Origin of the sequence: Mycobacterium sp. SMC-4 (genome assembly GCF_050205565.1) — a bacterium.
Lineage (GTDB): Bacteria > Actinomycetota > Actinomycetes > Mycobacteriales > Mycobacteriaceae > Mycobacterium.
Genome location: NZ_JBNMQU010000011.1, coordinates 1 through 56730, shown reverse-complemented (window position 1 = coordinate 56730; position 56730 = coordinate 1). Strand labels below are relative to the sequence as shown.

51 protein-coding genes, 1 pseudogene and 3 riboswitches (1 of these 55 only partly in view) are annotated in these 56730 nt (G+C 68.3%); of the genes and pseudogenes, 31 read left to right on the top strand and 21 right to left on the bottom strand.

All coding sequences use genetic code 11. The annotated features are described in order from the left end of the window. The 7 genes from ACQI46_RS19125 to ACQI46_RS19095 form a co-directional block, all read left to right on the top strand. Positions 1-1062, top strand: the 3' portion of a protein-coding gene (locus tag ACQI46_RS19125) for a methylmalonyl-CoA mutase family protein (RefSeq protein ID WP_427095613.1). Its footprint begins 672 nt before the window's first position; only the last 1062 of its 1734 coding nucleotides appear in the window; its start codon lies beyond the left edge, outside the window; it ends in the stop codon at positions 1060-1062. Positions 1063-1222: 160 nt separating this feature from the next. Next, a complete protein-coding gene (locus ACQI46_RS19120) occupies positions 1223-1906 on the top strand; it encodes a FadR/GntR family transcriptional regulator (protein ID WP_427095612.1) in 684 nt (227 codons plus the stop codon). Between the two features lie 97 nt (positions 1907-2003). Beyond that, positions 2004-2684, top strand: a complete 681-nt coding sequence (locus ACQI46_RS19115) for an energy-coupling factor ABC transporter permease (RefSeq protein ID WP_427095611.1) — start codon at positions 2004-2006, stop codon at positions 2682-2684. Then, positions 2677-3036 carry an energy-coupling factor ABC transporter substrate-binding protein gene (locus tag ACQI46_RS19110; protein ID WP_427095610.1) on the top strand — a complete coding sequence of 120 codons (360 nt, stop codon included), beginning with the start codon at positions 2677-2679 and terminating at the stop codon, positions 3034-3036. The genes ACQI46_RS19115 and ACQI46_RS19110 overlap by 8 nt, the downstream gene beginning before the upstream one ends. 23 nt (positions 3037-3059) lie before the next feature. Next, positions 3060-3788 carry a cobalt ECF transporter T component CbiQ gene (gene cbiQ, locus ACQI46_RS19105; RefSeq protein WP_427095609.1) on the top strand — a complete coding sequence of 243 codons (729 nt, stop codon included), beginning with the start codon at positions 3060-3062 and terminating at the stop codon, positions 3786-3788. Between the two features lie 10 nt (positions 3789-3798). Then, positions 3799-4674 carry an energy-coupling factor ABC transporter ATP-binding protein gene (locus tag ACQI46_RS19100; RefSeq protein ID WP_427095608.1) on the top strand — a complete coding sequence of 292 codons (876 nt, stop codon included), beginning with the start codon at positions 3799-3801 and terminating at the stop codon, positions 4672-4674. Positions 4675-4744: 70 nt separating this feature from the next. Continuing rightward, the gene (locus tag ACQI46_RS19095) at positions 4745-5581 is read left to right on the top strand and encodes a FadR/GntR family transcriptional regulator (RefSeq protein WP_427095607.1); all 837 of its coding nucleotides are present in this window, start codon (positions 4745-4747) and stop codon (positions 5579-5581) included. On the opposite strand, the gene ACQI46_RS19090 is transcribed toward ACQI46_RS19095, so the two are convergent. Both ACQI46_RS19090 and ilvC read right to left on the bottom strand, forming a co-directional pair. Beyond that, positions 5565-6008 carry a hypothetical protein gene (locus ACQI46_RS19090; protein ID WP_427095606.1) on the bottom strand — a complete coding sequence of 148 codons (444 nt, stop codon included), beginning with the start codon at positions 6006-6008 and terminating at the stop codon, positions 5565-5567. The genes ACQI46_RS19095 and ACQI46_RS19090 overlap by 17 nt on opposite strands. Next, positions 6008-7024, bottom strand: coding sequence for a ketol-acid reductoisomerase (gene ilvC / locus ACQI46_RS19085; RefSeq protein ID WP_427095793.1), 1017 nt, complete (start codon positions 7022-7024; stop codon positions 6008-6010). Before ilvC ends, ACQI46_RS19090 begins: the two co-directional genes overlap by 1 nt. A 198-nt stretch (positions 7025-7222) precedes the next feature. Here ilvC and ACQI46_RS19080 point away from each other — a divergent pair, with 198 nt between their 5' ends. Beyond that, complete coding sequence (locus tag ACQI46_RS19080; RefSeq protein ID WP_427095605.1) at positions 7223-8620, top strand: MFS transporter; 1398 nt, start codon at positions 7223-7225, stop codon at positions 8618-8620. 100 nt (positions 8621-8720) lie between these two features. Continuing rightward, entirely contained in the window at positions 8721-9770 is a 1050-nt protein-coding gene (locus ACQI46_RS19075) for an enoyl-CoA hydratase/isomerase family protein (protein ID WP_427095604.1), read from the top strand. Between the two features lie 9 nt (positions 9771-9779). Here the strand turns inward: ACQI46_RS19075 and cobA are convergent, their stop codons facing one another. From cobA to ACQI46_RS19060, 3 genes are read right to left on the bottom strand one after another with little or no spacing between them, the layout of a single operon-like run. Next, complete coding sequence (gene cobA / locus ACQI46_RS19070) at positions 9780-10976, bottom strand: uroporphyrinogen-III C-methyltransferase (RefSeq protein ID WP_427095603.1); 1197 nt, start codon at positions 10974-10976, stop codon at positions 9780-9782. Then, positions 10973-11548, bottom strand: a complete 576-nt coding sequence (locus tag ACQI46_RS19065) for a cob(I)yrinic acid a,c-diamide adenosyltransferase (protein ID WP_427095602.1) — start codon at positions 11546-11548, stop codon at positions 10973-10975. The genes cobA and ACQI46_RS19065 overlap by 4 nt, the downstream gene beginning before the upstream one ends. Before the next feature lie 2 nt (positions 11549-11550). Continuing rightward, the gene (locus ACQI46_RS19060) at positions 11551-12732 is read right to left on the bottom strand and encodes an acetyl-CoA C-acetyltransferase (RefSeq protein WP_427095601.1); all 1182 of its coding nucleotides are present in this window, start codon (positions 12730-12732) and stop codon (positions 11551-11553) included. 281 nt (positions 12733-13013) lie between these two features. Between ACQI46_RS19060 and ACQI46_RS19055 the strand changes: the two genes are divergently transcribed. Genes ACQI46_RS19055 through bluB form a run of 4 tightly spaced genes read left to right on the top strand, consistent with a single transcriptional unit; the run spans position 13014 to position 16655 of the window. Beyond that, positions 13014-13694: a precorrin-8X methylmutase gene (locus ACQI46_RS19055; protein WP_427095600.1), complete on the top strand. Its 681-nt coding sequence runs from the start codon at positions 13014-13016 to the stop codon at positions 13692-13694. Continuing rightward, complete coding sequence (locus ACQI46_RS19050; RefSeq protein ID WP_427095792.1) at positions 13694-15220, top strand: precorrin-2 C(20)-methyltransferase; 1527 nt, start codon at positions 13694-13696, stop codon at positions 15218-15220. The genes ACQI46_RS19055 and ACQI46_RS19050 overlap by 1 nt, the downstream gene beginning before the upstream one ends. Beyond that, entirely contained in the window at positions 15220-16008 is a 789-nt protein-coding gene (locus tag ACQI46_RS19045) for a cobalt-precorrin-4/precorrin-4 C(11)-methyltransferase (protein WP_427095599.1), read from the top strand. The genes ACQI46_RS19050 and ACQI46_RS19045 overlap by 1 nt, the downstream gene beginning before the upstream one ends. Beyond that, positions 16005-16655 (top strand): 5,6-dimethylbenzimidazole synthase, encoded by a 651-nt coding sequence (bluB, locus tag ACQI46_RS19040; protein WP_427095598.1) that lies wholly within the window; start codon positions 16005-16007, stop codon positions 16653-16655. The genes ACQI46_RS19045 and bluB overlap by 4 nt, the downstream gene beginning before the upstream one ends. Before the next feature lie 19 nt (positions 16656-16674). On the opposite strand, the gene cbiE is transcribed toward bluB, so the two are convergent. Continuing rightward, positions 16675-17919 (bottom strand): precorrin-6y C5,15-methyltransferase (decarboxylating) subunit CbiE, encoded by a 1245-nt coding sequence (gene cbiE, locus ACQI46_RS19035; RefSeq protein ID WP_427095597.1) that lies wholly within the window; start codon positions 17917-17919, stop codon positions 16675-16677. A 48-nt stretch (positions 17920-17967) separates the two neighbouring features. After that, a riboswitch (cobalamin riboswitch) is annotated at positions 17968-18116 on the top strand. A 27-nt stretch (positions 18117-18143) separates the two neighbouring features. On the opposite strand from cbiE, the gene ACQI46_RS19030 reads away from it, so the two are divergent. From ACQI46_RS19030 to cbiB, 6 genes are all read left to right on the top strand, one after another. Continuing rightward, positions 18144-20162 (top strand): magnesium chelatase subunit D family protein, encoded by a 2019-nt coding sequence (locus ACQI46_RS19030; RefSeq protein WP_427095596.1) that lies wholly within the window; start codon positions 18144-18146, stop codon positions 20160-20162. Then, positions 20162-20776 carry a cob(I)yrinic acid a,c-diamide adenosyltransferase gene (gene cobO / locus ACQI46_RS19025; protein WP_427095595.1) on the top strand — a complete coding sequence of 205 codons (615 nt, stop codon included), beginning with the start codon at positions 20162-20164 and terminating at the stop codon, positions 20774-20776. The genes ACQI46_RS19030 and cobO overlap by 1 nt, the downstream gene beginning before the upstream one ends. Further along, positions 20770-23238 carry a cobyrinate a,c-diamide synthase gene (locus ACQI46_RS19020; RefSeq protein ID WP_427095594.1) on the top strand — a complete coding sequence of 823 codons (2469 nt, stop codon included), beginning with the start codon at positions 20770-20772 and terminating at the stop codon, positions 23236-23238. The genes cobO and ACQI46_RS19020 overlap by 7 nt, the downstream gene beginning before the upstream one ends. After that, a complete protein-coding gene (gene cobT, locus ACQI46_RS19015; protein WP_427095593.1) occupies positions 23183-24295 on the top strand; it encodes a nicotinate-nucleotide--dimethylbenzimidazole phosphoribosyltransferase in 1113 nt (370 codons plus the stop codon). The genes ACQI46_RS19020 and cobT overlap by 56 nt, the downstream gene beginning before the upstream one ends. A 17-nt stretch (positions 24296-24312) precedes the next feature. Continuing rightward, positions 24313-25074, top strand: a complete 762-nt coding sequence (locus tag ACQI46_RS19010) for an adenosylcobinamide-GDP ribazoletransferase (RefSeq protein ID WP_427095592.1) — start codon at positions 24313-24315, stop codon at positions 25072-25074. Positions 25075-25189: 115 nt separating this feature from the next. Beyond that, on the top strand, positions 25190-26131 hold the full coding sequence (gene cbiB, locus ACQI46_RS19005) for an adenosylcobinamide-phosphate synthase CbiB (RefSeq protein ID WP_427095591.1): 942 nt from the start codon (positions 25190-25192) through the stop codon (positions 26129-26131). On the opposite strand, the gene ACQI46_RS19000 is transcribed toward cbiB, so the two are convergent. The 8 genes from ACQI46_RS19000 to ACQI46_RS18965 form a co-directional block, all read right to left on the bottom strand. Next, positions 26082-26876: an ABC transporter ATP-binding protein gene (locus tag ACQI46_RS19000; RefSeq protein WP_427095590.1), complete on the bottom strand. Its 795-nt coding sequence runs from the start codon at positions 26874-26876 to the stop codon at positions 26082-26084. The two genes, cbiB and ACQI46_RS19000, sit on opposite strands and share 50 nt — an antisense overlap. Beyond that, on the bottom strand, positions 26873-27895 hold the full coding sequence (locus tag ACQI46_RS18995) for a FecCD family ABC transporter permease (protein ID WP_427095791.1): 1023 nt from the start codon (positions 27893-27895) through the stop codon (positions 26873-26875). Before ACQI46_RS18995 ends, ACQI46_RS19000 begins: the two co-directional genes overlap by 4 nt. 7 nt (positions 27896-27902) lie before the next feature. After that, a complete protein-coding gene (locus tag ACQI46_RS18990; protein ID WP_427095589.1) occupies positions 27903-28919 on the bottom strand; it encodes an ABC transporter substrate-binding protein in 1017 nt (338 codons plus the stop codon). A 54-nt stretch (positions 28920-28973) separates the two neighbouring features. Further along, positions 28974-29162, bottom strand: a riboswitch (cobalamin riboswitch). A 65-nt stretch (positions 29163-29227) separates the two neighbouring features. Continuing rightward, positions 29228-29977 carry a cobalt-precorrin-6A reductase gene (locus tag ACQI46_RS18985; protein ID WP_427095588.1) on the bottom strand — a complete coding sequence of 250 codons (750 nt, stop codon included), beginning with the start codon at positions 29975-29977 and terminating at the stop codon, positions 29228-29230. Then, entirely contained in the window at positions 29977-31452 is a 1476-nt protein-coding gene (locus tag ACQI46_RS18980) for a cobyric acid synthase (protein WP_427095587.1), read from the bottom strand. Before ACQI46_RS18980 ends, ACQI46_RS18985 begins: the two co-directional genes overlap by 1 nt. After that, positions 31452-32225 (bottom strand): precorrin-6A synthase (deacetylating), encoded by a 774-nt coding sequence (cobF, locus tag ACQI46_RS18975; protein WP_427095586.1) that lies wholly within the window; start codon positions 32223-32225, stop codon positions 31452-31454. The genes ACQI46_RS18980 and cobF overlap by 1 nt, the downstream gene beginning before the upstream one ends. 1 nt (position 32226) lies before the next feature. Next, positions 32227-35811, bottom strand: coding sequence for a cobaltochelatase subunit CobN (gene cobN, locus ACQI46_RS18970; RefSeq protein ID WP_427095585.1), 3585 nt, complete (start codon positions 35809-35811; stop codon positions 32227-32229). A 30-nt stretch (positions 35812-35841) separates the two neighbouring features. Further along, a riboswitch (cobalamin riboswitch) is annotated at positions 35842-35967 on the bottom strand. Then, a complete protein-coding gene (locus tag ACQI46_RS18965) occupies positions 35964-37328 on the bottom strand; it encodes a GAF domain-containing protein (protein WP_427095790.1) in 1365 nt (454 codons plus the stop codon). Its footprint overlaps the riboswitch before it by 4 nt. Positions 37329-37552: 224 nt before the next feature. Between ACQI46_RS18965 and ACQI46_RS18960 the strand changes: the two genes are divergently transcribed. The 3 genes from ACQI46_RS18960 to ACQI46_RS18950 all read left to right on the top strand — a co-directional run bounded on the left by ACQI46_RS18960 (position 37553) and on the right by ACQI46_RS18950 (position 41449). Further along, positions 37553-39067, top strand: a complete 1515-nt coding sequence (locus ACQI46_RS18960) for an aldehyde dehydrogenase family protein (RefSeq protein ID WP_427095584.1) — start codon at positions 37553-37555, stop codon at positions 39065-39067. A 67-nt stretch (positions 39068-39134) separates the two neighbouring features. Further along, positions 39135-39797, top strand: coding sequence for a gluconate 2-dehydrogenase subunit 3 family protein (locus ACQI46_RS18955; RefSeq protein WP_427095583.1), 663 nt, complete (start codon positions 39135-39137; stop codon positions 39795-39797). After that, on the top strand, positions 39794-41449 hold the full coding sequence (locus tag ACQI46_RS18950) for a GMC family oxidoreductase (protein ID WP_427095582.1): 1656 nt from the start codon (positions 39794-39796) through the stop codon (positions 41447-41449). The genes ACQI46_RS18955 and ACQI46_RS18950 overlap by 4 nt, the downstream gene beginning before the upstream one ends. 108 nt (positions 41450-41557) lie before the next feature. On the opposite strand, the gene ACQI46_RS18945 is transcribed toward ACQI46_RS18950, so the two are convergent. From ACQI46_RS18945 to ACQI46_RS18935, 3 genes are read right to left on the bottom strand one after another with little or no spacing between them, the layout of a single operon-like run. After that, positions 41558-42169 carry a LutC/YkgG family protein gene (locus ACQI46_RS18945; RefSeq protein ID WP_427095581.1) on the bottom strand — a complete coding sequence of 204 codons (612 nt, stop codon included), beginning with the start codon at positions 42167-42169 and terminating at the stop codon, positions 41558-41560. Then, positions 42162-43625, bottom strand: coding sequence for a LutB/LldF family L-lactate oxidation iron-sulfur protein (locus tag ACQI46_RS18940; protein WP_427095580.1), 1464 nt, complete (start codon positions 43623-43625; stop codon positions 42162-42164). Before ACQI46_RS18940 ends, ACQI46_RS18945 begins: the two co-directional genes overlap by 8 nt. Further along, positions 43622-44377, bottom strand: a complete 756-nt coding sequence (locus ACQI46_RS18935) for a (Fe-S)-binding protein (protein ID WP_427095579.1) — start codon at positions 44375-44377, stop codon at positions 43622-43624. Before ACQI46_RS18935 ends, ACQI46_RS18940 begins: the two co-directional genes overlap by 4 nt. A 195-nt stretch (positions 44378-44572) precedes the next feature. Here ACQI46_RS18935 and ACQI46_RS18930 point away from each other — a divergent pair, with 195 nt between their 5' ends. After that, positions 44573-45184, top strand: coding sequence for an Rv1733c family protein (locus ACQI46_RS18930; RefSeq protein WP_427095578.1), 612 nt, complete (start codon positions 44573-44575; stop codon positions 45182-45184). Positions 45185-45221: 37 nt separating this feature from the next. Here the strand turns inward: ACQI46_RS18930 and ACQI46_RS18925 are convergent, their stop codons facing one another. After that, a complete protein-coding gene (locus tag ACQI46_RS18925; RefSeq protein ID WP_427095577.1) occupies positions 45222-45761 on the bottom strand; it encodes a gamma carbonic anhydrase family protein in 540 nt (179 codons plus the stop codon). 119 nt (positions 45762-45880) lie between these two features. Further along, the gene (locus tag ACQI46_RS18920) at positions 45881-46450 is read right to left on the bottom strand and encodes a TetR family transcriptional regulator (RefSeq protein WP_427095789.1); all 570 of its coding nucleotides are present in this window, start codon (positions 46448-46450) and stop codon (positions 45881-45883) included. 112 nt (positions 46451-46562) lie between these two features. Between ACQI46_RS18920 and ACQI46_RS18915 the strand changes: the two genes are divergently transcribed. From ACQI46_RS18915 to ACQI46_RS18900, 4 genes and pseudogenes are all read left to right on the top strand, one after another. Next, on the top strand, positions 46563-47393 hold the full coding sequence (locus ACQI46_RS18915) for a mycofactocin-coupled SDR family oxidoreductase (RefSeq protein ID WP_427095576.1): 831 nt from the start codon (positions 46563-46565) through the stop codon (positions 47391-47393). Beyond that, positions 47393-48208 (top strand): carboxymuconolactone decarboxylase family protein, encoded by an 816-nt coding sequence (locus ACQI46_RS18910; protein WP_427095575.1) that lies wholly within the window; start codon positions 47393-47395, stop codon positions 48206-48208. Before ACQI46_RS18915 ends, ACQI46_RS18910 begins: the two co-directional genes overlap by 1 nt. Positions 48209-48212: 4 nt before the next feature. Continuing rightward, positions 48213-49022 (top strand): SDR family NAD(P)-dependent oxidoreductase, encoded by an 810-nt coding sequence (locus ACQI46_RS18905; RefSeq protein ID WP_427095574.1) that lies wholly within the window; start codon positions 48213-48215, stop codon positions 49020-49022. Positions 49023-49063: 41 nt separating this feature from the next. Then, positions 49064-49720, top strand: a pseudogene (locus ACQI46_RS18900) (SDR family oxidoreductase). 533 nt (positions 49721-50253) lie between these two features. Here ACQI46_RS18900 and arr read toward each other — a convergent pair. Next, the gene (gene arr / locus ACQI46_RS18895; RefSeq protein WP_427095573.1) at positions 50254-50676 is read right to left on the bottom strand and encodes an NAD(+)--rifampin ADP-ribosyltransferase; all 423 of its coding nucleotides are present in this window, start codon (positions 50674-50676) and stop codon (positions 50254-50256) included. A 393-nt stretch (positions 50677-51069) separates the two neighbouring features. Beyond that, entirely contained in the window at positions 51070-52242 is a 1173-nt protein-coding gene (locus ACQI46_RS18890; RefSeq protein ID WP_427095572.1) for an aromatic ring-hydroxylating oxygenase subunit alpha, read from the bottom strand. Positions 52243-52348: 106 nt separating this feature from the next. On the opposite strand from ACQI46_RS18890, the gene ACQI46_RS18885 reads away from it, so the two are divergent. The 4 genes from ACQI46_RS18885 to ACQI46_RS18870 all read left to right on the top strand — a co-directional run. Then, entirely contained in the window at positions 52349-52981 is a 633-nt protein-coding gene (locus ACQI46_RS18885) for a TetR/AcrR family transcriptional regulator (protein ID WP_427095571.1), read from the top strand. 699 nt (positions 52982-53680) lie between these two features. Further along, positions 53681-54766 (top strand): SMODS domain-containing nucleotidyltransferase, encoded by a 1086-nt coding sequence (locus ACQI46_RS18880; protein ID WP_427095570.1) that lies wholly within the window; start codon positions 53681-53683, stop codon positions 54764-54766. Further along, positions 54766-56325, top strand: coding sequence for a ThiF family adenylyltransferase (locus ACQI46_RS18875; RefSeq protein ID WP_427095569.1), 1560 nt, complete (start codon positions 54766-54768; stop codon positions 56323-56325). Before ACQI46_RS18880 ends, ACQI46_RS18875 begins: the two co-directional genes overlap by 1 nt. A gap of 11 nt (positions 56326-56336) precedes the next feature. Continuing rightward, positions 56337-56730 (top strand): Mov34/MPN/PAD-1 family protein (locus tag ACQI46_RS18870; protein ID WP_427095568.1); only part of this gene is annotated, 394 nt, incomplete at its 3' end.

Here is a 56730-nt window from a genome sequence, read left to right as displayed (position 1 = left end):
GAGTGGATCTTCCCGGTCCGTCCCAGCATGCGAATCGTGCGCGACTGCGTCGCCTACGGCGCCGAGCACATGGCGCGCTACAACCCGGTCAACATCAGCGGCTACCACATCAGCGAGGCCGGCGGTAACGCCATCCAGGAAGTCGCCTTCACCATGGCGATCACCAAGGCCTACGTCGAGGATGTCGTCAAGGCCGGCGTCGATGTCGACAAGTTCGCCTCGCGCCTCTCGTTCTTCTTCGTGTCGCAGGCCGACATGTTCGAAGAGGTGGCGAAGTTCCGTGCGGTGCGGCGGTACTACGCGAAGATGATGAAGGAGCACTTCGGCGCGAAGAAGCCGAACTCGATGCGGCTGCGCTTCCACGCCCAGACCGCGGCGGCGACGCTCACCAAGCCGCAGCCGATGGTCAACATCGTCCGGACCGCGATCCAGGCGCTGTCGGCCGTGCTCGGTGGCGCACAGTCGATCCACACCAACGGGCTCGACGAGGCGTACACGATTCCGAGCGAGATGGCGATGAAGCTCGCACTGCGAACCCAGCAGATCATCGCCGACGAGACCAACGTGCCCAACGTCATCGACCCGCTCGGCGGCTCCTATTACGTCGAAGCCCTCACCGACGAGATCGAGAAGGGCATCCAGGAGTACATGGACAAGGTCGAGGCGATGGGCGGCGTCGTCGCCGCCATCGAGCAGGGGTTCTTCCAGAAGGAGATCTCCGACAGCGCCTACGACTACGCCAAGCGCAAGGCCAGCGGCGACCGCCCGGTCATCGGCGTCAACAAGTACGTCGACGACCAGGAGGACCAGAAGATCGAGGTGCACCAGCTCGATCCGGAGTCCGAGGCCCGCCAGATCCGCCGGCTCAAGCAGGTCCGTGCCGACCGCGACCAGGACCGGGCGCAGAAGGCGCTGGACAATCTCCTCGCGGTCGCGCGCGACGAGACGGCGAACCTGATGCCGGCGACAATCGAGGCGGTGCGTGCGCACCTCTCCATGGGAGAGATCACCGGAGCGCTCCGCGAGGTGTTCGGCAGCTACCAAGAGACGCCGGTGTTCTGAAATCCTCTGATGGTACCGACCGCATGTACGGGTAAACCATCGTGTGGTCGGTACCATCAGATCCTCAGGATCTACGCGCAAAGAAAAGGATGCAGGTGTGTCCGAGGAACCTCAGTCGCAGTGGAAGCCTCTTCCCCGCCTGCGCACACACGAGCAAGTCATGGCCGAGATCGAGAGCCGCCTCATCGCCGGCACCTTGAAAGCCGGTGACCGGCTGCCCCCCGAACGACAGTTCGCCGAGGCGCTCGGGGTGAGCCGCGGCGCCGTGCGGGAAGCCCTGCGGATCCTGGAGGCCATCGGGGTCGTGGAGGCGGGAACCGGCTCGGGACCCACGTCGGGCTCGATGATCGTCAAGGACAGCATCGCCGGCATGGCGATGGTCATGCGGATCCACCTCCAGTTGGCGTCGTTCACGCAGGAGGACCTCGTCGAGGTCCGGCTGCAGATGGAAGGCCTCGCCGCGCGCAAGGCCGCTCAGAGTGCCACCAGCGAGGATATCGCCGACCTGCGCGGGCTGGTCGAACAGATGAGGGGGGTGCACACCACCGCATCCTTCAACGACCTGGACACCGCGTTCCACGTCCGGATCGCCCGCGCCTCCGACAACGGACTGGCCGCCGTGCTCATGGCGGCGCTGCGCGAGGCGCTCCGTCAGGCGATGGTCACCGCGTTCGAGGAGCTCGAAGATCCGATGCGGACGATGGAGACCGTGGCCGACGAACACGCGGCGATCGTCGACGCGATCGCATCCGGGGATGCCGATCTGGCCGTCGAGCGGGTCACCACCCACATTCGCGATTTCTACCGCGCCGTGGGCTTCAGCGAGATGAAGTGGGCCGGCTGACCGCCGGCCGATTCTGACGAACGAACTAGACCCCGTAGAGCGAACGGGAAGTCCTGGCACCTCGTCGGGGCGGTCACCGACCAAGGAGAGTGTCGACATGCATATCGCCGAGGGATTCCTCCCCCCGCTGCATGCCGCGGCGTGGAGCATCGCTGCCGCGCCGTTCGTCATTCACGGAACCCGGGCGGTCGTCCGGGAGATCCGCGACCGCCCGGAATCCAGGCTGCTGCTGGCCGCTGCCGGTGCGTTCACGTTCGTGTTGTCTGCCATCAAGCTGCCGTCCCTGACCGGCAGTTCCAGCCATCCCACCGGAACCGGCCTGGGAGCGGTCCTGTTTCGGCCGCCCGTCATGGCTTTCCTCGGAACGGTCGTGCTGCTCTTCCAGGCACTGCTGCTCGGTCACGGCGGCATCACCACCCTCGGCGCGAATGTCTTCTCGATGGCCGTCGTCGGACCGTGGGTGGGGTACCTCTTCTGGCGGCTGACCCGGCGCGCAGGGATCCTGCCGGCGGTCTTCATGGCGATGGCGACCGCTGACCTGGCCACCTACTGCGCGACATCCCTCCAGCTGGCGCTCGCCTTCCCCGACATGCAGAGTGGTGTACTCGGATCGATCGCCAAGTTCCTGTCGGTCTTCGCGGTCACACAGATTCCGCTCGCGATCATCGAGGGCCTCATCGGTGTCGTGGTGATGCGCGTGCTGATCAGTGTCGCCAAACCCGAGCTGACGAATCTCGGAGTGCTCGGCGCCCAGAAGAAGGAGCGCGCGGATGTCTGATCGACGCATGTCCGGCCGCGGTGTGCTGATCAATGTCGGCCTGCTCGCGGCCGCCGCCCTGATCTTCGCGGTGTGTCTGATCGTCGGCGGGAGCACGACGTCCGACGAGGCATCCGAGGAATCCTTCGTCGGCACCGACACCACCGCGGTGACCGCGATCGAGGGCAGCCATCCGGACTACACCCCCTGGTTCGAACAGGTCTTCGCGCCGCCGTCCGCCGAAGTCGAGTCCGGGTTGTTCGCGCTGCAGGCCGCCCTCGGAGCCGGCGTGTTCGGCTACGCCGTCGGTTCTCTGCGCCGGCGTCGGGCGACCGCTTCCGCACACCCCGATGTCGGCGAAGACCCCCGCTGACCGTGTCACCGAACGGGTCGACAGTGGACACCGTCGCCTGGAACAGCCGGTGGCGGACCCGGTCGGTGCTGGAGAAGGTCGTGCTGTGCGGCGGGCTGCTCGCCTGCGCGGTGGTGCTACCGCCGTGGCCGGCTGCGCCGCTGGTGCTGGTGGGCGCCGTCGTCGCGGGACGGCTGGCGGGTCTGCCGAACCTGCACCTGATGCGGATGCTGCGCGTCCCGCTCGTCTTCATCGTCGTCGCCGGAGCCTCGACGGCGGTGAGTGTGGATCCGGCCGGGCCGACGTTCACCACGTCGGCCGAGGCGGTGCTCAGAGCGTGCGAGACCGCGGCGCGGGCGATCGCGGCCACCGCGGCGGTGATGCTGCTGGCCTCCACCACCCCGATGAGCGATCTCACCGACTCCATGCGCCGGATCGGCCTGCCGTCGGCGTGCGTGGACGTCATCACCGTCATGTACCGGATGATCTTCCTGCTGCTGGAGTCGCTCACCGTGATCCGCAAATCGCAGACCGCGCGGCTGGGCTATTCCGGCGTGCGCCGTTCGGTGCGTTCCGCCGGCCTGCTGACCGCGGCCGTGTTGGTCCGCGCGTGGCGGCGTGGCCAGGCGCTCGAACGCGGCTTGGCGGGCCGCAATCTCGGCATGCCGCTGGCCCGCCCCGAGAGCCCCGCCGTGTCGTCGCGGTTCGTGGCAAGCGCGGCGCTGGTCAACGCCGCGGTGGTGTCGGTGTCGCTGCTGGTGGCGTTGAGATGAGGTGCCGACGGTGAGTCATCGGCACCTGTCCGGGTCGGACCTGCACTTCGGCTACGAGCGCGGCTTCGAGGTGCTCCGCGGCGCGGACCTCGACGTGGCACCCGGTTCACGCGTTGCGCTGCTGGGCGCCAACGGTTCGGGCAAGAGCACGCTGCTGCAGTGTCTGGCCGGCACCCTGCGCCCGAATGCCGGGGAGATCAGCCTGGACGGCCGGCCGATCGACTGGTCCCGACGCGGTCTGCGCGCCCATCGCCAAGCGGTCCAGCTGGTTTTCCAGGACCCGGACGACCAGTTGTTCTCCGCCGATGTCGCAGAAGACGTTGCGTATGGTCCGGTGAACCTCGGTCTGTCGGCCACCGAGGTCAGGGAACGGGTCGATCGCGCGCTCGACCTGCTGCACATCGCCGATCTGCGCAACCGCCCGACGCATCAGTTGTCGTTCGGTCAACGTAAACGGGTCGCCATCGCCGGAGCGGTCGCGATGCGGCCGTGTGTGCTGCTGCTCGACGAGCCGACGGCCGGGATCGATCCGGCGGGGGTCGACGCGCTGTTCGACACCCTGGCCGAACTCGAGCGCGCCGACACCACCGTCGCATTGTCGACCCACGACACCGCACTGGCCCTCGAGTGGGCCGATTCGGTCGCGGTGATCAGTGCCGGGTCGACTCGCCAGGACCGACCGTCGACCATCTTCTCCGACACCGGACTCCTGCGGGATGCGCAGTTGAAGCCTCCGTGGTTGACCACGCTGGCCCGCGATCTGGTGCTCGACGGCATCCTGCCGCCGGATGTCGCTCCCACGACGCCCGAGCAGCTCCGCGCCGCGCTCAGATCCGCCGTCGCCGCGCGACGCGGTGCGGTTCCGGCAAACGGCGCCATGCCCTAGACTCGTCACAGCGGGCCCGATGAAGCTGGTGGAATTCCAGCACAGTCGCGCTACTGTGACACTCCCGTTCGTGGCGGGGGTGAAGTCAGACCTGAAGGCCCGCAGTCACATCCACGGACTCAGGGACGCCGAATCCCTGCGGGAGGTCATCATGGCGACAGCCGACATCGGACATGCGGTGCAGTGGAAGCCGTTGGCGCGCATCCGCACCCACGAGCAAGTGATCGCCGAGATCGAGAACCGGTTGCTGACGGGGCATTTGCGCGCCGGTGACCGCCTGCCCCCGGAGCGCCAGTTCGCCGAAGCGTTGGGGATCAGCAGAGGTGCGGTTCGCGAGGCGCTGCGCATCCTCGAAGCGGTCGGGGTCGTCGAGGCGGGCACCGGTTCGGGTCCCGGCGCCGGCTCGGTGATCGTCAGGGACAGCGCCACGGGGATGGCCACGGTGCTGCGTCTACACCTGCAGGTGGCCTCATTCAGCCGTGACGATCTGCTCCAGTGCCGCCAGACGATGGCGCAGTTGGCGGCCCGCAAGGCGGCCGCCTCGGCGACCGGCGAGGACATCGCCGTGCTGCGGTCGCTGGCCGAGCGGATGCGTGATGCGCCGACGCATGCGGACTTCGCCGAGCTCGAATGCGACTTCCACGCGCGTTTGGCAAGGACATCGGACAACGCGCTGGCCGTCATGCTGTCGAAGGCGCTGGCCGACGTCGAAAACAGCCAGTGTGCAACAGGTTTCCACCGGACGAACGATGCCTTGACTCAGACGTCCCCGTCCGCATGTGACTACGCGCTCGTCGTCGATGCCATCGCCGCCGGCGATGGCGAGGCAGCCGCGGCGCTGGTGACCGGAACCCTGGTCCAGAACGACTGCGGCGCAGTGGAGCTGAATCTCAAGCGGGCCGGCTGAGGCCGGAACGCGAAGTGGCATAGGCGCGTTCACCGTATCCGCGGTGGTCCAGCGACCATCCGGTGATGTCCATGACCGCACGTAGGAACTGTTCGAATGTGCCGAAGTGGAGATGGCCCATACCCGGTGTGGTGCGGTATATCTCGCCCGTCCACGAGCGACTCGCGGTAACGATGAACTTGCGGGCGGCAGATCTCTGATCGCGTCGCACCCGCGGCCGCCTGGGCGCTGCCCGGTCCGCATGTTCGGCCTCAGCCGGGTCGGCCTGCGCCCTCAGTGGCCACCCTGTGACGGCGAGTACTGCGGCACAGAAGGATTCGACCGAGCTGAAGCCGATCCGCTCCCGGCCCGGGCGCGTGCAATAGAGCTCCCCACTCCACGGTGCGTCCGCGGCGACGATCAGCTTCGGCGTCACGACCACGGTCATCAGACGCGCGCTGCGGTGCCCGTGTAGTCGGGATCCTGCTGGATCCAGCTCATCAGCTTCCGCAGATCACGGCCGGTGCTCTCGATCGGATGCTGCTCACCGCGCTCGCGGAGCGACCGGAACTCGGCGGCCCCGCTGTCCTGGTCGTCGATGAACCGCTTGGCGAAGGTCCCGTCGACGATGTCGGCCAGCACCGCTTTCATGTTCTCTTTGACATCCGGGGTGATCACGCGGGGTCCCGACACGTAATCGCCGAATTCGGCGGTGTCCGAGCAGGACCAGCGCTGCTTGGCGATGCCACCCTCGTACATGAGGTCCACGATCAGCTTCAGTTCGTGCAGGCACTCGAAGTAGGCGACCTCCGGTTGGTAGCCGGCCTCGATGAGCGTCTCGAAGCCGTACATCACCAGCTGCGACGCGCCACCGCACAGCACCGACTGCTCGCCGAACAGATCGGTCTCGGTCTCCTCGGCGAACGTTGTCTTGATTCCACCGGCGCGCAGTCCACCGAGCGCCTTGGCGTAGGACAGCGCCAGCGGCCACGCGTTGCCGGAAGGATCCTGCTCCACTGCCACGAGCACCGGCACGCCGCGGCCGTTCTCGTATTCGCGGCGGACAAGGTGTCCGGGTCCCTTCGGGGCGACCATGAAGACGTCGACGTCTTCTGGCGGCGAGATGTAGCCGAACCGGATGTTGAATCCGTGGCTGAAGACCAGCGCGTTGCCGGCGGTCAGTGCCGGGGCGATTTCCTCGGCGTACAGCGTGCGCTGATGCTGATCCGGGACGAGGATGACCACGACATCGGCCTCCGCGGCCGCTTCGGCGGGCGAGACGACCCGCAGACCCTGCTCCTCGGCGGCCGCGCGACTCTTCGAGCCGGGTTGCAGACCGATCCGAACGTCGACACCGCTGTCCCGCAGCGACAGTGCTTGCGCGTGCCCCTGGCTGCCGTAGCCGATCACGGCTACCCGCTTGCCCTGGATCAGGGACAGATCGGCGTCATCGTCGTAGAACATCTCGGCTGGCACGGCACATCTCCCACTGCTCGGATCAAGCCGCCACTTGGACGACCAGTATGTGGTCGGACCATACATGTTGGTGTTCGCGCACGTCAATGTGGGCTTGTGTCTGGCACAACTGCTCACGCATGCTTGTGGCACAGACCACAATTGTGGTAGGACCATATTGAGATCCGCCCACCATTGGAGACTTATATGCATCCACAGAGCGCGACTGTGCAACCCGTGCAGGACGGTGCCGCGCAGCGTCGCGGCCTCCGCAAAGTCGGCGCCGCGAGCCTCATCGGGACGACCATCGAGTACTACGACTTCTTCGTCTACGGCACGGCCGCCGCGCTGGTGTTCCCCGCCGTGTTCTTCCCCGAGAGCAGTCCGGCGATGGGCACGATCGCGTCCTTCGCCACCTTCGGCGTCGCGTTCTTCGCCCGCCCCGTGGGCTCGATCGTGTTCGGGCACTTCGGGGACAAGATCGGCCGCAAGCGGACCCTGGTCTGGACCCTGTTGATGATGGGTCTGTCGACCGTCGCGATCGGGTTCTTCCCCGGCTACAACAGCGGAGTCTTCGGCGTCCTGGAGAACGGCATCGGGATCTGGGCGCCCGTCCTGCTGGTGACCATGCGCTTCCTGCAGGGTCTGGCCATGGGCGGCGAATGGGCCGGCGCGACACTGCTGACGGCCGAGTACGCACCGAAACACCAACGCGGGCGGATGGCCATCTACCCACAACTGGGGCCCGCGTGCGCCTTCTTCCTCGCCAGCGGCACCTTCTTCGTCGTGTCCATCACCGTCGGAGCGACCAGTGGGGCGTTCCTCGAATACGGCTGGCGGTTCCCGTTCATCGCTTCGCTGCTGCTCGTGATCGTCGGGCTCTGGATCCGGCTGTCGATCGCCGAGACACCCGTGTTCAAGAAGCACCTGGAAAGCCGCGCCGACGCCACCGCACCGGCCAAGCTCCCGTTCGCCGAGGCCTTCAAGAAGCAGTGGCGCCAGATCCTGATCTCCGGCCTGGCGATGTCGACGGTGTTCTCGATGTTCTACACCGGGAGCACCTTCCTGACCAGCTACGGAATGTCGTCACTGAACTTCACCCGCACGATGATCCTCGGTTTCGGCATGATCGCCGCGGTCGTTCTCGGGATCGTGACCGCGGTGGCCGCCATCATCTCCGACAAGGTGGGACGCAAGCGGGTCATCGCGGTCGCGTACGGCGGCGCGGTGATCTGGTCGCTGGTGCTGTTCCCGTTGCTGGACACCGGCTCGGCGTTCGCCTTCCTGATCGGCGTGACCGTGACGTTGGCCCTCTACGGGGTCGCCAACGGACCTGCGGGCGCGCTTCTGCCGGAGATGTTCCAATCGCGGTTCCGCTACACCGGTGCCGGCTTGAGCTACAACCTCGGCGGCATCATCGGCGGCGCGATCCCGCCGATCCTCGCGGCTCAGATCGTGGCGAACTACTCGAGCATCTGGGTGGGCGTGCTGCTGGCCGGCCTGTCTGCAGTCAGCTTGCTGTGCGTGCTGGCCCTGCCGGAGACCAAGAACAACGACCTGGAAGCGGACACGGACGTGCCTTCCGGGCGGAGCGTCACCTCCTGAGGCCGTTCGACCACGCAGGCACCGCCGGTGAGCTTCTGCTCACTGGCGGTGCCGCGTTGTGTCACCGGATTTCGCCTCGTCGATCCTGAAAGGACTCTCGATGACCACGGACATCTCCCCCAGGCCCTCGTTGACCGTCGCGGGACGGCTGGCCACCCTCACGCTGCAAAAACCGGCTGCTATCAACGCGATCGGTCCGGAGGAGATCGACTCGCTCACCGTGCTGCTCGAGGCGGCGGTGGCCGACCCGGCGGTCGCCACGATCGCGATCCGCGGAGAAGGTGAGCGCGGATTCTGCGCCGGCGGCGACATCAAGCGCGTCCGCACCATGATCGTGTCCGGCGACCTGGAGGGGCTCGCCGACTTCTGGGCTGCCGAGTACCGCCTCGATCACCTGATCGCCACCTGCCCCAAGCCGGTGGTCTCGATCGCCCACGGCCTGACCCTGGGCGGAGGTATGGGATTGGCGTCGCACGCCCGGCACCGCGTCGTCACCGACTCCACCCGCATGGGTATGCCCGAAGTGCTCATCGGGCTCTCGCCCGACGTCGGCGGCCTGTGGCTCTTCTCCCGTGCACCGGGGCGCACCGGGACGTACGCCGCCCTCACCGCCGCACATCTGACCGCGGGAGACGCGCTCTACATGGGCCTCGCCGATCACTACGTGCCGGACGAGCGGATCGAGGAACTGACCGAGCGGCTGCAGCACGTTCCGGCTGCCGAGGCGCTGGGCGACTTCGACGGCCGACCGCCGTCGTGGGTTGCCGACCAGCGCACGGCCATCGACGACATCTTCGGAAAATCCTCGGTGGCCGCGATCGCCGCCGCTGCCGAGTCCGCAGATTCGGAGGTGGCGGACCGTTCTCGTACCGCGTTGAACAGCGCTTCCCCCACCGCGCTCAGCGTGACGTTCGAGGCGCTGCGCCGGGCCGCCGACATGGCGGATCTGGCCGAGTGCCTCGACCAGGACCTGCGGGTGGGACAGCACTGTGCGCGTCATCCCGACCTGATCGAGGGCATCCGCGCGCGCGTGGTGGACAAGGACCGCGCTCCCCGGTGGCGTCCCTCGACACTGGGTCAGGTCTCAGCGGATGCGGTGGCGAGCTTCTTCGCCCGCATCGGCACCCCGCTGCAGGTGCGCGACTGGTAGCCCTCGACGCTATCGGGCGGCCACCGGCCGCGCGGCCGCCAGCGATCGGGTGCGTTGTGCGGGTGCCGCGACGCCGCTGGGCGCGGTGTCGTCGGCGCCGAAGCCGGCGACGGCTCCGATCACCGTGATGGCCGGGGGTTTGATGCCGGCGGCCTGCACGGCTTCGGCGATCGTCGCGACGGTCGCCCGCACCACGCGCTGCTGCGCGAGTGTGCCGTCCGCGACCGTGACCGCGGGTGTGTCGGGCGACAGGCCGTGCGCGATCAAGCTCGCGGTGATGGCCGGCAGTGTGGTGACCGCCATCAGGAACACCAGCGTCGTTCCGGCGCCGGCCAGGGCCGCGTAGTCCACGGTCGAGGCCGGATCGTCCGGGGCGACGTGACCCGACACCACGGTGACGCCCTGGGTCACTCCGCGGTGCGTCACGGGAATCCCCGCGCACGCCGGGACCGCCAGCGCCGACGTGACGCCGGGGATGACCGACACCGGCACCCCGGCAGCGGCACAGGCGATCAGCTCTTCGCCTCCGCGGCCGAACAGGAAGCTGTCCCCGCCCTTGAGCCGGACCACGGCCCGGCCTGCCCGCGCATGGTCGATCAGGATCTCGTTGATCCGGTGCTGCGGGGTGGCCTTCCCGAACGGGATCTTGCCGACGTCGATGACCTCGACCGCGGGGCCGAGTTCGGCGAGCACCGACACGGGGGCGAGCCGATCGGTCACCACCACATCGGCGGCACGCAAGGCCTCCAGCCCGGCGACCGTCAGCAGGCCGGGGTCACCGGGCCCGCCGCCGACCAGCGTCACGTGACCGCGCCCGGAATCCCGGCGTTGTTCCGCCTCCGGTTCCCGGATACACCACACCCGTCGGTCTTCGCAGGCACCGGCGATGCTGCGGTCGACGTCGGACCGTTCGGTGGCGGCCACCGCCAGCCACATGTCATCGAGGTCGCTGTCGAGGAAATCGCGTCGGCGCCAGTCGATGAGCCCCCGGGCAGCCAGATCCTCGATGGTGGCGTCCGCGTCGGGGTGGACCACGGTCACCGACGCCTCCGCGTGCAGCAGCGCAGCCACGTGACGGACCGCCGCCCCGCCGCCGCCGAATACGACCGCAGCGCGCCCGACCATGTCGATCCGCGCAGCGTAGCCACGCTGCGGTGCCGGGGCCGCGGGTTCGGCACACAGACCGGTCAGGGTCGGGCGGCTCACAGGCGCGCTCCGCCCGGCACCCACAGCACGTCCCCGTGCTCGCGGTTGCTGTACCGCGCGAGAATGAACAGCAGGTCCGAGAGCCGGTTGAGATAGGTGATGGTGAGCTTGTTCATCGAGTCCGCGTACTCCTGATAGGCCCGCCACGCCTCGCGTTCGGCGCGACGGGCGACCGTGCGCGCAACGTGCAGATGTGCGGCGGCCGGAGACCCGCCGTTGAGGACGAATGACCGTAGCGGCTCGAGCTCGTCGTTGTAGCCATCGCACCACTTCTCCAACCGGTCGATGTAGGCCTGTGTCACCCGCAGCGGCGGGTGCTTCGGGTCCGGCACCACCGGTGTGCTCAGGTCCGCGCCGACGTCGAACAGATCGTTCTGGATGTGCAGCAGGACGGTGGCCACCGAGTCGTTGATCTCGGCGACACTCAGCGCCACGCCGATGTGGGCGTTCGTCTCGTCGACGGTGGCGTACGCCTCGAGACGGGGGTCGAGCTTGGACGTCTCGCTCATGTCACCGAGGCGGGTGGTGCCACCGTCGCCGGTACGGGTGTAGATCCGGGTGAGGTTGACCATGCTCAGGGCCTCCGCAGGATCAGGGCGTCACCTTGACCGCCGGCGCCACACAGCGCCGCCACGCCGTAGCCGGAACCGCGGCGAGCCAGTTCCAGTGCGACGTGCAGGGTGATGCGGGCGCCGGACATGCCGATGGGGTGACCGAAGGCGATGGCGCCGCCGTTGAGGTTGACCCGGGCGGGATCGATGCCGAGTTCCCGAGCCGACGCCAGCGCCACGGCGGCGAACGCCTCGTTGAACTCGACGACGTCGAGGTCGTCGACCGTGATCCCCTCCTTGGCCAGCGCCGCCCTGGTCGCGTTCGCCGGCTGCGACTGCAGGGTGGAGTCCGGTCCGGCGACCACGCCGTGGGCACCGATCTCGCACAGCCACGTCAGACCCATCTGCTCGGCGGTGGCCTTGTTCATCACCACCACCGCGCAGGCGCCGTCGGAGATCTGCGACGCCGAACCCGCGGTGATGGTGCCGTCCCGACGGAACGCGGGCTTCAGTGCGGCCAGGGACTCAGCGCTGGTGTTCACGCGGATCCCCTCGTCCTGGCTGAATTCGAGTGAATCGCCTTTCCGCTGCGGGACCGCCACGGGCACCACCTCTTCGGCGAACACCCCGTCCTTCCACGCGGCGGCCGCACGGCGGTGAGACTCCGCGGCGTACTCGTCCTGCTCGGCGCGGGTGAACCTGTCGATGTCGTTGCGCTGCTCGGTCAGGGCGCCCATCGGCTGATCGGTGAACACATCATGCAGCCCGTCGTAGGCCATGTGGTCCAGCACCGTGACGTGGCCGTACTTGTAGCCCGCGCGGCTGTTCATCAGCAGATGTGGAGCCTGGGTCATGGATTCCTGCCCACCGGCAACCACCACATCGAATTCACCGGCCCTGATCAGCTGGTCTGCCAACGCGATGGCGTCCAGTCCTGACAGGCACATCTTGTTGATCGACAGCGCGGGGACATCCCATCCGATCCCGGCCCCGACCGCCGACTGGCGAGCGGGCATCTGCCCTGCCCCGGCGGTGAGGACCTGGCCCATGATCACGTACTGGACCGCCTCGGTGGGCACGCCGGCCCGCTGCAACGCTGCCTTGATCGCGATCGCGCCGAGGTCGCTTCCCGAGAAGTCCTTGAGTGAACCGGAGAGCTTCCCGATCGGTGTGCGGGCTCCGGCCACGATGACCGATGTCGTCATGACGACCTCCAGGGTTTCGAGGTATCTGACCAGGTCGATCAGACTGTGGGCGTTCTATGAGATAGTGGCGCGATCGCGGTTGACCATAGCGTGGTTCTACCATAGGTAGGGTGTGGTGATCTGCGCAACAGAGTGGGGGTCGACATGGCCGGTGACACGTCGCCGGGACGCACACGGTTCGATCAGTGTCCAGGCGTGCTGTGCCCATGGCGGGCCGACCCCCCGTTCGTCGCGGCCCCCTGGCACGGCACCCTGATTCCAGACACCTCGGAGGCAACACCATGACCGGCCCGGAAATTCGCGAGATGACGCGTCCGACCAAGCGCTACGACTACATCGACGACGGTCCGGCGATCTACGTCGATTCGTTCGCCACCATCCGCCGCGAGGCCGACCTGTCCACGATTCCCGCCGACGCGGAGAAACTCGCGGTCCGGATGATCCACGGCACCGGCCAGACGGATCTGGTCAGAGACCTCGTCATTCATCCCGATCTGGTGGGTGCCGCGAGGAAAGCACTGAACGCGGGTGCGCCCATCCTCTGCGACGCACGCATGGTGGCCACCGGGATCACCGCCGGACGACTACCGGCCGACAACGACGTCCACTGCTACCTGCACGACGACCGGGTTCCGGCCCTGGCCCGCGACTGGGGCACCACCCGCACCGCGGCGGCCCTTTCCCTGTGGGAGCCGCTGCTGGACGGCGCGGTGGTGGCGATCGGCAATGCGCCGACCGCACTGTTCCACCTGCTGGAGATGCTCGTCGACGGCGCCCCGCGTCCCGCTGCGATCATCGGCTGCCCCGTCGGGTTCATCGGTGCCGCCGAATCGAAAGCCGCCCTGATCGCGTTCGCGAGCGATCACGGAATAGACATCCCCTACGTCACGATCCGCGGACGGCGCGGTGGTTCTGCCATCACCTCCTCGGCCCTCAACGCACTGGCTTCGGAGGCGGAATGATGCACGGCGCAGCACTCGGACGGTTCTACGGGGTCGGGCTGGGCCCCGGGGATCCGGAGCTGATCACGCTGAAGGCGGCCCGGATCATCCGTGAGGCCGACGTGGTCGCCTACCACGCCGGGGTCAACAAGCAGTCCTACGCGCGGACCATCGCCGCCGACCTCATCGCCGACGGCGTCCTCGAAGAAGAGCTGCGCTACCCGGTGACCACGGGCAGTACCGACCATCCAGGCGGGTACGCCGGCGCACTCGCCGATTTCTACGAGGAGTCGGCGGCCCGGATCTCGGCGCATCTCGATGCCGGCCGCACCGTGGCCCTGCTGGCCGAGGGCGACCCGCTCTTCTACGGCTCGTACATGTACATGCACGACCGCCTCAGCGATCGTTATCCGACGGAGGTCGTTCCGGGCCTGCCGGCCTTCGCCGCGGCCACCGCGGCCACCGCCGCACCGCTGGTCCGGCAGACCGACGTACTGACCGTACTGCCCGGAACGCTTCCGGAATCGGAACTGGCGCGCCGACTGGCCGACACCGACGGCGCCATCATCATGAAGCTGGGCCGGACCTTTCCCGCGGTGCGCCGGGCGCTTGCCGCGTCCGGCCGCCTCGGACACGCGCTCTACGTCGAGCGGGCGAGCCACCCCCGGCAGCGCTGGATGCCCGTCGCCGACGTCGACGAGACGTCGGTGCCCTACCTGTCGCTCATCGTGGTCAACGGCGACTCGCTGAACGGACTGCGCAGCCGTACACCCGTTGAGCGGCAGCAGATTCCGACTCCCGCGCCCGCCGCGAACACCGCCGAGGTCCTGGTGGTCGGGCTGGGGCCGGGGCCCGACGGGTGGCTCACGCCCGAGGCGGCGGCGGCACTCGCCGACGTCGAGCACGTCGTCGGGTACGGACCCTACGTCGCCCGCGTTCCGCAACGGGAAGGACTGCAGCGCCACGCGTCGGGCAACACCGTCGAGGTCGACCGCGCCCGCTTCGCCCTGGACCTCGCCGCGCGCGGCGAGCGGGTGGCCGTCGTCTCCGGCGGCGATGCCGGTGTATTCGGCATGGCCGCAGCGGTTTTCGAGGCCGCCGAGGATGACCGGTATGCCCACGTGCCGGTGCGGGTGCTGCCCGGGGTGTCGGCGGTGCAGGCCGTTGCCGCTCGCGCCGGCGCGCCCATCGGCGCCGACTTCGCCGTGGTCAGCCTCTCCGATCGGCTCAAGCCGTGGTCGGTGATCGAGACCCGGTTGCGGGCGATCGCCGAAGCCGACCTCGTGCTGGCCATCTACAACCCGGCGTCGCGGTCGCGGCCCGACCAGATTGCCGTCGCACGCAAGGTCCTCCTCGAACACCGTTGCGCCGACACCGTCGTCGTCGTCGGCCGGGACGTCGGCCGCGCCGAGGAATCGCTGCACGTCACCACACTGGGCGACCTCGACACCGACACCATCGACATGAAATGTCTGCTGCTCGTCGGCGCCACGGCGACCCGAGTCACGCCGACCGGGCGGGTCTGGACACCACGGTGGGTGCAGTGATGCCGACAGCGACCACCGTGCGGTTCGTCGGCGCCGGTCCGGGTGCCCCCGACCTTCTCACCCTGCGCGCGGCCCGGTTGCTCGGGGAGGCCGACGTGGTCCTCTTCCCGGGCACCTATCTGGACCCGGTCGTCCTGCAGAACTGTTCTCGGACAGCCGAATTGGTCGACACCCAGGATCTGGACCTGGACGCCATCGTCGCCCGCATCGTCACCGCCGCGCAGGCCGGTCTACAGGTGGTGCGTCTGGTGTCCGGCGATCCGACGATCTACAGCGCGGTGTCAGAGCAGGGCCGGCGCCTCGACGCCGCCGGGGTGCCCTGGTCGGTCACGCCGGGCGTGCCCGCGTATGCCGCCGCGGCCGCCCGGGTCGGCCGCGAGCTGACCGTCCCCCTGGTCGCCCAGTCGGTGGTGCTCACCAGAACGCAGCAGCGGTCCACGGTGATGCCGGAGACCGAATCGCTGTCCGCGTTCGCCGCCACGCGGGCGACCCTGGTGCTGCATCTGGCCATCACCCGCATCCGCACACTGATGGCCGAACTCATCCCGTCGTACGGGCCCGACTGCCCCGTCGTGGTCGTCTATCGCGCGTCGCAGCCGGCGGAACTGGTGCTGCGCGGCACCGTCGCCGACATCGCCGACCAGGTGGAGAAAGCCGAATTGCGCCAGGCCGCAGTCATTCTCGTCGGCCGCGCGCTGGCCGAGCGGCCCGATGACCAGGCCGGTGAGAGCTACCTCTACGACCCTGCGCGGGACCGGTCGGGCAACCTGGTCGGTGGTCGCGGATGAGTGTCAGCGCCGCTCCGGACCTGGCGGCCCTCTACGAAGTCATCTACCGGCGCCGCGACACCCGGCGCGAGTTCACCGGGGCCCCGGTCGCGCCCGACGTCCTCGAGCGGGTGCTCTCGGCCGCGCACGCCGCACCGTCGGTGGGGATGTCGCAGCCGTGGGATTTCATCCTGGTGCGGTCACCGGACACGCTGACCGCCTTCCGCGACCACGTCGCCGCCGAACGCGAGATCTTCGCCTCGACGTTGACCGGTGAGCGGGCAGACACCTTCTCCCGCATCAAGATCGAAGGGATCTGCGAGTCGGGGCTGGGCATCGTGGTGGGCTACGACCCGGCCCGGGGTGGCCGGCAGGTCCTCGGCCGCCACGCGATCGACGATGCCGGCCTGTACTCGGTCGTGTGCGCAATCCAGAACCTGTGGCTGGCCGCGACGGCGGAGGGACTCGGCGTCGGCTGGGTGTCGTTCTACCGCGAGGAGTTCCTGCGCTCGCTGCTGTGCATGCCCGACCATGTGCGACCGGTGGCCTGGCTGTGCGTCGGACACGTAGCTGGTCTGCCCGATATCCCCGACCTCGAGCACCACGGCTGGCGCGACCGCTGCCCGCTGCATACCGTGGTGCACGAGGAGCGCTACACCGCGCGCTGAAAGGCCGGCGACGATGACCTCACTCCCGGGTCCACGCCCATTGGGTGACCGCACGGCCCGGCGTCCAGCCGGTGAAGGACCCCACGGGTGCGGCGCGCTCCACATGCAGACGGGTGAGTTCGCCTCCGTGCCGGCGGTAGGCATCGGCCAGCAACACCTCGGTTTCGACGGTGACGCCGTGGGCGACGAGCCGGCCCCCCGGCCGCAGCGCCTGCAGGCACGCCTCGAGCACACCGGCGCGGGTGCCGCCACCGCCGATGAACACCGCGTCCGGCGCCGGCAGCCCGGTCAGCGCCTCGGGCGCGCGGGCGTGCACGACCCGCAGTGCCGGCACGCCCAAAGTCCTTGCGTTGCGGCCGATCCGATCGGCCCGCGCCGCGTCGGCCTCGACGGCCACGGTGCGGCACGTCGGGTGCGCGCGCATCCACTCGATGCCGACCGAACCGGCGCCCGCACCGATGTCCCAGAGCAACTGGCCCGGCGCGGGCATCAGGCGGGACAGCGCCGCGGCGCGCAGGTCCCGTTTCGTCAGCTGCCCATCATGTTCGAACGCGTCGTCGGGCAGACCGGTGGCCCATCCTGCCGTCAGTGGGCCGGCCAGCTCCAGCGCCACGATGTTCAATCGCGGTGCGTCACCGGCGAACTCCTCGGCCGTCGTGTCCACACGGGTCTCGGCCGGGCTGCCCAGATCGCCGAGCACCACCATGCGGCTGGCGCCGTAGCCGCGCGCCACCAGCAGCGCCGCCAGCTGTGCGGGTGTCGTCTCGTCGGAAGACAGCACCAGGACCCGGCGACCCGGCGCGAGCTCACGCAGCACCGCGTGGACGTCGCGTCCCACCACGCTGATCACGGCGGTCGACTCAGCCGACCACCCGAGCCGGGCACGGGCCAGCGCCACCGAGGACACCTGCGGGATCACGGTCACCCGGTCGGCGCCGAGGAGGTCGATCAGCGTGGTGCCGATGCCGCTGACCATGGGGTCCCCGGAGGCCAGCGCGACGACGCGGCGACCACGGCACTCCTCGAGCAGGGCGGGCAGTCCGTCCCGCAGCGGCGTCGGCCAGGGCACGCGGTTCTGCTCCGGAGCCGGTGGGAGCAAGTCGAGTTGGCGCGGCGCTCCGAGGACGATCTCGGCCTTCCGCACCACCGACCGGGCGTCCTCGGCGAGCCCGGTCCAGCCGTCCGCGCCGATTCCCACGACGGTCAGCCGCACCTCGTGGGGCGGATCCAGGTCGATGGTCCCGTCGCTGCTGACCTTCGACACGGCGGTGATGCTAGCGTGGCAGGCGCGAGGTGCCCCGCGTGCCCCCGCGTCGGAAACGGCACGGTCGGCTCCCGGGGAGAATCTGGGAAGTCCGGTGAGAGTCCGGCACAGGCCCGCTGCGGTGGTCCGAGCCCCTCCTGGCGCACAGGGGACGGGACTCGGCCAGTCCGAAGACCGGCCTCGCGTGTGCCGACGACGGTCCACGATCTCGAGCGGAGCCTCTGATGCTGAATCTGTACCCCTTCTGCGCGGTCCTCGGCGCCGACCCCGACGCGCCGGAAGGCCTCGACGACATGGCGCTCGCGCTGGTGCTGAGCGTCATCGCGCCCGGCATCGGCGGGGTGCTGGTGCGGGGCGAGAAAGGCACCGCGAAGTCGACGCTGGTGCGTGCGCTCACCGAGGTGCTTCCGCACATCCAGGTGATTTCCGGTGACCGGTTCTCCACCGATCCCGCTGAGCCGCAACCTCTTTCGCCGGACGGCCCGTTCGGAGCGGACGCCGCGGTGGAGACCCGCCCGGTGCGGCTGGTGGAACTGCCGGTCGGCGCGACCGAGGACCGGGTCGCCGGATCCATCCATCTGGAGCGGGCGCTCAGTGAGGGCACCGTGCATTTCGAGCCGGGGCTGCTGGCCAAGGCGCACCGCGGCATCTTGTACGTCGACGAGGTGAACCTGCTGCACGACCACCTGGTCGACCTGCTGCTCGACGCCGCGGCGATGGGTCGGCTGACCGTGGAGCGCGACGGCATCTCGGTGACTCACGCCGCCCGGTTCGTCATCGTCGGGACGATGAACCCCGAAGAAGGCGAACTGCGGCCGCAGCTGCTCGACCGCTTCGGTCTCACCGTCGAGGTCGCCGCCCCGCAGGACCCCGCACAACGCGCCGAGGTGGTCCGCCGCCGGCTCGAGTTCGACGCCGACCCGGAAGGTTTCCGCGCGCGGTACGCCGAGGCCGAGCAGCGCCTGCGCGTGCGGATCGAGACGGCGCAGGCCCGTCTGCCCGACGTCGAGCTGACCTCCGACGTGCTGCTGAAGATCGCCGAGATCTGTTCGGCGTTCGGCGTCGACGGCATGCGCGCCGACATCGTCACCGCCCGCACAGCGGCGGCTCACGCTGCGTGGCAGGGCCGGAACGACATCACCGCCGAAGACCTGCGGGTGGCCGCCCGGCTGGCGTTGCCGCACCGGCGCCGCCGCAATCCGTTCGATGCGCCGGGGCTGAGCGACGGCGAGCTCGACGATCTGCTGCCACCGGACACCGATGAGTCGCCAGGACCGGATCCCGACACCGATCCGGAAGGCCCCGATGGTGGCGGTGGCGGCGCCGACCGGCCCGACGGCGACGGCGCTCCGCCGCCGTCTCGCGGCGACGACACCGGCGGACAGGAAGACGGACAGAAAGGCGGGCAGGTGCCGGCCCCGGTCGGTGCGGGCGAGCCCTTCCAGGCCAGGCTGTTCACCGTCGACGGGGTGGGCGACGGTCAGGCCGGCCGCCGCAGCCGCGCCAGAACCTCGACGGGCCGACGCGTCGGCGCGACGCCGTCGGCGGCCGCGGGCACGGGCATCCACCTGGTGGAGACGGTCCGATCGGCCGCCCCGCATCAGCATGCGCGGGGGCGCAGCGGCGGACGCATCATTCTGGAGTCCGGCGACCTGCGCCGCGCGGTGCGGGAAGGCCGAGAGGCCAACCTCGTGCTCTTCGTCGTCGACACGTCCGGTTCGATGGCCGCCCGGGAGCGGATGCGGCAGGTGAAGACGGCGATCCTGTCCCTGCTGCTGGATGCGTACCGACGGCGCGACCGGGTCGGTGTGGTGACGTTCCGCGACCGGGGCGCCGACCTTGCACTGCCTCCGACGCGTTCTGTCGACATCGCCGCGCGGCGGCTGGACGACCTGCCGGCCGGCGGGCGCACTCCGTTGGCGGAGGGTCTGCTGGAGGCCGGCGAGGTGGTCCGGCGTGAACGTCTGCGGGATCCGGGGCGGCGGCCGCTGCTCGTCGTCGTCACCGACGGCCGCGCCACCGCCGGGCCCGACGCGGTGAACCGGTCCCGGCAGGCCGCCGCTCACCTGGCCCGCCAGGGCGTCGCCGCGGTCGTCGTCGACTGCGAGAACGGCCGGATGCGCATGGGTCTGGCGCACACGCTGGCCGGGTACCTGGCCGCCGACCACGTCCAACTGTCGCAGGTGAGCGCTCAGGCGCTGACCGACATCGTTCGTGACGTCACGCGAGAAGGAGCAGCCTGATGCCGCAGGGACAGCCCGCGACCATCCCCGACGACCGCCTCACCACCCGGCAACGGCGCAACCGGCCGCTGCTGATCGTTAACACCGGCGACGGCAAGGGGAAGTCGACCGCCGCGTTCGGGCTGGCGCTGCGCGGGTGGAACCAGGGCTTCCGCATCGGGGTGTTCCAGTTCGTGAAGTCCGCGAAATGGCGCATCGGCGAGCAGACCGTGCTGGAACGGCTCGGCGCCCTGCACGCCGAGACCGGCGAGGGTGGGCCCGTCGAGTGGCACAAGATGGGCTCGGGCTGGTCGTGGACCCGCAAGGCGGGCAGCGAGGCCGACCACGCCGCGGCGGCGGTCGAAGGGTGGGCCGAGATCAAGCGCCGGCTCAGCGCTGAGGCCCACGACCTGTATGTGCTCGACGAGTTCACCTATCCGATCAATTGGGGCTGGGTCGACATCGACGACGTCGTGGAGACGCTGGCGCACCGTCCCGGCCACCAGCACGTCGTGGTCACCGGCCGGCGGGCCCACCCGCAGCTGACCGAGATCGCCGATCTGGTCACCGAGATGGGGAAGGTCAAGCATCCGATGGACGCGGGCCAGAAGGGGCAGCGGGGCATCGAATGGTGACGACGCCGCTCCCCCGGATCGTCGTCGCCGCACCGGCGTCGGGGCACGGTAAGACCACCGTCGCCACCGGCTTGATGGCGGCATTGGCCGCCAGGGGAATGCAGGTGTCGGGTCACAAGGTCGGACCGGACTACATCGACCCGAGCTATCACGCGATGGCCACGGGCCGGCCGGGCCGCAACCTCGACCCGTTCATGGTGGGGGCGCAGCGGATCGTGCCGCTGCTGCTCCACGGGGCCGCGTCCGCAGACGTCGCGGTCATCGAGGGCGTGATGGGTCTCTTCGACGGCAGGCTCGGAACCGACGGCGAGTCCTCGACGGCACACGTCGCGGCGTTGACGTCGACTCCGGTGGTGCTCGTCGTGGACATCTCCCATGCGTCCCGCACGCACGCCGCGGTGGTCGCCGGCCTCGCCGGATTCGACCCGGCCGTGCGCATCGCCGGGGTGATCCTGAACAAGTGCCGCACCGACCGGCACGCCGACGAGGTCCGGGAGGCGTTGGGCCGCACCGGGATTCCGGTTCTCGGGGTACTTCCGCGCGACACCGGGGTGGAAACGCCGTCGCGGCACCTGGGGCTCATACCGGCCGGCGAGCGCGTGGAATCGGCGGCGACGCTCGACCGGTTGGCGCAGGTCATCTCCGCCCACGTGGACCTCGACGCCGTCCTAGCCATCGCCGCCACGGCACCGCCGCTGGACGGGTCGGCGTGGGACGCGGCCGCCGAAGTCGTGGCGCCTTCACCGGCCCGCCCCGTCGTCGCGATGGCAGGCGGGCGGGCTTTCACCTTCCGCTATGCGGAGGTCGAGGAGTTGCTGCGCGCGGCGGGCTGCAGCGTGGTGGACTTCGATCCGCTCACCGACGCGGCGCTTCCGCCCGGCACAGCGGGGATCTATCTCGGCGGCGGGTTCCCCGAGGTTCACGCAGCCGCGCTGGCCGGCAATGCGCCGCTGGTGGCCGAGTTGCGCGCGGCGATCGCCTCGGGTGTGCCGACGGTGGCCGAGTGCGCCGGTCTGGCGTATCTGTGCCGCACGCTCGACGACACCGCGGCCGTCGGCGCGGTCGACGCCGCGGCGGCGATGACCGCGAGGCTGACGCTCGGTTACCGAACGGCCGCCGCGCCCGCCGACTCGCTGCTGGGGCGCCGTGGCGAGGAGGTCACCGGCCACGAATTCCACCGCACCCGGGTGACGCCGCCTGCGGGCGGGATGGGTGGCGCCGACGACTACGCGCCGGCCTGGCTGCTGCCCGCCGCAGCGGACGGCTTCGCCGGGCCCGCCCTGCACGCGTCGTATCTGCACGTGCACTGGGCCGGTCACCCTCAGCTGGCTCAGCGCTTCGCCGATGCGGTGCACCGTCGGGCCGGCTCGGTGCACGCACCGGCGGATCTGCTGCGCCACCACGGCGACGCCGAAACCGGTCCCGATCTGCTCGACTTCGCGGTCAACGTGTACCCGGGTCCGCGGCCGGAGTGGCTGGATACCGCGCTGCGTGCCGCCCTCGACGACGCCGGCGCCTATCCCGACCCCACCGAGGCCCGCGCGGCGCTGGCCGCACGGCACGGGCGGCCCGCGCAGGAGGTGTTGCCGACCGCGGGGGCGGCGGAGGCGTTCCGCCTCGTCGCCGATCTGCGCCGCTGGCGACGCCCGGTGGTCGTGCACCCGCAGTTCACCGAGCCGCACAACGCGTTGACCGACGCCGGGCACATCGTCACCACGGTGTTGTGCCGTCCCGACGACGGCTTCCGCCTGCACCCCGAGGCGGTGCCCGACGACGCCGACCTCGTGGTCGTCGGCAATCCCACCAACCCGACCGGGGTGCTGCACCCCGCCGAGGCGATCCGCCGGCTGCTGCGTCCCGGCCGCGTCGTCCTCGTCGACGAGGCCTTTCTGGACGCGGTGCCCGGCGAACCCGAGACGCTGACCGGTGACCGATCGGCCGGGTTGCTGGTCATTCGGAGCCTGACCAAGCACTGGTCGATCCCTGGCATCCGGGCCGGCTACCTGCTCGGCGACCCCTCGCTGATCACGGAGGCGGCGCGCAGACAGACGCCCTGGGCGGTGTCCACCCCGGCACTGGCCGCGATGGTGGCGTGTTCCGGTGCGCCGGCCGGTGTTGAAAGCCACTGCCGGGCAACGGAGTTGGAGCAGTGGCGCGCGCATCTGACCGAAGGGCTGGGGAACCTGGGGGTTCGGTACGTCGCGGGCAGGGCACCGTTCGTACTGGCCCGCGTCGGCCGCGGAGTGCACGCTGCGCTGCGCGACCGCAAGATCGCGGTGCGCCGGGCCGACACCTTTCCCGGCCTCGACGACGGGTGGATCCGCATCGCGGTCCGCGCACCGGCGACCACGCAGCGGCTGCTCGACGAACTGGCCCGGCTACTGCCCCGACCCGGAGGGAAAGACCATGGCGACAAGCGAGTTCGGGTGCCGGGAGACGAACGTGCCGTCACCTCGTACTGACCTGGAGTCACTGCGGATACCGGTCCCGCCGCCCTCTGCGGCGGTCAGAGCCGCGGCCGCCGAGCGGCTGGCCGGCCTGGCGACTCCGCCGGGTGCGCTCGGCACCCTCGGTGAGCTCGCGGTGTGGATCGCATCGACCCAGGGCGCCGTGCCACCGATCGCGCTCGACAACGTGCGACTGGTGATCTTCGCGGGGGATCACGGCGTCGCCGGGCACGGCGTGTCGGCCTTCCCGTCGACGATCACCGGCGCGACCGTGCGCGCCGCTCTCAACGGCCAGCTGGGGGTCTGTGCGTTGGCGGACGCGCACGGCGTCAGCGTCAGAGTGCTCGACCTCGGCGTGGACGACGACTTCGACGATCTGCCGTCCGGCACCCGGGATGCCCTGCAGGCGTACAAGGTTCGCCGCTCCAGTGGCGCCATCCATCTGGAGGACGCGCTGACCGGTGCGCAGGTGCGCGCCGCGCTGGAGGCGGGCGCGGCGGTGGCCGAGCAGGAGATCGACGCGGGTGCGCAACTGCTCATCAGCGGCGACCTCGGCATCGGCAACACCACGAGCGCAGCGGCTTTGGTGGCCGCCGCCCTGGGGATGCCGGCGACCGAGGTGGTCGGCCGGGGCAGCGGGATCAGCGACGCCGGGCTGCAGCACAAGACGGCGGTCATCGACGCCGCGCTGGCCCGGACCGGCGCACGCAGCGAGGATCCGGTCGGCGCGCTGGCAGCATTGGGCAGCGCCGATCTCGCGGCGACCACGGGCTATCTGTTGACGGCCGCGCGGCGCGGTGTGCCGGCTCTGCTCGACGGCCTGATGGCGGTGGCGTGCGCGCTGACCGCGGACCGCATGGCTCCGGGTGCGGCGGCGTGGTTCGCCTCCGGGCACCGTTCCACCGAGCCCGCGCAGAGCCTGGCGCTGGACAAACTGGGCCTGGTGCCCGTCCTGGACTTGAGCATGCGCCTCGGCGAGGGCTCGGGAGCCGTTGCGGCCGTTCCGGTTCTGCGCAGCGCCGTGGCGATTCTCGCCCGCACCGCGTCGCTGCGCGACCTCCTTCCGCAGTGACGGATCGGCTCGCGGCGATGACAGTAGGTGACAGCTGGCGTCTGGCGGCCGGCACCCTGACCGTGCTTCCGGTGGGCGCTCCCAGCCGTGTCGACGCTCGTACCACCCGCGCGGCGATGATGCTGGCGCCGCTGGCCGTGGTGCCGCTCGGGATCGCCGTGGCCGCAGTGGGATTCGCGGGTCGGCTGCTCGGCCTGCCGGCACTGGTCGTCGGTCTGCTCACCGTGGGCGTGCTGGCGCTGGGCAGTCGGTGCCTTCACCTCGACGGGCTGTCGGACACGGTGGACGGCCTCACGGCGTCCTACGACCGGGCGCGCAGCCTCGAGGTGATGAAGAGCGGCACCGCGGGTCCGGCCGGCGTGGTCGCACTCGTCGTCGTGCTCGGCCTGCAAGCCGGCGCCCTGGCCGCGTTCGTGACCACACCGCTGGGGCCGATCCTGGCCGGCACCGCCGTGATCGTGTCGCGGGCCGCGCTGGTGCTGTGCTGCCTGCGTGGGGTGCCGTCGGCACGACCGGAAGGGTTGGGCGGGTCCTACAGCGGCAACGTGCCCCGCTCCGGTGCCGCGATCGTCTGGCTGCTCGCCGTCGTCGTGCTCGCCGCGGTAGCTGAACTCGCCGGTTTGCCGTGGTGGCGTGGCGCGTTGGCGGTCGTGGCGGCGCTGGTGGTCGTCGCGCTGCTGATCCGCCGGGTCCACCGCCGGCTGGGCGGGGTGACCGGCGACGTCTTCGGGGCCGCTGTGGAACTCGCGCTGACCGCCACGCTGGTGGCACTGACGTGATCGGGTCGGGGCACCGCTCCACCCGGGCATCCGGGTCCCGACCGTCGGCGGGTAGTCCGGGGGCGATGCAGGTGGCGCCACGCTTCTCACCTCGACATGCCAGGAGCCGTGACCGATGCATCCGATGACCGCGCGGGCTGCCGGCCTGCTGCTCGGACACGTCGCCGACCGTGTCTTCGGTGATCCGCGCCGCTTCCACCCCGTCGCCGGCTTCGGCCGCACCGCAGCGCTGGTGGAACGAAACTGGTACGCCGACAGCCGCACCCGCGGTGTCGGATATGTGCTGGCCCTCGTCGGCGGCGCGACGCTGGCCGCGGCGGGCGCGGAACGTCGCGCACGTCACCCGGTGGCCCGCACGCTGCTGACCGCGACGATCACCTGGGCTGTGCTCGGCGGGCGCTCGCTGGAACGCGAGGCGATGACCGTCCACCGCCTCCTCGAGCGTGGTGATCACGACGGCGCCAGAAGGCGATTGCGTCACCTCGTCGGCCGCGACACCACCACCCTGAGTCCGCCCGAGATCGCCCGCGCCGTCGTCGAATCGGTCGCCGAGAACACCAGCGACGCGGTCGTCGCGTCGTACTTCTGGGGGGCGGTGGCGGGCGTGCCCGGCCTGGTGGCCCACCGCGCGGCCAACACCCTCGACGCGATGGTCGGCCACCACAACCAGCGCTACGAGAATTTCGGTTGGGCGGCAGCGCGATTCGACGACCTCCTGGGCCTGCCCGGTGCGCGGGTGAGCGGAGCCCTCACCGTGGCCGCGGGGCCCGACCGGCGGGGTGCGCTGGCCGCGTGGACGCGTGACGCCCGCCGCCATCCCAGCCCGAACGCGGGCGTGGTCGAAGCCTGCTTTGCCGGCGCGCTCGGATTGCAGCTCGGCGGAACCAACACCTACTACGGCGACAGGCGCGAGCAGCGCGCGTTGATGGGCGACGGCAGACATCCGGTCCCCGCCGACATCCCCGAGACCGGGCGGCTCGCCCGGACCGTTGCCCGCGGCGCGGCGGTCACCGCGGCAGCGGTGTGCCTAGCCCGTGGTCGGCGAGCAGTCGGGTGAAAAGCACCCGGGGCCGACCGTCGATGACGTCCACGGTTGCCTCGACCTGGTAGACCTCGGCGATCACGTCGCGGGTCAGCACCGTCGCCGGCGGCCCGGCCACGTGGACGCGGCCGTGGTGGAGCACAACGAGTTCCTGACAGTAGGTGGCCGCCAGATTGAGGTCGTGCAGCGCCATCACGGTCGTGGTGTCGGTGGTCGCCACCAGCTCGAGCAGCTCGAGTTGATGCCGGATGTCGAGGTGGTTGGTCGGCTCGTCGAGCAGCAACTCTGTGGGCTCCTGCGCCAGTGCCCGCGCGATCTGCACGCGCTGACGCTCTCCGCCGGACAGTGTCGAGTATCGCCGGTCCAACAGGTGGGCGACTCCCGTTGTCTCGGCGGCGTTCTCGACGACCTGCCGGTCCCTGGCCGACATCGGAGACCACGGCCGACGATGCGGGAGGCGGCCCAGCTCCACGATCTCCCGCACGGTGGGTTCCTGGTCGGTCGTGGATTCCTGGTCCACCACCGCAAGTCGACGTGCCAGGCGCCGGCGGCTCATGGTCGACACGTCCACGTCATCCCACCGGACGACGCCGGACGACGCCGGGCGCAACCCCGCCAGCAACCGCAGCAGCGACGACTTCCCGGAGCCGTTGGGCCCCAGCAGACCCACGGTCGTCCCGGTCGCGACGGTGATGCTGACCCCGTCCACGATGAGTTTGTCGCGCGTCCGCCAGGTGACCCGTTCGGCTGCCAGACTCATGTCGCCCTCCCCCGCCGGAGCAGGATCACCACGAACGCCGGGACCCCGACAATCGCCGTCGCCACCCCCACCGGGAGTTCCTGCGGTTCGATGACCATCCGGGCCGCGGTGTCCACCCAGACCAGAAAGATCGCGCCCATCACCGTGGCCGTCGGGACGAGGACGCGGTGGCGGGTACCGACCAGGGCACGCGCCGCGTGCGGCAGCACCAGTCCGACGAAACCGATGGCGCCCGAACTGGACACGATCACGGCCGTGACCAGCGCGGTGACCGCCAACAACACCATGCGCACCCGCGCGATCGACACACCCAGCGCGGCAGCGGCGTCCTGCCCGAAGAGGAAGGCGTCGAGCGTGCCGGCGAGGGCCCAACACACCACGATGCCGAGCACGACCAGGACGCCGCACAACGCGACGTCCCGCCACGTCGCACTGCTGAGCGAACCCAGCAGCCAGAACAGCACCCCCCTGGTCTGCTCGGCGTCGGCCGAGGTGAAGACGATGAACGAGGTCAGCGCCGAGAACAGTTGGGTGGCAGCAACTCCCGCGAGGATCATGCGCTCGATTCCGCCGCCGGCGGCCACTGCCAGCAAGAGCACCAGGCCGAAGGCCGTCACCGCGCCGAAGAAGGCGCCGGCGGCCAGGCCGATCGCCCCTGCCCCGAGGCCGAGCACCACGATCGAGACTGCACCCGTCGAGGCGCCGGAGGCCACGCCCAGGATGAACGGATCAGCCAACGGATTGCGCAGCAGCGACTGCAGCACCACCCCGCACAGGGCCAGGCCGGCTCCGCAGACCGCGGCCAGCACCGCACGCGGCAATCGCAGATCCCAGAGGATGCTCTGCTGCAACAGCGACAACTGTGACGGTGGACCGCCGAGCCGTTGAAGGACTGCGTCGAAAGCGTCACGCGGGCCGACATCGGATGGCCCGATCGTGGTTGCGGTGGCGATCGACAGCAGCAGAATGATCAACCCGGCCGGCCACACCGCCACCGCGGCACGCTGATGTGTGCTCACCACCGGCTCAGTGGGCCAGTCCGTGCTCACGCAGTCCGGCGGCCACCTTCTCCATGGCATCGACGATGCGGATCGACGGGTTGAGTTCGGCTCCGGCCAAGGCGATGTAGCGCTTGTTCTTCACCGCGGCCATTTCCCGGGTGACCGGATTGGACTCCAGGAAGGCGATTTTGGCGGCCGCCGATTCGGCGGTCTGGCTCTTGCGGGTGAGGTCGCCGAGGATCAGGACGTCGGGATTTCGTTGGGCGACGGTCTCCCAACCGATCTGCGGCCAGTCCTGTGGCGAGTCGTCGAAGACGTTGGTCAAGCCGAGGGCGCGGGTGATCACGCCGGGCCCGCCACAGCAGCCCGCCATGTAGGGGGACTCGGAGTTGGCGAACCAGTACAGCACCGAGACGCCGCGCGGGCCCGCGGCGGTGACGGCGTCGAGACGGCGCTGCATGTCGGCGACGATCTGCTCTCCTTTGTCCTGCGCACCGACCAGCGTTGCCACATCACGAATCTCGTGGAGGACCTGCTCGAACTCCAACGTGGCGGTGCGGGCGCCGTCGGAGTTGCCGACCTCCTTGGTGCATTCGATCGCGGACATGTAGGAAGGCACCCCGAGACGCTCCAGTGCTTCAGGTGTCGTGACCCCGCCCGGTCCGAGCGTGCCCTGCAACGAGGCGGTGACCAGGTCGGGCTCTTTGGCGAGAACGGCTTCCAGTGAGGGCGCCTGGTCGGCCAGCCGTTCGACCTTCTGGTTGTCGGCCTCCAACGAGGGCAGCACGGGATCGGTCCAGCCGGCCGCGCCGACCATCCGGTCGGCGACGCCCAGGGACAGCAGCACCTCGGTGCTGCCCTGGTTGAGCGAGACGATGCGTTGCGGCGGTTGCGCAATGGTGACCTCGCGCCCGCAGTTCTGCAGAGTGATCGGGTAGCCGGCAAGGGTGGGAGCCGACGACGGTGGGGCCGCCGAGCCGCACCCGGACAGGGCCAAAGCCGCGACAAGAACCGGGACGGACAGCAGATGATGTGGACGCATGGCGATCCTTCGCTTCAGGGGTCCAGTCAGCGAGACCCGATGAGCCTGTCCGCGGCGGCGCCGCGGACGCCAGCAGGTATTCGGACTCGGGGGTCATCCTCGGCGGGCCGCCTTCCCAGAAGCACGGCTTCCAGTGGCACTCGAGTGGCCCGCCTCGTCATCCCCACACCGCTGCGCGTCAGTCCCGGAATCGCACCGGGTTCCCTACTCCACACGGAGGTGACTGGCCCGTCCAGGGTACCAATTCGTCGGGCTGCGTCGGCGCCGGTACCGAAACGTTTCCGAACGAGGGTTCTACGCAACAGGTTTCAGCACCGTAAGGTGGTCCGGACCCACGCGAGGGCGTCGTCGACGGCAGCGACGACGGGAACGTCGCCGGGCACCGCCGGGCGACGCACCACCACCACGGGCAAACCCAGCTGCTCGGCCGCCACCATCTTCGGCCAGGTGTGGTCGCCGCCGGAATCCTTGGTGACGAGCACATCGGCGGCGTGATCGCGAAGCACGGTCAGCTCACCGGGCAGGTCGTAGGGTCCTCGGCTGGTGACCACCCGCCATTTCGGCGGTAGGTCGACGTCGGGCACATCGACGACGCGGGCCAGCACGGCCAGGTCCCGCAGCGCCGGGATGAACTGGTGCAGTTGTTGTCGGCCGATGGTCAGAAACGGCCGGCGACCGAGTCGGGCCGCCGTGTCGGCGGCTTCCTCATGGGAGCCCACCCAGTGCCAGGACGGCCTGCTTCGGTCCGTCCATCCGGGACGTTCGAGCCGCAGCAACGGTCGCCGGGTCGATCCTGTCGTGCACGCCGCGACGGCATTGGCCGTTATCGTGGCGGCGAACGGGTGGGTGGCGTCGACGACCGCGTCGTAATCGCTCAGTGCCGCGCGCAGACCCTCGACCCCGCCGAACCCGCCGATACGCACCGGTCCCACCGGCAGTTTGGGCTTGGCGACCCGGCCGGCCAGCGAACTGGTGACGTCGACGCCGTCGTCGACCAGTCGCGCCGCGAGCGCGCGTGCTTCCGCCGTCCCCCCGAGAACCAGCACACGCGTCGGCATCAGGGCGCTCCCGGCGGCAGGAAGGGCAGCCCGGCGGGCGGCCCCTGGCGCATCAAAGTCAGCATCGAATCGACATCGAGGTGCCGTTCCACCAGATCTCCCAACAGGTCGAGTCGCCGCTCGCGGGCGGCGGGGAAGCTGACGCCGGAAGCAGCCAGCCCGAGGGTCTGCTGCAGGAACGCCGACCGGAGCGCATCGCCTTCGAGCGAACCGTGCCACATGGTGCCGTAGACCTGTCCGGCACGCGCACCGCCCAGGAACTCGGTGGTGTCCGGTCCACGGGTGATACGTCCGTGGTGGATTTCGTATCCCGAAGCCGGCACACCCAGCCCGGTACCCTCCGGCAGCCGCAACACCTTGGTGGCCCCGAATGTGGTTTCGACATCGAGCAGTCCCAGGCCGGGCACCTCGGTGACCGGTCCCTCCACGCCGTCCAGGTCACGAATGACGCGGCCGAGCATCTGGAAGCCGCCACAGATGCCGAGCAGTGGCTTGCCCGCGGCCGCATGAGCCATCAGCGCGCGGTCCAGTCCGCGGGACCGCAACCATTGCAGGTCCGCAATCGTGGCCCGGGTGCCGGGCAGCACCACCAGGTCCGCGTCCCCCAGCGCGCGGGGATCGGAGACGAACACGACGTCGAGGTCGGGCTCCAGGCCCAGAGCGTCGACGTCGGTGAAGTTGCTGACGCGCGGCAGGCGGATGACCGCAACACGGTGTGCGCCATCGCCTTTGGCTCGGCGACCCTGCAGGTCGAGCGCATCCTCGGAGTCGAGCCACACGTCGGAGTGCCAGGGCAGTGTCCCGTAGATCCGCCGACCGGTGACGCGCTCCAGATCCCGCAGACCCGGCGCCAGCAGACCGGGGTCGCCGCGGAACTTGTTGACGATGAAGCCTGCCAGCAGCGCCTGGTCCTCCGGCGACAGCAACGCCACGGTCCCGAGGAACGCCGCGAACACGCCTCCGCGATCGATGTCGCCGACCACGACGGTCGGCAGGCCGGCGTGGCGCGCCAACCCCATGTTGACGTAATCGCCTGCGCGCAGGTTGATCTCGGTGGGGCTGCCGGCACCCTCGGCCACCACGACGTCGAACCGGGATGCGAGGTCGTCGAACGCAGCGTGTGCTGCCGCCGCCAGCTCGCGCCGTCCCTCCAACCAGTCCGACGACGACACCGCGCCCCAGGGCCGGCCCATGAGCACGACGTGACTGCGGTGATCGCTGCCCGGCTTGAGCAGGACGGGGTTCATCGCCGGCTCCGGGTGGGCTTTGGCGGCCATGGCCTGCACCCATTGGGCACGACCGATTTCCACTCCGGCACCACCGGTTTCGGCGCATACCATCGAATTGTTCGACATGTTCTGCGCTTTGAACGGGGCGACCTTGACACCCCGGCGCGACAACGCTCGGCACAGGCCGGTGGTCACCACGCTTTTACCGGCGTCGCTGGTGGTGCCGGCCACCAGGAGGCCCGGCATCAGTTCTTCCTGACCAGGAACAGGTCCATCACCCAGCCGGCTTCCTCCTTGGCGGCCGCCCGTGCCGCGACCACGTCGGGCAGCACCTCCGCGAGGCGACCATGGACGAGGCGTTCTCCGGGGGCACCGAGATTGGCGCCCCACCACATCGTCCAGTCGTCGAGACCGGTCAGGTCGAGCCGTTCCGGCGGCGGATTGAGCATGGCCACGATGTTGTCCATGCCGGCGGCCACGGCTTCCTGCACCCGGCGGCCGGTGGTGATGTGCACCGCACGGCCGACTTCGTGCAGCACGATTCGGTGGCGCGCAGCGAGCAGCTGCGGCGCGCTGATCCCGGGAAGCACGTCGTAGTCCACCGCCACACCGAGCTGACGGACCTTCTCCACAACCCGGATGGTCGAGTCGTACAGGGAGGGGTCACCCCACACCAGGAACGCCGCCGTGCCGCCACGCTCCTTCAGGACGGCGGCGTAGCGCGCCGCGCGGGCATCGTGCCAATCCGCTACGGCGCCTTGGTAGTCCGATGCAGTGAGGCTTTCCGACCGGTCGCGCTCCGGGTCGGCGACCGACACGATCTCCACCGGTCCGTCCGGTCCGGCGTGTGCGCTGACGATTGCCCGCCGCAACGCGAGGAGACCGTCGTCGTGGTCCTCGCCGCCCTTGTCCGCGGCCAGTATGTAGTCGGCGCCGCGAAGCGCCTCGGCCACCTCGGGTGTGACGTGCCGGGGGCCCATCCCGACGCCGAGAATGCGGACCCTGACAGGGGCTGCCATGTCAGCGATCCTCCAGATCGCCTTCGACCTCGAGGTAGGCCTGCTGTAGCGCTTGGAGTGTCTCCGGTGACGGCTCGGCCCACAGGCCGCGGTCGGCGGCCTCCTGGAGCCGCTCGACGATGCCGTGCAGCGCCCAAGGATTGGAGGTGTCGAGGAACTCTCGCGTTGTGGGATCGAGCACGTATTCCTGCGCGAGCTTCTCGTACATCCAGTCGTGCACCACTCCGGCGGTGGCGTCGAAACCGAAGAGGTAGTCGACGGTGGCCGCGAGTTCGAATGCACCCTTGTAGCCGTGTCTGCGCATCGCCGATATCCAGCGGGGATTGACGACGCGGGCGCGGAACACCCGGGCGGTCTCCTCGGCCAGAGTTCGGGTGCGCACCGCATCGGGAGTGGTCGAATCCCCCACGTACGCCCGGGGATCCGAGCCGGTGAGCGCGCGCACCGTGGCGATCATGCCGCCGTGGTACTGGAAATAGTCGTCGCTGTCGGCGATGTCGTGCTCGCGGGTGTCGATGTTCTTGGCCGCCACCTTGATACGCGCATAGTTGGTGCGCATGTCCTCGGTGGCTGCCACGCCGTCCAACCCGCGGCCGTAGGCGAATCCGCCCCAAGCGGTGTAGACCTCGGCCAGGTCCTTGTCGTCGCGCCAGGTGCCGGCCTCCACCACCTGCAGGATGCCCGCCCCGTAGGAGCCCGGTTTGGAGCCGAACACCCGTGTCGTGGCTCGGCGGTGGTCGCCGTGGGCCGCAAGGTCGGCCCGGGCGTGCGCGGCCACGAAGTTGGCGTCGTCGGGTTCGTCGAGTGCGGCCACCATCTGTACGGCGTCGTCGAGCATCGCCACGACGTGTGGGAACGCGTCGCGGAAGAAACCGGAGATGCGCACCGTGACGTCGATGCGCGGCCGGCCGAGCTCCTCGAGCGAGATGACCTGCAGCCGGGCCACCCGCCGCGACGCCTCATCCCATTCGGGCCGCACCCCCAGCAGGGCGAGCACCTCGGCGATGTCATCACCCGAGGTGCGCATCGCGCTGGTCCCCCACACCGACAGACCCACCGACTCGGGGTAGGTGCCCGTGTCGTCGAGATACCGTTGGACCAGTGACTCGGCCATCGCCTGGCCGGTCTGCCACGCCAGCCGCGACGGCACGGCCCTCGGGTCGACGGTGTAGAAGTTGCGTCCCGTCGGCAACACGTTGACCAGCCCGCGCAGCGGTGAACCGGACGGCCCGGGACGCACGAACCCGCCGTCGAGGGCGTGCAGCACCGCGTCGAGTTCGCCGGCGGTGCCCGCCAACCGCGGCACCACCTCGGTGGCCGCGAACTGCAGCACCTTCCGCACCTCGGGATCGTCGTGCAGGCTGTCCACGATCGCGGCGTCCCAGCCGGCGGACTCCATCGCCTCGACCAGTGCCCGGGCGCGGGTCTCGATCTCGTCTACAGCTGTGGTCTCGGCGCCCTCCTTCAATCCGAGCGCCGCGCGCAGGCCGGGGACGGCGTGGTCCTGACCGCCCCAGACCTGGGCGGCCCGCAGGATCGCGAGCACCAGGTTGACGCGTGCCGCACCGTCGGGTGCGGCGCCGAGCACGTGCAGACCGTCCCGGATCTGGGCGTCCTTGATCTCACACAGCCAGCCGTCGACGTGGAGCAGGAAGTCGTCGAATTCCTCGTCGTCGGGGCGGTCTTCCAGACCCAGGTCGCGGTGCATCTCCGCGGCGCGCATCAGGTTCCAGATCTCGCCGCGGATCGCCGGCAGCTTCGCCGGGTCCATCGACGCGATGTTGCCGTACTCGTCGAGGAGTTGTTCGAGCCGCGCGATGTCGCCGTAGCTCTCCGCGCGGGCCATGGGCGGGATGAGGTGGTCGACGATCGTCGCGTGCGCCCGCCGCTTGGCCTGTGCTCCCTCGCCCGGGTCGTTGACCAGGAACGGGTAGACCAGCGGCAGCGCACCGATGGTCGCGTCGGTGGCGCATGCCGCCGACAGCGCGGCGTTCTTTCCCGGCAGCCACTCCATCGATCCGTGCTTGCCCAGGTGCACGACGGCGTGGGCACCGAAGCCGTGCTCCAGCCAGCGGTACGCCGCGAGGTAGTGGTGGCTGGGCGGCAGGTCCGGGTCGTGGTAGATGGCCACCGGGTTCTCACCGAAACCGCGTGGCGGCTGGATCATCAGCACGAGGTTGCCCGACCGCAGGGCGGCCAGCACGATCTCGCCGGCGTCGTTGACGAACAGCCGGCCGGGGGCCGCGCCCCACGCCTCGGTCATCGCCTCGCGCAGACTCGCGGGCAGGTCGGCGGTCCAGGCCTCGTACTGCTCGGCGCTGACCGTCACATGGGCATCGGTCAGCTGGGCGGAGGTCAGCCAGGCCTCGTCCTGGCCGCCCGCCTCGATCAGCGTGTGGATCAGTCGGTCGCCGGCTTCGGTCTCGTCTTCGAGGTCCAGCACACCGAAGCCGTCACCGACGTCGTAACCCTCGGCCCGCAGGCGTCGCAGCAACCGCACCGCCGAGGCCGGGGTGTCCAGGCCGACGGCGTTGCCGACGCGAGAATGTTTGGTCGGGTAGGCCGAGAGGACCAACGCGAGCTTCTTGTCGGCGTTGGGCAGGCGGCGCAGCCGGGCGTGGTTGACCGCGATGGCGGCCACCCGGGCGCAACGTTCGCGATCGGCCACGTAGTGCGGGAGGCCGTCGTCGTCGATCTCCTTGAACGAGAACGGCGCGGTGATGATGCGCCCGTCGAATTCCGGAATCGCGATCTGCGTGGCGGAGTCCAGCGGCGTCACGCCGTCGTCGTTGGCCTCCCACTCTTGCCGAGAAGACGTCAGACACAGGCCCTGCAGTGTCGGGATGTCAAGGGCCGCAATCCGTTCGATATCCCATGAGCCCTCGTCGCCCCCGGCGCCTGCTGCGCTGGGCTTCGAGCCACCGGCGGCCAGGACGCTGACCACCATGGCATCGAGTGTGCCCATCGCGTCGAACAGTTCTTCCGGTGCGCTGCGCAGCGACGAGACGAAGATCGGCACACCGACGGCTTCCCCGGTCGCATCCACGGCGTCGGCGAGTGCGTGCGCGAAGCCGGCGTTGCCGCTGACCTCGTGGGCCCGGTAGTACAGGATCCCCACCCGCGCCCTGTCCGCGGCGCCGGCCGGCTCGTCGCGTTCGGCGTAGCCCCACTCGGGGATCGTGGCCGGCTCCTCGAAGCCCTCACCGGTCAGCAGCACCGTGTCGCACAAGAATGCGTGCAACTGGGCGAGGTTCGCCGGCCCGCCTTCGGCCAGGTAGGCGTGCGCTTGGGCGGCCAAGCCGATCGGCACCGTCGAGCGCTCCATCAGCTCCGGGCTAGGCTGGCGTTCCCCTCCGAGCACCACCAACGGTGTGCCGGTTCCGCGCAGGAACGTCAGCTCCGTCTCGATCTCCGCGGCCGATCCGAGGACACGGAGAACGACGACGTCGACACCGTCGACGAGCGGTTCGAGCTCCTGGCGCGCCGGGTTCCCGAGCCGGTAAGCGGCCCCGCTGGCTCGCGCCGAAAGGAGGTCGGTGTCGGACGTGGAGAGTAACGCGATGCGGCGTTGGGCAGCGGTGCTCATGCAAGGCTCCTACTCGGGGTTCTCGCCCCTAGGTCGGGATGCCTCGTGGCCAGTATCTGGCTAGAGGCCGCATCCGCGACCTTCACAGTGGCGGAACCGCCCCGGACTCGCACCGGGTTCCTTCGCCACGAGACGTACCCGGGCCATAGTAGTCAGTTGCTCGGAGGTCTGGACAAGGAGTCCGGGTCGCCCACCGGTGGGCCGGTGCCGGTTCCGGCGTTTGACGCTTCAGCGGCGCTCAGCGTCGCACGAAGTGCGCGCACCGCAGGAGCCACCGACGGCGCCAGCAGGGCGGACATGGTTTCCGGGTAGCGGATCGTGACGACGGCGGACTCGGCGAACTGATAGGGCCGACCGACCACGATCCCCGAGAATTGCTTTCTGAGCCGTGACATTTCGACTCGAACAGCTCCGACGCGTGTGGGGTCTCCGTAGAGGTCCGCGGCGAGCTCGGGCGCGGAGCGACCCTCGGCGCTGTGGGCCAGAATGAGCAGGATTTCTGCGTGCCGCAGGGAGATCTCGTGACGCCAGTGACCGAACCGGCCCTCCATCTCCAGCGTCTGAGACGCACTGTCGTGCAGATCCAACGTCACCCGGGTCGCTGCTGGTTCAGCGTCGCTTTCGACGAGCCGCACCAACCACCCGCCGGGTAGCGTCTCCACCTCACAACCGCCGAGTGAAGGTACCCATACGTGACCGGGCGCGACATCCGGTGGCAGCATTATCCGCCTCCGCACAGTCAGCGAGTCGACGGCGGCCACCCAGCCGTCACGGTCCACCGCCACGGCCGGCGACCCGACTCTCGCCAGTATCGGGGCAGCCACCGAGCGTAGCCGATTCAGCGAGAGTTCGTGCTGCGCACGCAGTTTCGATTCAGCCAGCCGGGCCACGGTGTCGATGAGAGCAACCGTGACCGGATGTACGGTCTCCGCCGGTCCCGTCACGTCGACCACACCGATCACCCGACCTGTGCGGGGACTACGGATCGGGGCGCCCGCGCACGTCCACGGGTGCTGGCTGCGGTTGTAATGCTCGGCGCTGAAGGTCTGGACAGCGCGCTGTGATACCAGAGCGGTGCCGAGGGCGTTCGTCCCCACCGTCGCCTCGGACCACTGAGCTCCTTCGACGAATCCGAGCTTGTCCGCGTTCGCCAACACCCGCGGCGAGCCCGATCGCCACAGGACACGGCACTCGGCATCGGCGACTGCGACGATGCTGTCGGTTGCGGACGTCAGTGGGGCGAGGCCGCGCGTCAACTCCCCCACCACCGAAGCCAGGCCCGACTCGGACCGCAGGACCTCGACCGTGTCCGACGGGATCACGGGCGGAGGTCGACGGTCGGGTCTCAACCCTCTGGCCATGAGCCGCTGCCACGATTCCCAGATCACGCGGCGGGGACGAGCCGGGGCTTGCTCGCCCGCCATCGTGGCCTCGTAGACAGCTGCCATCAGGCGCGCATAGTCGCGCGGATCTTGCCCGGGCCCGATTGCGGGCTCAGGCAGAGCAGTGCTGTACATCACTCTCATCATGCCCTACCTTGCTGCGGTCCTACCACATGAGTGGGCTCTCTGTAACGCCGTGTAACTGTTGCGGGCCCACCGGCCGCGCTGTGTGCTGACTCACACGACGGCCTCGGCGCCGCTCGTAACACCGGCGCACGGACGTTGGCATGTCCGTCGACACCGCCGGGCCCGCGTCGGTCGATCACCGACGCCCGCACACCGTTCACAGGAGTGAGAACATGACCCGAACTTTGTCGGCTGATGCCGATACCCGCACGGCTACCCCTCCGCTCATGTACGTCAACGGGGAGTGGCGGCCGGCCCGCAGCGGAGCCACTTTCCCGACCATCGAGCCGAGCACGGGTCGTCCCATCACCGACGTACCCCGCGGGGACTCGAGTGATGTGGACGCGGCGGTGAAGGCCGCCGCCGACGCGGCCGTCGAGTGGCAGTTCACCGATGCCATCGCCCGGGCCGCCCTACTTCGGCGGCTCGCGGCGCTCGTGGCAGAGAACGCTGAGGAGCTGGCGCGAATCGAGTCGATGGACTCGGGCCACTATCTGGCCAAGGCCCGTGAACTCGTGACCGCGATACCCATGTGGCTCGAGTACTGGGCCGGCGCAGCCGACAAAGTCGGCGGCCGCACCATTGCTGTGCCAGGCAACAAACTCAGTTTCACCCTGTTGGAGCCGCTGGGAGTAACCGCGCACATCATCCCGTGGAACTACCCGCTGCTGATCCTCGCGAGGTCCATCGCACCGGCACTTGCCTTGGGCAATACCTGTGTCGTCAAGCCCGCCGAAGACACGTCCCTGTCTGCTCTGAAGTTCGCCGAGCTGGTGGACGCCGCAGGTTTTCCGGCCGGCGTGTTCAACGTCGTGACCGGATACGGTTCCGAAGCCGGAGCGGCTCTCGCCTCCCACCCCGAGGTACGCGGGATCACCTTCACCGGATCCACGGAGACCGGACGGGAGATCGCCCGACTGGGCGGACAACACATTGCTCAGGTCAACTTGGAACTCGGCGGAAAGAGTCCGTTGGTTGTGTTTCCGGACGCACCACTCGAAGACGCGGTTGAGGTTGCGGTTCAGGGATTCTGCTCGCGGGCAGGACAAGTGTGTGTCGCTGGAAGCCGGTTGTTCCTGCACGAAGACATCGCCGACCGATTCCTGGAAATGCTCGTGGCACGACTCGAGACGGTCACCGTCGGCGACCCGTTCGACGATGCGACTCAGATGGGGCCGCTCGCTTCCAAGAAGCACTACGACCGCGTGCGCGAGTACATCGAGATCGGCCGGCAGGAGGCGACGCTGCTCTACGGCGGCGGCCGGCCGGCGAATTCGCACGGTGACGGATTCTTCGTCGAGCCAACGGTATTCGTCGACGTCGCGGCTGATGCGCGGATCGCACGCGAGGAGATCTTCGGCCCGGTCACAGCCGTGATGCGCTGGTCCTCCGTCGAAGATCTGATCGACACGATCAATGACTCGGAATTCGGGCTCTTCGCGGTGCTCTGGTGCCGAGACATCACGAGTGCGCTCGACACAGCAAAGCGCCTGCAGGTGGGCTCGGTGATGATCAACGACTGGTTCGGTGAGCTGCCCATGACCCCCCACGGGGGCCACAAGCAGAGCGGCACCGGACGTGAGGAAGGCCTCGAAGCCGTGCACGGCTACACACAGGTCAAGCACATCGGAATCAACCTCGACCCTTCGCCCGCGAAATCCACCGATTGGGCCGGCGCGCCTTTGTGACCGCTGGGCTGCTCGCCCTGCGCCGTTGAACTCCGCTGTTCCATTCAACTCAGATGAAGGAGAGTCAATGACTCAAGAAGATGCCCTGGTCAGCGCGCCGCTGGGGGCGCCGTCATTAGGAGAGGACAGGCCTGATCAACCGTACTTCGAGTCCGCTCGACCGCGACTGGGCGGCTTGATCGCCCCGGTCGCGTTCGGTGAACTCGAGTCGGCAGTCATCAAAGCCCTTGCGGATACGATGATTCCGGCCGAAGGCGGCTTTCCCGCGGCAAGCGAAGTGGGGATCGTCGACTTCTTCGGCCGCTACACGACTCCCACCGGATTCCGCGCGAAGCACTTTCCCTACCTCGAAGAGGACAAGCTGAAGGCCGCGCTGGCGCGACTCGGTGACGGTTTCGTCAACGCCGACACCGACGCGCGAACCCAAGCGGTCCTCCGGCTGGAGAAGGACGAGGAGGAGTTCTTCGCCCAGGTGCGGAGCCTCGTCTATTACGGCTACTACTCCGCGAACGAAGTGACCACCGCCATTGCGCAGCACATCGAGGCCGGGCGCGATTACCACGGACCACCACTGCCCTACGGCTACCTGCACTGCATTGAGGACTGGGATGAGGCGGCGCTGTCGACAGCCGGACAGGGCTCGGGCTACATCGCCACCGAAGACGTGGTCCGCGTCGATCTGAGCAAACTCACCTGGCTGAACGGCACGACCAACGAGGAGCACAAGTGACATCAACTATCGATCAGACGGACGTCCTGGTCATCGGTTCGGGACCGGGCGGTGCGGGCGTCACGCTGAAGCTGGTGCAGGCCGGTTACAAGGTCACGTGTCTGGAGCAGGGGCCGTGGGTGACGCCGCCCGAGCATCCGCATTACCACCGGGAGTGGGAGATCGAGAAGCAGCGCGGATGGGCATACGACCCCAACGTCCGTGGGCTTCCCGAGGATTACCCGGTCACCGGCTTCACGACGCCGTACCTCATGAACAACGTGGGCGGTAGCACGATGCACTATGCCGGCCACTGGCCGCGCTACAAGCCCGTCGACTTCCGCAAGGGAACCGAGCACGGGTTGGAAGGCACGATCGACTGGCCGATCAGCTATGAAGAGCTCGCACCGTACTACGACGAGAACGACGCCATCTATGGCATCTCCGGCATGGTCGGCGATCCGTCGTATCCGGATCGCACCGGCGTCGACCGGGATCCTCCGGTCAAGCCCGGCAAGCTGGGCCGCAATTTCGCTCAGGCGCTGGGTGACCTGGGCTGGCACTGGTGGCCGTCGGACAACGCGATCATCACTCGGCCACGCGAAGGCCGCGAGGCCGACGTCGCCGCCGGCAATGAGCTCTCCGGTAGCCCAACGGGATCGCTGAGCACACCGACGCACACCCACTGGCCGACAGCCATCGCGCTGGGAGCCGACCTCCGTATCCACGCCCGTGTCGAGCAGATCCACGCGAAGAACGGGAAGGCAACCGGTGCGACGTACATCGACACCCGTACCGGCGTGCGCCATCAGGTCAACGCGAAAATCGTGGTGGTTTCGGCCAGTGGCATCGGAACCCCGCGGCTGCTGCTGATGAGCGCACAAAAGGGGCACCCCGACGGCCTGGCCAACAGCAACGGTCTTGTCGGCAAGTACCTGATGCACCACATATTCGCGTTCTGCGACGCGTGGTTCGACAAGCCGATGGAAGGCTACAAGGGTGCTTTCGGCGCTCCCCTGTATTCGCACGAGTTCTACCACACCGACACCAACAGGGGTTTCGTCAATGGTTTCGGGATGCAGGTGGCGCGCAGCTTCGGCGCCGCCTACACGGCAATGGGTAGCCACACCGGATACGTGGCGCCCTGGGGTAAATCGCATCGCAAGTTCTTCAACGATCACTTCGGCAATCACCTGATGGTGTTCATGTTCGGCGAAGATCTCCCGGTCGAAACCAACTGTGTGACACTGGATCCTGACGCGAAGGACTCGAGTGGCCTGCCTGCCGCACGTGTGAACTGGGAACCGCACCAAAACGACATCGCTCTGGCCAACTACGGCATCGACCGCATCTTCGAGGCCGCGCGAGCGTTGGGGGCTGTCGAGACCAATGACACCGGGGTGCTCAACCCGCCGCCCGGTTGGCACCTGATGGGTACCTGTCGGATGGGAAACAACCCGGAGGACTCGGTGACCAACAAGTGGCATCAAACGTGGGATGTGCCGAATCTCTTTGTCGTCGACGGAAGCTCACTTACCACGGGCGGAGCAGTCAACCCGACGTCAACGATCGGCGCACTCGCCGTCCGGGCAGGAGAGTACATCTCCCGTCGATTCTCCGACATCGTGGATCAACGCACCACGCCGAGCAATGCAGAGGCGCCCGCCCTGTAATCCATCCAACAGCCGGTCCACCTCCCGCCGGCGGCGGGAGGTGGACCGTCAGGGTCGGCCGCACGGGGTGTGCACGGATCACCACCCTGGCCCGGTTGGTAGCTGCGATCAGCTGACGATCAGCACGTCGAGGGTGCGCGGCCCGTGCACTCCCTCAACCCGGTCGAGTTCGATGTCGCTGGTCGCGCTCGGCCCGGAGATGAACGTCAGCGGCCGTGACGGGTCCAGCGCGGCGAACGCCTGCGGCACGGTGTCGACGACCTGCCGGGCGAACACCACGCAGATGTGGTGGTCGGGGATCAGGGTCAGAGCCCGCCGGCCCTGCGCGACACCTCCGTCGAGCACGATCGTGCCCGTGGCGGCGATGCCGACCGCGCAGCCGGTGACCACCGCGTCGACCTGGTCGAGGTCGGTGTTGGACAGCGGCGGCTCGTCGGCGACGGCATGCACGCCGTGCACCCACTCGGTGGGCAGGTCGACGGGCACCACGACCCGGCCACCGGGCGGAACGAGGGCAGCCACCGCTGAAGCCACGTCGCCGGCCGCGACACGATGGACACGGGCGCGGTACTCGTCAACGGTCTCGGCGAAGCGCTCCACGTCGGCGGAACCGACCAACGGCGCCCGGTCATAGGATCTGGGGACCGTGACGGGGCTTGCCGGTGCGGCGGCGAGTGCCTCGCGGATCCGGTTCAGCACAATAGTTTTCGCTTCAGCCATGGGTGCGTCTCCACCACTGGCGGAACGTCTCCGACGGAGGTTCGGGCACGTCACGACTGGCCGTCCACTTCGAACCGGGCCACGGCAGCGAGGTGATGCGGTGGTCCCTGTTGGCGACGAACCGGCCGGCCGAGAGTGCCTTCTCTGCCATCGCGAACCGTTTCGGCGAGGCCATCGTCCGAGCCGCCGCCTTCATCGCGAGATCCTGCCCGGATGGCAGCCCGCCGCGTTCGGAGTCGACCTGCGCAGCCCGTAGGTGTACCAGGATCGACGGGATGTCGATGCGCACCGGGCAGGCGTCGAAGCAGGCCCCGCACAGCGAGGACGCGTACGGCAGCGACGCGTTCGGGTCGTCATGGCCGTCGGTACCGGTCAGCTGTGGCGATAGGATCGCCCCGATCGGACCGGGATACACCGACCCGTAAGCGTGCCCGCCGGTGCGCTCGTACACCGGGCACACGTTCAGGCATGCACTGCATCGAATGCAGTGCAGCGCAGCGCGACCCACCTCATCGGCCAGCACCCTGGTGCGGCCGTTGTCGAGCAGCACGAGGTGGAACTCTCGCGGTCCGTCCCCGTCGTGCACTCCGGTCCACATCGACGTATAGGGGTTCATCCGCTCGGCTGTCGACGATCTCGGCAGCAGTTGCATGAACACCTCGAGATCGGTGAAGCGCGGCACGATCTTCTCGATGCCCATCACGGTGATCAACGTCTGGGGCAGCGTCAGGCACATCCGGCCGTTGCCCTCGGACTCGACGACCGCGAGTGTGCCGGTCTCCGCCACACCGAAATTCGCGCCGCTGATCGCCACCTTCGCCGACAAGAACTTGCGGCGCAGGTGAGCGCGCGCGGCCATCGCCAGCACCCGCGGCTCGTCGGTCAGCTCGCCCGCCTCAGGCATCTCCCGCAGGAAGATCTCGCGGATCTCGGCTCTGTTGCGGTGGATGGCAGGCACCAGGATGTGGCTCGGTTTGTCATGGCCCAGCTGCACGATCAGTTCGGCGAGATCGGTTTCGGTGGCGGCGATCCCGGCCGACTCCAGGTGTTCGTTCAGACCGATCTCCTGGGTGGCCATCGACTTGACCTTGACCACTTCATTGCTGCCGGTGGCGCGGACCAGGTCGGTGATGATCCGGTTGGCCTCGTCGGCGTCGCGCGCCCAGTGCACCACCCCGCCGCGGGCAGTGACGTTGCGTTCGAGCTGCTCCAGGAGCTCGGGCAGTCGGGACAGCACGTCCTGTTTGACCGCGCTACCGGCCGCCCGCAACTGCTCCCAGTCGGCACACTCGGCCACCGCAGCCAGGCGTTTGGCGCGGATGGTCCGGGTGGCGTGCCCCACGTTGCGGCGCATCTGCGTGTCGCGCAACGCCTTTCGTGCGGCATGGGGGAAGGGTTCGGTGCCGCGTAGGTTGCCCGAACCGCGCATCCCGGGCACGCCGAGGAACGTCGTCATCGCGCCGCCACGGTGGCGTCGTCGGTGGCGGCAAGGATTTCAGCGAGGTGCACGGTTCGCACTCCGGCCCGAATCCGCGACAGCCCACCGCCGATGTGCATCAGGCACGACGAGTCGCCGGCGCTGCAGACCTCCGCGCCGGTGTCGATCACGGCGGCCATCTTGTCGGCGAGCATCGCGGTGGAGGTGTCGGCGTTCTTCATCGCGAAGGTGCCCCCGAAGCCACAGCAGGTCTCCGCGGCGGGCAACTCGACCAGCGTCAAACCGCGGACGTGGCGCAGCAATTCGACCGGTTTGTCGCCGACGCGCAGCATCCGCAGCGAGTGGCAGGTCGGGTGGTAGGTGACCCGATGGGGGAAATAGGCCCCGACATCGAGGATCTCGAGGACGTCGACGAGGAATTCCGACAGTTCGTAAGTACGGGCCGCGATGGCATCGGCACGTTGGGCGAGCCGTTCGTCGCCGGCGCGGCGGGCCACCATGGCGTGCTGATGGCGTACCGAGCCCACACAGGAACCCGACGGTGCGACGGCCGCGTCGCAGCCGGCCTCTTCGAACACCTCGACGTGGTGGCGTACCAGGTCCACCGCTTCGGTGAGATAGCCGGTGTTGATGTGCATCTGCCCGCAGCAGGTCTGTCGGTCGGGAAAGACGACTTCGTGACCGAGCCGCTCGAGGAGGGTGACGGTGGCGATAGCCGCCTGCGGAAACATGGCGTCCGCCAGACAGGTCGCGAACAATGCGATACGCATACTGGACTCCACGTCAACGGGCCGAGTTGGTCTGTCGTCCAGAGTAGGCGGCGCTTCCGGTGTTGCCACTGTCCGTCGCCGGCCTCGGGCCGGTGACACCCGAATGTGATGTCGATTGCTATGACCGAGGGGCGATTGGCATCCTGCGGGCGCCGATGCCACCATGGGCTGGATGTTTGCGGAAACTGGACAATCATGCCGAAGTCGACGGTGATGGCCGTCACGCGGTTTGCTCTTTTGTTTCGCTGGTTCCTGCGCGTGCTCGGCGGCAGTCCGCTGGGCCGGGTGAGCGATCGTCTCGAGGCGCTCAGCGCCGTCGTCGTGACCGTCTTGGTGCTGTTCGCCGTGCCGCTCGCAGCGCTGGTCAAGACCGAGGTCTACAGCGCCGGAGCGCGTACCGCCGACGAGCAGGCGCAGACCCGCCACGCCGTCGAGGCGCAGGCGCTGGAAAGCACCGCTGCGCTGGCGGACTTCGACAATCCCGGATATGTCCGTGTGCGATGGCAGGGCGGCGGACAGTTCCATGAAGACACGGTCATCGCGCCTGCACCGGTCGAAGCGGGCGACGCTGTGCGGATCTGGGTCGACGATGCCGGCAAGGTGGTCCCGGCGCCGGTGACGGTGACAGATGCCGAGATGGCCGCGGTCGGTGCTGCAGTGGCGGTCTGGCTCGCCGTCGTGGGCAGCTGCGCCTTGGCGACGTGGGTTGTCCGCCGGGGGCTGGACCGAGCCCGCGACCACGCCTGGGAGCGCGAACTCCGCCTACATGTCCACAACGACGACGGCCGGGCGAACCGGCACACGTAGGGCTCCGCACCGCGCCGTGCGGAGATGGCGCAACGCCCTATTCCGAAGCCACCGCCGGGGTAGCGGCCCGGTGCACGCCGATGAGGTACTCGTACGCGGCGGCGTTGACTCCGTTGACTTTGATCTCGTCGTCGCTCAGTTCGCGGCGGACCTTGGCTGGGACGCCCGCGACCAGCGATCGCGGCGGAACGTTCATGCCCTGCGGGATCACTGCTCCGGGCGCGACGAGGGAACTCGCCCCGATCGTGGCGCCGTTACCGATGATCGCTCCCATGCCGATGAGGCAATCGTCGCCGATGAGGCAACCGTGAACGACCGCATTGTGACCGATGGTCACCCGAGCACCGATCGTGACGGGGAAGCCCGGGTCGGCGTGGATCGAGGAGTTGTCCTGGACGTTGGATCCCGCACCGATTTCGATGGGCTCGAACTCCGCGCGCACCGTCGCGGAGTACCAAACGCTGGCCTTCTCTGCGAGGGTGACGTCGCCGATCACCGAAGCGTTCGGAGCTACCCAGCTTTCGGGATGCATGCGGGGAGATCGGTCCCCCAAGGTAAGGATCAACGGCTCCGGCATGGGGCTCATTGTGCCCAAAGCCGAATTCCCGATGGACTCGGGATCACGGCGGCCGGTGCGATGAGACGGATCAGCAATGCCGCGATGTCGGTGGAGGCTCGTCGCGGGCGCACTATGAGCTACCGTCCCTCGACGAGCCAGAACACCGCGCGTTCGATCGACGGCAGGATGTCGGTGACATCGATTGCGTCCGCCGCGAGTTGGCCGAGCACCCCGTACACCTGGCTGGTGAGGATGCGTTCGAGATCGGCGGCGAATCCGGGGTCGGCCTGGCCGAGTGCTTCCCGTGCCGCGGGCGTGACGGCGTCGAATCCGAGCTTGGCGAGACGGTCTCCGCCAGGTCCGGACAGCGCCCGGAAGTAGGACTTCAACAGCTGCGGATGGGATTCCCACGGCTCGAACACCGTTCGGAAGATGTGCATCAGCCCGCCGTACAGCGTGGCACTGGGCGCCGGCGCGAGTCCGGCATAGCGGTTGGTGGTCAACCACCATTCGAGGGCTGCGACGATGAGTTCGTCGCGTGTGCGATAGCGCTTGTAGATCGTCGCCAGTGACATGCGCGCGCGGCGAGCGACCTCCCGCAATTGGACTGCCTCGTATCCGTGCGTGTCGAGCAGATCCACGACGATGTCGATCAGGGGGTCCGACGACGACTCGTCCGCCGGGACACCGGCGGGAGCGGTTTGCACAACGCCTTCCGTCTGCACGGTAACGATGTTACTGTGCGGCCAACAGTAACGCCGTTACCCCCGACAGCCGCGGTGCACGGCCAGCTGCGATCGCACCGAAGCGAGGAACCGCATGGGCAAGTTGAACGAACGAGTCGCCTTCATCACGGGCGTGGCGCGCGGGCAGGGCCGCAGCCACGCGGTGCGGTTGGCCGGCGAGGGCGCCAACATCATCGGCGTCGACGTCTGCGCCGACATCCCGTCGAACGGCTATCCGATGGCGACCCGCGAAGAGCTGGACGAGACGGTCGGCCTCGTGGAGGCCGCCGGCGGGAAGATGCTGGCGAGCGTTGCTGATGTGCGCGACTTCCATCAGCTGCAGGCCGCGCTCGATGCGGGCGTCGAGCAGTTCGGTCGTCTCGACATCGTGTGCGCCAACGCCGGGATCGCGACGATGACGTTTCGCGAATTGACCATTGAGGAAGAGCTCGAGCAGTGGACCGACGTGCTCGACGTCAATCTCGTCGGCGCCTTTCACACCGCCCGCGCCGCGATCCCGCATCTGATCGCCGGGCAGCGCGGCGGATGCATCATCTTCACCAGCTCGACCGCGGGCCTCAAAGGCTTCGGCGGCTTTCAGGGCGGCGGACTCGGTTACGCGGCATCCAAACACGGAATCGTGGGACTGATGCGGACACTTGCAAACGCCCTTGCCCCGCACAGCATTCGCGTGAACACCATCCATCCGACAGCTGTCCGCACCATGATGGCCGTCAACCCCGCCATGACCGCATTTCTGGAGGCCTACCCCGACGGCGGACCGCATCTCCAGAACCCGATGCCGGTCGACATGCTCGAACCAGAGGACGTCAGCGCGGCCATCGCCTACCTCGCGTCCGACGACGCCAAGTACGTCACCGGCGTCACCTTCCCCGTCGACGCCGGCTTCTGCAACAAACTCTGATGTCCACAACCCACGACGTGGACACCGACCGCCGTGAGCGGGGATTACGCGCCTTCACCGAGGTGATGGCCGTCGAGGCGCCCAAGGCCACCTCGCCCGTCATCGCCGACGAGCTCATCGACTTCGTCTTCGCCGATGTGTGGACTCGGCCCGGGCTCAGCCGGCGGGATCGGCGGTTCGTCACGCTGGCCTGTGTGGCGGCGGCCGACGCCGATGCTCCGCTGGAGCAGCACATCTATGCGGCCCTGAAGAGCGGCGACATCTCGATCGCCGAAATGCGCGAAACCGTATTGCATTTCGCGGTTTATGCGGGCTGGCCGAAGGCGTCGCGGTTCAACATCTTCGTCGACCTGCAGTGGCAGCGACTGTGCGACGAGCGCGGCGAAGCGCCTCCGCCGCCCGAACCGCTGCTACCCCTGCCCACCGAGAGCGATCCCGAAAAGCGACTCCAGGGCGGAGAGCAGACGTTCATCGACGTGAACTGCATCCCCTTCACCCCGCCGCGCGACAACCCCTATCAAGGGGCGGGCATCCTGAATTTCGTCTTCGGGGAGATGTGGCAGCGGCCGGGCCTTGGAATGAAGGAGCGGCGCCTCATCACTGTGGCGTGCGTGGCGTTCCAGGATGCCGACATCCCGATTCTGTCCCATGTGTACGCGGCGATGAAGAGCGGCGACATCTCCTTCGAGGAGATGGACGAGGTGGCACTGCACTTCGCCGCGTACTACGGGTGCGCGAAAGGTTTCCGGCTGAACCAGGTCGTCGGTGAGCAGCAGCAGCGTGTGCTCGCCGAGGCCGCCAACTCACCTGGCTGAAAGGTTGGGCGCAGACGTGAAGTCATTGCGCGACAAGGTTGCCATCGTCACCGGCGGAGGCAGCGGTATCGGACGCGCCACGGCCCTCTCGCTCGCCCGCCGGGACACTGCCGTTGTCGTCGCAGACATCAACGCAGACCGCGCGTCGTCAGTAGCCGACGAGATCCAGGCTGACGGCGGACGCTCAGCCGGCGTTGTATGCGATGTCGCCGACGGTGATGCCTTCGAGCGGCTCAGAGACCTCGTACTCCGGGAATTCGGACGTGTGGACATCGTGATGAACAACGTCGGCGTCCTCACCCGCGGTCTGCCCGAGCATCTTCCGCTGAGCGAGTGGCAGCGCATCATCGACATCAACCTGATGTCGTACGTGCGCAGCAATCTCGTGTTCCTTCCACTGCTACTCGAACAGGGCAGCGGTCACATCGTCAATACCGCCTCCTTCGCTGGACTCTTCACTTATTCCTATGACCGTCTGCCGTACGCGGTGTCGAAGGCCGGCGTCATCCAGCTGTCGGAGGGATTGCGGCTCTACCTTGCCCCGCGCGGAATCGGGGTGACGGTTCTGTGTCCGGGACCGGTCATCACGAACATCATCGAATCACTTCCGCCGCCCTTCGGGCCTGAGCCGGAGATGCGGGGCCCCGGAGAGCAATTCGGTCTTTTGACTCCTGATGAGGTCGGCGAGCGCGTGGTCGAGGCCATACTCGAGGACAGCTTCATGGTCTATACGCATCCAGAAGTGCGCGACGTTCTCGTCGACCGCGCGTCGGACTGGAACGCTTTCATCGACGAACGGGCGCGGGAGGCGTGACCCGCACGGACCGCGTCTTGGCTGTGATCGGCACCGGCGGCATGGGGCGAGCGATTGTGCGCCGCTTGGGCTCCGGCCTTGCTGTGGTGCGGTCGGACGTCGACAAGGACACCCTGAAGCAGACCGCCGACGAATACAGCTCGATCCGACGTCGGCGGAGATTCTCGCTGTTGACCTCGTTGGTGTCGCCTATGTCCTCGATTCGTTCGGCGCGGTGGTCGCTTCGGGCGGAACGGGTGTCGTAATCGGGAGTATGGCTGCCCACCTGCTGCCGGCGCTGTCGTTCGAACAACAAGCGGCGATAGCGAATACACCGGCCGAAGACCTGTTGTCGTTGCCGTTCCTGGATCCGGAACGGATCGAGTATCCAGGGGTGGCGTACGCGATCGCCAAACAAGCCTGCCTGGTTCGCGTGCGGGGCCGCCTGCAGGACGTGGGCGGCGAGATCGGCGCGGGTCAACTCGATCAGTCCGGGCACCATCGTCACTCCCATGCAGCATCAGGAACTGAAGTCCGAGCTGGGCGACGGCATCCGGGCGATGGTCGAGCAGGCCGCCCTGCGGCGCATGGGCACTCCCGAGGAGATCGCGGCCGTCACGGAGTTCCTCCTCGGCTCCAATTCATCATTCATCACCGGGACCGACATATTGGTTGCCGGTGGCGTCGTCGCATCGACGCTTCCGCAGGAAACCGGGTAGTTCATGCTCGATGAGAAGGTTGTGATGATCACCGGCGCCGCATGCGGAATCGGCGCCGGCATGGCGCGACTGAACTACGGGGCTGGATCACCACATAAGCACCCGAAGCGACCCGCGAACAGAGCCACGCCTTGGCCGCCCTCGGCATCAACAGCCTCCTCGGCGAGCGTTTCGTCGCCCACCGCATCCGTCAACCGGAAGGCCGCTTGTCTGACGATCGCTACCTCCAAGAATGGACAGCCCTATTCACTGCACGCCTGAAAAGCCTGCGGGAGGATTCCTAGCCATTTTGCTTTCTGGTCGGCCATCCCATCATCGCGTTTCCAAAGGGTTCGAAAACGGCTGTCAGGCAGGCCCGTTCAACAACTTCTGGAGGCGGATCGTCATCTGATCGGGCCGGCAACCCGGGGGTCTCTCCTCGACACCGCCCTGGCCGAGTTCGGCGAAGACTGCTTGAGACCAACATGATGTGGCAGCGCGCAGTTTGGAGGCTGCACGGTTCGCGAACCTAGCTGGCGGTGACGTCGGAGCTCTCAGTTGATGATTTCGGCATCCTCGTTGGAGAGCAGCGCAGACAGGCGTTCCCGCCATGTCTGCAGCTGTTCAGGCGTCGATCGGGTCCACTCGGTGATTTCGCCGACGATCCGCAGCGGGTCCCTGCTGCGGTAGGACCGCGTGGGATTGCCGGGGAACTTCTTGTCGGTCACGTTGGGGTCGTTCTCGAACTCTCCGGTCGGCTCAACTTGGTACACCCTCGGAATAGCCTCGCCCGCAGCGAGTTCAGCGGCAATCTCAGCGGCAAAGCCAGCTCCGTCAACCAGAGCGGTGAAGTAGATGTGGTTCATCACGATCTCGGGCCGGTAGTTCGATCGATGACCCGCGGTGAGGAACTCACCCACACTCAGGTCGGCGATCGTGCCATGGAAGAACGGACCATTGTCAAGCGGTTCAGACACCTGAATTCCTTCGGACGAACTGCTGGGAGGCGCAAGTATGCAGGACTATCCGGGCCTTGCCGCAACCCCCCGTTGGAGCGGTATCCTGAAAGTGGCACGGCGGCGCGGATCTTCGAACGCACTCTGTCGGAATGTCATTCTCGAGCGACGGCCAACTCCCTGAACCAGCCCAACGGCCGAGGTGCCGGCTGACCAATCGCAAGGTCATGGCCGACATGGCTAAGACGGGTCTCGATCGGGCGCTATGAGAGGACCTATGGAGTGGACCAGTTCATCTGGTGCCCGGCCTCCGTCGCTGCCGACGCCTTGTGTTGGTTGATGTGGAAGCGTGCGGTCTTCACGCCCTTGCGGGTGGGCCTGAAGGCTGCCGCGCAGGTGTTCACGCGACGCGCGCTATTGAAGCGCTACCCCCAGTTCCTGGGCGAAGACTCGGATCATGTGCTGTACGCCAATCTCGTTGCGGCCGATGATCATGTGATCGTGTTGGCCGTGACGGACGCCTTGCCCGCATTGGGGCAGCATCGCGAAGTCCTCGTCGCGGACGGCGGCGTGCACGCTTTCGTAGACCTGGTCGTAGGCTGCGCGCATCTCGTCGTTGGTGGCCGGTACCTTGCCCATCCAGCTGTGTCTGACTGTGCACCGGGTGGGCGCCCCCGCTGGCAAGATGTCGATGATCTCCACACCGACGGGGCTGTTGGCCAGGATGAGGTTCGGGTAGATCCAGTAGATCAGTCCCATGTTGGCCGAGGGATCCCAAGGCCCGGAAGGATCCCCGTCCAGATTGACGATCCAATTGAACGGAAACCCCATGCGGTGGTGCTTGCCGAATTCGTCGTACACCGAGGTGTTGGCGATGGTGTTCTGCCCGATCACGCTCTCTCCGTGGACGAATGGAAAGTGGTAGGCCTCGGCGAACGCCTCCAGGGCTCCCTTCCAGGAAACGTCGGATTCGAATTCACGATCGGTGTGATAGCCGTACGACGCGTAATTGAACTGCGCCAGTTCAGGTCCCATGTCACCAAGGTGGGCATCGACGTCGATCGCGGCGTCGGCGCTGAGCACAGCCCAGATGAAGCCGTGCCGCTCCTGGCTGGGCAGCTCGACGAGCCCGTAGTCCGCTTTATTCATCGAATCGAAGCCGCTGCTGCCCGGCACAGTGAGCAACTCGCCGGTGTTGCGGTAGGTCCACGCGTGATAGGGGCAGGTGAAGCGTGAGACGTTACCGGTTCCGCAGGCGGGCATGGCCCCGCGGTGCCGGCAGTAGTTGAGCAGTACGTGGCTGACCCCGTGGCGGTCGCGCGTGATCAGCAGCGAGTCCCCGAGCACCGAACGCACCACATAGTCGTCGGCGTTCGGTATCTGCGCGGAGGGAAGGACGGCCAACGGCACCCGCCGCAGGATCTGAGACTCTTCGATCTCGGTGATCTTCGGGTCGCGGTAGTAGTGCAGTGGGACGCGCAGTTCGCGTTCGGCCATATCGGTGGTCTTGTCGAGGGCCAGGCGCAGCGCCCGTCGGGTGAGCACTTCGTCCTGGCCGTTCGTCACGGGTCCGATCGTCGAGGTCATCTCGGAGGCTCCTCACGGATTGCGATCGCTGAACTCGAATCTGACGATACAGGTGCATGGGACTGTAAAGTCAAGGAATGCGCCGTCCGGATGCGACGATCCCCTGATGCGGAGACACGGGTGGGCTGGTGACATTCCGGCCGATGACGAGGAGGCCGTAGCACGCATCGTGACTGCCGCGCGGCGGATGATCGACGAGGAGGGAGCGGTCAGTGTCTCCCGGGTCGCCGACGACCTCGGCATCACCCGGCCAACCCTGTACCGGTACTTCCCGAACCTGGAAGCGCTGCTGCACGCCACCGCCATGTCCGCAGTGTCGGCCTTCCTCGACAACCTCGCTCTGCACCTGAAGGCGTTCACGACGCCCACCGACGCCGTGGTCGAGGGCATCGCCTTCACCCTCGAACAACTGCCGCACGACCGTTACCTCGGCATGGTGATGCAGCCGGGCAAGGCCAGCGCGTTCACCGCCGGTGTCACCGGTGAGGTTGCCATCACCTTCGGGCGGTCCATTTTGAATCGCTTCAATGTGGACTGGCGCGCAAGCGGATTCGACGACACCACGCTGACCGAACTCGTTGAACTCATGCTGCGAATGCTGCAGTCCCTGATCATCGACCCGGGCCGGCCTCCACGCCATGGGGAGGAACTGCGCGCTTACCTCCACAACTGGATAGCGCCGGGGGTACAGGCGCACTGTCGGCCGCGGGAAAGTGCAGTCAGAGTGGAGAACCCATGATTCGGCACCGTAGAACTCTCCGTGCAGATCTCGGCGAGCGGCCCCCTCTCGCCGCGGGGCCTCCAGAGACGACTGTACTGATCTTCGGAATAAAGCTCTCCACGGTCGTTGGAGAGAGGCTGACCGACTGCGTCTCAGTGGATCAATACGCCTAACAATGGCGCCCTTGAACATATAGGCCTGTCAAGCCGTACCTGCCACGCCGGACATCGCTCTCGCGGCAGACGTCGAGGTACTCAGGTCGACGCCGACCCAACGTCGAGGTGGCACTTCGTGCGCTTCGCCGCCAACGAGCGCGCGTCGATCACGCTGTCGATAATCGCCGAAGCCCTGTCCGCCGCCGGCCTGTCTCGATTGTCCTTGCGCTAGGGGTGAATCGTCGGCATCTGCATATCGCGCGCTCGCTGTTCTAAAGAACTGAGGCGCCCCCGCGTGGCCTTAGCCGTGCGTACATCACGCCGGGCTGCGGGGTCTCATTTCCTATCACGACGCTGTGCTCAAGGACTCGCGCCGGCCCAGCTTGGCCGCGCGCAGCCATCGCGGCCCGAACTGTCACTTTCATGTCCAGTTGGACATGAGGTGGACACGAACGGGGAGTTGTGTGGCGCGCCGATGACCGGCACCGGATCTTCGACGGCTGGTTGTCGGACCCGCGGCCTACCGTGGGTGTGTTACCGCGGGGAAAGGTGAGTATCGAACGTGGAGACGCTCAATGAACAGTTCGAGCAGGCAGTGCGCAACGTGACAGTCAACGGCGACAAGCGCGACCGCGCCATCGCCGCGCACACCGAGGTGCGCGACCTGTTAGAAGCCGACGCCGAATTGGCCGACTGGGGCATCGACACGCTGCTGATCGGTTCCTACGCCCGACAGACCGCCCGCTACCCCGGCAAAGACGTCGACGTGTTCCTGAGGTTCACAAACCTGTCGGTTCGCCATAGCCCGCAGAAGATCTCCGACGCCGTCGAACGGGTCCTCGTCGCCGAGTACGGCTTGAAAGACCACGATCAAGGCGGCCGGATCACGCGTCAGTCCCGGTCGCTGAAGATCGAATTTTCCGATCCTGAAGACCACTTCAGCGTCGATGCGTTCGCCATCGACGCGGTGCCGGCCGTTCCGTGGGGAGATCACTGGGCGATCCCGAATCGCGATCGCGACAAGTGGGACAACGACGAGAAGCGGTGGATCAAGACCAACCCGGTGCAGTTCGCCGCGGACACCAATTCCCTGGCCGTCGCCGCGTGGAGTCCCGTGGTCGGAACCACCAACGCCTACCGGCCGGTCGCCCGGCTGCTTCGGCAGGTGCGCCACGTTCACCTCGGCAGCCAACGTCCCGGCGGGCTGTTCATCGAGATCGCTGCGTACTACGCATGGAAGGACGGCCTCGTCACGGGGTCCACCTGGGCTGAACTGCTGGCCTCCACCTTCGAACATGTCTCTGCACGCCTGGCCGACAGCGCCGAAGGCGGCCTGCTCGATCCCGTGCTGAACACCCCCTTGAAACCCGAACTCGACTACTGGCAGTGGAACTCGGCCGCCCAGACCTTCGAGCGTCTCGCCCAGGAGGCACGCGACGCGCTCGACGCCGAGAAGTGCCGGGCCGCCAAGATGTGGCGTGACATCCTCGGCGACAACGAGCGTGGCGCAGTTCTTCCCCTGCCAGAAGGCTGCGACGCCACCGGCTTTCCGATCGGATCGGTCACGGCGGTCGGCGCGCTGGGCAGTAATCAACCCCGTGGCTTCGCCCTCTCACCTCGCCGTCGACGCGCACCGCTCGACCTGTAGTGCACACCTACGACGACGCGGCCTACGACCGGTTCCGCGCAGGGCTGATCGAAGCCTGCTTCTCCCCGGTGCCGGGTGAGGACCCGCCCATATGGACGGGTCCCATTCGACCGAGCCTGCGGCCGCTCACCGACGCCACCCGCATGCAGATCCACTTCTACCCCGGCTGGCCACTGCGCTATGCCCACGTCCACGTCGATGGCCTGCGCACCGAACACGACGCCCTGGGCACGATCTGCCTGTGGGGCGAAGACGACCCCGCACAGATCGACGGCCGGCGCCTGGAAGCGCTGTGGGTTCGACTCGACCAATGGGCTCACGCCGCGTCCACCAGCTTCAGTCCCGACGACGCCGCCCTGGATGCCGCCCACCTGTTCCGCGAGCGCAGCAACACCTACCGCGCCGAACTACCACTCCAGGACCTACTCGACAAAGGCACCACCGGCTGGACCGCCTCAGTCTTCGGCACCCTGCAAGGCTCCACACTGCTCATCGCCCACGGCAACCCACCCGATCCACGCACGGCGGGAACACCGGTCCTGACGGGCGCAACATATTTGCTACCAGCAACCACTCGACCCCCCCGGACCCTCGACGACGCTCGCCAGGCGCTCGGTCGCCGACAACGCCGAAACCTCGAGGCGGGTCTGGCCAGACGATCGAACGCCGCCTTCCCCGCCCCCAGCGGCGGACACGACTTCATCGTGCTGACCTGGCCACGCCACGGTGCCGACTACGACGCCGTCGTACTCGCCTTCTCCGGAGACGGAACCACGCTGCAGACCACCGCGTTGACAGCGACAGCCAACGACGCGCACGCACTTCGCCGCCGCGCCGGCCCCGACGCCGACGTCCTGGCGACCAAGGCCGTGCTGATCGCCGGCGCCGGCTCGGTGGGCGGCCATGTCGCCGTCACACTGGCATCAAACGGCGTCGGCGCACTGCACCTGCACGACGACGACCACCTGGTCAGCGCCAACCTGGTCCGCCACGTCAGCGAACGCCGCTTCGTCGGCCACCGCAAGACTCTCGCCGTAGCCGACGCCGTCAACCAACACGCCCCCTGGACCACCGTCACCAGACACGGCGATCTTCCCTACGATCCGATCGCCTTGAGAACAGCCATCACCGACACCGACCTCGTCATCGATTGCACCGGCATCCTGCCGATGACCGCCGCCCTGGCCCACGTCTGCCACCACAATCACATCGACCTCGTGACCGGCGCCCTGTTCCACCAAGGCGCACTCACCCGCATCCAACGACAAACCTCCTCCGACACCCCGCTGGCCACCCGCTCGGCCGACCCGCGCTACCACGACCTGCCACGCGATGATGACCACACCGCGATCACTGGATTCCTCGAACTCGGGTGCACCGCCCCGGTAAACAACGCCTCGCCGGCCGCGGTCCTCACCGCCGCCGCTGACATCACCGCCGCAGCGATCGACGTGCTGACCGACCGGCTCGTCCTGCCCGACGAGCGCATCACCGTCCTGCGCCCGCTGCACCCTCCGTTCGACCGCCCCGGCGTCATTGACCCCCGCCCCCACGACTGAATCCACCGCGCATGCCCGCCCACACACGCCTGCTGCTCGCCGAATCAGCCCGCGCCACACTGACCGCAGCCGCGGCACACGCCCACCCCTGCGAGACCGGCGGAATACTCATCGGCGTCCTCGCCGACGGTCATCCGTGGGTCACCGCCGCCATCGAAATAGCCACCACCGATCGAGGCCGCGCCCGCTACCGCATCCCCGGCGGAGCCACCCACGCCGCCGTTCAGCGTTCACGCGCGACCGACGATCGACTGGGCTATCTCGGCGACTGGCACACCCATCCTGCCGACGCCGGCCCCAGCCCAACCGACCGGCGTCGGCAGGATGGGTGTGCCAGTCGCCGAGATAGCCCAGTCGATCGTCGGTCGCGCGTGAACGCTGAACGGCGGCGTGGGTGGCTCCGCC

What these genes read in the sequence shown, in the direction of transcription:
- ACQI46_RS19120 (WP_427095612.1), top strand. Translation starts at nt 1,223, where the DNA reads ATGGCCGAGATCGAGAGCCGCCTCATCGCCGGCACCTTGAAAGCCGGT.
- ACQI46_RS19115 (WP_427095611.1), top strand. Translation starts at nt 2,004, where the DNA reads ATGCATATCGCCGAGGGATTCCTCCCCCCGCTGCATGCCGCGGCGTGG.
- ACQI46_RS19110 (WP_427095610.1), top strand. Translation starts at nt 2,677, where the DNA reads ATGTCTGATCGACGCATGTCCGGCCGCGGTGTGCTGATCAATGTCGGC.
- ACQI46_RS19090 (WP_427095606.1), bottom strand. Translation starts at nt 6,008, where the DNA reads ATGACCGTGGTCGTGACGCCGAAGCTGATCGTCGCCGCGGACGCACCG.
- ilvC (WP_427095793.1), bottom strand. Translation starts at nt 7,024, where the DNA reads ATGTTCTACGACGATGACGCCGATCTGTCCCTGATCCAGGGCAAGCGG.
- ACQI46_RS19080 (WP_427095605.1), top strand. Translation starts at nt 7,223, where the DNA reads ATGCATCCACAGAGCGCGACTGTGCAACCCGTGCAGGACGGTGCCGCG.
- ACQI46_RS19075 (WP_427095604.1), top strand. Translation starts at nt 8,721, where the DNA reads ATGACCACGGACATCTCCCCCAGGCCCTCGTTGACCGTCGCGGGACGG.
- ACQI46_RS19065 (WP_427095602.1), bottom strand. Translation starts at nt 11,548, where the DNA reads ATGGTCAACCTCACCCGGATCTACACCCGTACCGGCGACGGTGGCACC.
- ACQI46_RS19060 (WP_427095601.1), bottom strand. Translation starts at nt 12,732, where the DNA reads ATGACGACATCGGTCATCGTGGCCGGAGCCCGCACACCGATCGGGAAG.
- ACQI46_RS19055 (WP_427095600.1), top strand. Translation starts at nt 13,014, where the DNA reads ATGACCGGCCCGGAAATTCGCGAGATGACGCGTCCGACCAAGCGCTAC.
- ACQI46_RS19050 (WP_427095792.1), top strand. Translation starts at nt 13,694, where the DNA reads ATGCACGGCGCAGCACTCGGACGGTTCTACGGGGTCGGGCTGGGCCCC.
- ACQI46_RS19045 (WP_427095599.1), top strand. Translation starts at nt 15,220, where the DNA reads ATGCCGACAGCGACCACCGTGCGGTTCGTCGGCGCCGGTCCGGGTGCC.
- bluB (WP_427095598.1), top strand. Translation starts at nt 16,005, where the DNA reads ATGAGTGTCAGCGCCGCTCCGGACCTGGCGGCCCTCTACGAAGTCATC.
- ACQI46_RS19030 (WP_427095596.1), top strand. Translation starts at nt 18,144, where the DNA reads ATGCTGAATCTGTACCCCTTCTGCGCGGTCCTCGGCGCCGACCCCGAC.
- cobO (WP_427095595.1), top strand. Translation starts at nt 20,162, where the DNA reads ATGCCGCAGGGACAGCCCGCGACCATCCCCGACGACCGCCTCACCACC.
- ACQI46_RS19020 (WP_427095594.1), top strand. Translation starts at nt 20,770, where the DNA reads ATGGTGACGACGCCGCTCCCCCGGATCGTCGTCGCCGCACCGGCGTCG.
- cobT (WP_427095593.1), top strand. Translation starts at nt 23,183, where the DNA reads ATGGCGACAAGCGAGTTCGGGTGCCGGGAGACGAACGTGCCGTCACCT.
- ACQI46_RS19010 (WP_427095592.1), top strand. Translation starts at nt 24,313, where the DNA reads ATGACAGTAGGTGACAGCTGGCGTCTGGCGGCCGGCACCCTGACCGTG.
- cbiB (WP_427095591.1), top strand. Translation starts at nt 25,190, where the DNA reads ATGCATCCGATGACCGCGCGGGCTGCCGGCCTGCTGCTCGGACACGTC.
- ACQI46_RS19000 (WP_427095590.1), bottom strand. Translation starts at nt 26,876, where the DNA reads ATGAGTCTGGCAGCCGAACGGGTCACCTGGCGGACGCGCGACAAACTC.
- ACQI46_RS18990 (WP_427095589.1), bottom strand. Translation starts at nt 28,919, where the DNA reads ATGCGTCCACATCATCTGCTGTCCGTCCCGGTTCTTGTCGCGGCTTTG.
- ACQI46_RS18985 (WP_427095588.1), bottom strand. Translation starts at nt 29,977, where the DNA reads ATGCCGACGCGTGTGCTGGTTCTCGGGGGGACGGCGGAAGCACGCGCG.
- ACQI46_RS18980 (WP_427095587.1), bottom strand. Translation starts at nt 31,452, where the DNA reads ATGCCGGGCCTCCTGGTGGCCGGCACCACCAGCGACGCCGGTAAAAGC.
- cobF (WP_427095586.1), bottom strand. Translation starts at nt 32,225, where the DNA reads ATGGCAGCCCCTGTCAGGGTCCGCATTCTCGGCGTCGGGATGGGCCCC.
- cobN (WP_427095585.1), bottom strand. Translation starts at nt 35,811, where the DNA reads ATGAGCACCGCTGCCCAACGCCGCATCGCGTTACTCTCCACGTCCGAC.
- ACQI46_RS18965 (WP_427095790.1), bottom strand. Translation starts at nt 37,328, where the DNA reads ATGTACAGCACTGCTCTGCCTGAGCCCGCAATCGGGCCCGGGCAAGAT.
- ACQI46_RS18960 (WP_427095584.1), top strand. Translation starts at nt 37,553, where the DNA reads ATGACCCGAACTTTGTCGGCTGATGCCGATACCCGCACGGCTACCCCT.
- ACQI46_RS18955 (WP_427095583.1), top strand. Translation starts at nt 39,135, where the DNA reads ATGACTCAAGAAGATGCCCTGGTCAGCGCGCCGCTGGGGGCGCCGTCA.
- ACQI46_RS18945 (WP_427095581.1), bottom strand. Translation starts at nt 42,169, where the DNA reads ATGGCTGAAGCGAAAACTATTGTGCTGAACCGGATCCGCGAGGCACTC.
- ACQI46_RS18940 (WP_427095580.1), bottom strand. Translation starts at nt 43,625, where the DNA reads ATGACGACGTTCCTCGGCGTGCCCGGGATGCGCGGTTCGGGCAACCTA.
- ACQI46_RS18935 (WP_427095579.1), bottom strand. Translation starts at nt 44,377, where the DNA reads ATGCGTATCGCATTGTTCGCGACCTGTCTGGCGGACGCCATGTTTCCG.
- ACQI46_RS18930 (WP_427095578.1), top strand. Translation starts at nt 44,573, where the DNA reads ATGCCGAAGTCGACGGTGATGGCCGTCACGCGGTTTGCTCTTTTGTTT.
- ACQI46_RS18925 (WP_427095577.1), bottom strand. Translation starts at nt 45,761, where the DNA reads ATGCCGGAGCCGTTGATCCTTACCTTGGGGGACCGATCTCCCCGCATG.
- ACQI46_RS18915 (WP_427095576.1), top strand. Translation starts at nt 46,563, where the DNA reads ATGGGCAAGTTGAACGAACGAGTCGCCTTCATCACGGGCGTGGCGCGC.
- ACQI46_RS18910 (WP_427095575.1), top strand. Translation starts at nt 47,393, where the DNA reads ATGTCCACAACCCACGACGTGGACACCGACCGCCGTGAGCGGGGATTA.
- ACQI46_RS18890 (WP_427095572.1), bottom strand. Translation starts at nt 52,242, where the DNA reads ATGACCTCGACGATCGGACCCGTGACGAACGGCCAGGACGAAGTGCTC.
- ACQI46_RS18885 (WP_427095571.1), top strand. Translation starts at nt 52,349, where the DNA reads ATGCGGAGACACGGGTGGGCTGGTGACATTCCGGCCGATGACGAGGAG.